Source organism: Phenylobacterium sp., from assembly GCF_004799515.1.
Classification (GTDB): Bacteria; Pseudomonadota; Alphaproteobacteria; order Caulobacterales; family Caulobacteraceae; genus Phenylobacterium.
In genome coordinates this window covers 54791-101492 of sequence record NZ_SSMX01000052.1, presented here as the reverse complement: position 1 = coordinate 101492, position 46702 = coordinate 54791, and the positions used below count along the sequence as shown (strand labels likewise).

Here is a 46702-nt window from a genome sequence, read left to right as displayed (position 1 = left end):
AGGCCATCGGGCCATGGACCGACGCTTACAACCTCACCCGACCCCACGCCGGCATCGCCGGCCTCACGCCCTCGGCCAGGGTGAACAACCTTCTTGGAAACGACAGCTAGCTCGACGCGTGGGCGATGAAGGTCTGGCGGAACAGCTTCAGGTCGTTCAGGTCGATGTCCGACACCGCCGCGTAGCGGAGGCCGCCGGCGGTCCATTCGACGATGCTGTAGCCGTCGCGCCGGGCGGTGCGCTCGCCCTGGAAGCCCGCGCCGCCGGCCGGCAGGACGAAGAGGTTCACGGTGTGCAGCCGGCGCTTGTAGACGATGGCCGGCGTCACCCGCCCGTCCAGGTAGTCCAGCCGCCCGCCCACCAGCGGGAAGCCCTGGTCGGCCAGCTCCGGCACGGGCGGGGCGATGTCCACCTTGCCGTTGAACCAGGGCCGGACCACGTGCTGGTTGGAGGTCGCCACGTCGGTCAGGTGGTTGGCCAGGAGAGAGCGGACGTGGCCGGCCACCAGCTGGCGGTCCATGGCCGCGGCGCTCATCTGCGGAATGACGATCATCACGGCCAGGCCTGCCGCGAGCAGGCCGCCCAGCGCGCCGCCCGCCGTCCAGCCGGCCCGCCGCAATGCTTTGGGCGCGGGCGCCGGGGCCGGCTCCGCCTCCGCCGCCAGCATGGCCTCGATGTTGGACCGCAGCCGTTCCGGTGCGCGGTGCGAGACTTCCGGCGTGGCCAGCTCGCCGCGCAGGGCCAGCAGGCGCAGGTATTCGGCGTTGCAGGCCTCGCAGGTCTTCAGGTGCGCCTCGAAGGCCGCGGCGTTGACCGCGTCGAGCTCGCCGTCCAGCAGGCCGTGCAGCAGGGGCGTCTTGTCGGGGCAGGCGCTCATCGGCGCACCTCCTGGGCCTGCCGCGCGCCGTCAGGCAACAGCATGTCGCTCAGCATCTGCCGCGCCCGCGCCAGGCGCGACATCACCGTGCCGATGGGCGTGGCGGTCAAGGCGGCGATCTCCTTGTAGCTCAGCTCCTCGAGCTCGCGCAGGACCAGGGTCTCGCGGAACGGTTCGGGCAGGTTCTCGATCACGGCGCGGATGGCCTCGGCGTCGCGGCGGCGCAGCAGCGCGGCCTCCGGCGTCTCCTGGTCCGGATCGGCGACGTTGGCCAGCGCCAGGGACTGGGCCTCGCTCAGCGCGCCCTCGTCCACCACCGGCCGGTCGCCGCGCTGTCCGGCGGCCCAGTTGAGGAAGCAGTTTCGCACGATGGCGAACAGCCAGGCCTTGGACGAACCGCCGCGCCAGTTGGGAAAGGCGCGGAAGGCCCGCAGGAAGGCCTCCTGCACGATGTCCTCCGCGGCGGTGGCGTCGCGGCTCAGGTAGCGGGCGAAGTTGTAGGCGGCGTCCAGATGCGGCAGCACGACCTCGCGGAACCGCGCGGACGGGTCCGGCGCGGCGGCCGGGGCGCCGCGGCTGAACGCCAGCCTGGGCCGGAAGAAGGGCTTGGCCTCGCTCATGGCTATGGTTCCGGCGCTCCTTGCAGCCTAGCCAGCCTTCACGATCACCTTGCCCGTCATGTGCGGGTGAAGCGAGCAGAAGTAGCCGTACTCCCCGGGCTTGGTGAAGGTGAAGGAGAAGTGCTCGTCGGTGTCGAGCACCTTGGACTTGAAGCTCTTGTCGTTGGCCACGACCGTGTGCGGGATGTCGTCCTGGTTGATCCAGGTGACGGTGGTCCCGACGGACACGGTGATCGCCTGCGGCCCGAAGACGAAGTTGTCGATCTTGACGGTCGGGCCAGCGGGGGCGGCGGCCTGGGCGACGGCTGCGCTGCTCCATTCGAGAGCCAGGGCGCAGCCGGGCAGGAGGGCGAGCGCCAGGGCGCCCGCCTTGAGGGTCTTGAACATCTTGGATTCCGTCTGTGGGAAGTGGGTGATGCGGCTCAGGCCGCCAGGGTGGAGTCGATCAGCGCGATGGGCTGGCTGCCCCGCACGAAGGTCGCGGTGGTGATCCCCAGCATGGAATGCAGCTGCTCGGTCGGGACCTTCAGCGGGCCGGGCGACGGGCCCTGGCCGCCCACCGGCTGCGGGAAGGCGGTGGAGCGCGCGGTGTGGAAGACGATATTGCCCTCCACCTTTTGGGTAAGCTGATGGATGTGGCCGTTCAGCACCGTCACGGAGCCGAAGCGCTTCAGGTAGCCCAGCGCCTGGGCCGCGTCGTCGGTGCCCCAGCCCCAGTCGGCGTAGACCGTCCAGAGCGGGATGTGGGCGAAGACCACGATCGGCTGCGACGACGGCCGGCCGGCCAGGTCCTTCTCCAGCCATTCGATCTGGTCGGCGCCCAGGCTGCCCATGCCGCCGGGCTTCAGGTTGGCGACGTTGATCAGGGCGATGAAGTGCACGCCCTTGTGGTCGAAACTGTACCAGCCCGCGCCCTTGGTCCCCTGGCCGAAGCGGTCGAGGTAGGCCTTGCCCTGGCCCTCATCCAGCATGTCGTGCTCACCGGGGACGTGGAAGACCTGCAGGCCGGCGGCCTTGATGATCTGGTCGGCGTCGTCGAACTCCTGGTCCTTCGACAGCTGGGTGATGTCGCCGGTGTGGATGATGAAGTCCGGCTTCTGCGGCAGGGCGAGGATCTTGCCGACCGCCTCCCGGTAGGTCGCCGCCGCATCCGGGTTGGCGGGCTTGTTGAAACCCACGTGGCTGTCGCTGACCTGCATGAAGGTGAAGCTCCCTGCCTTGGCCGGGGCGGCCATCGCCTGGCCTAGGCTGACCGAGCTGGCGATCCCGCCGGAGACGGTGAACACCGCGCCGGTTCCGGCCCAGGCCATGCACTTCAGGAAGCCGCGGCGGTCCTGGCCGCTGTGGTCGTTTTTGTCGTGGTCGCTCATCTCGGGGACTCCATGATCGAGGGTTCGAAGGTCAGACCGCGGGGCGGTCGGGTTTATTCCCGGAAAGGGGTTTGGGGAGGGTCGAGGGGGCGTCCTTGGGAACGCCCCCTCGGGTCCGCCTCCCGCCGCGAAGGGGTTTAACGGCGGGGCTTGGACGTGGGTGTGAGGCTGGCCGGCCACATGGACCTGAGGACGCCGTCGCGGCGGACGAAGCCGTGGAACAGGGCCGCGGCCACGTGCAGGGCGATCAGGCCCAGGAGGGCGAAGGCGGTCGCCTCATGGAAGCTGTGCAGCAGGCCCGTGGCGGCCTTGTCGCGCGCCATCAGCTTGGGGACCTCGAAGGCGAAGAGCTCGAAGGGCTTGCCGCGCGTCAGGCTCTGGCCGAGGCCCGTGAGCGGCTGGACCAGCAGGATCAGGTAGAGCGCGGCCTCGACCGCCAGCGCCGCCCGCCGCTGCGGCCGGGGCATGCCGTCGGGAAACGGCGGCCGGACCGCGAAGCGCAGCCGCCAGGTCAGCCGCGCCAGCGCCAGCACCCACATCGTCGCGCCCAGGGAGCGGTGGACGGTCAGCGCCATCCGCGCGCCCTCGGCGTCCCCCGCTAGGCCGATCGACCAGGCGCTGAGGAACAGCCAGGCGATCAGGACCAAGCTCGCCCAATGCAGGGTCATGCTGATGGCGTCGAAGCGGGCCGGCGGGCTCGGCGGCGCTTCCGCTTCGGCGGCGGGCGAGGTGACGGGGACGAGGGCGTTCATGCGCGGCTCCTGCGCGGTGCGGGTGTTCGGAGAGCCAGACCGGCGGCGGCGCCGGTTTATTCCCAGGGCCTTGGCGGAAAGCGCCCGCGGGGCTACCGATCGAGGTCCCGATGACCGACCGACCCGACGCTCCGCCGGATGTTGCGGCCCGCCTGCGCGAGGCCATGGCGAGCCATGTGGCCGGCCGGGTGGACGAGGCGCAGGCGGGCTATCGCGGGGTCTTGGCGCTGGAGCCGGACCACGCCGAGGCGCTCGGCATGCTGGCGCTGATCCTGCTGGACGGGCCGGACCCGGCGGCGGCCGAGGCGGTGATCCAGCGCCTGCTGACGGCGCGCCCAGACGACGAGGCGGGCCTCCTGTGCCTCGGTCGGCTGCGCGCGCGCCAGGGCGAGGACGCCGCCGCCGCCGAGGCTTTCCAGCGGGTGGCGATGCGCCGTCCGGGCCTCGCGCCGGCCCAGAAGGAGCTTGGCGCCGCCCTCCTGCGGCTTGGCCGGCTGGCGCGGGCGGAGGCCGCCGTGCGCGCCGCCATCGCCGCCGGCGCCAATGACGCTGCGACGCAGGAGCAGCTCGCCGCGATCCTGGAGAGGGACCGGCGCGGCCAGGAGGCGTTGGCGATCCGCAACGATCTGGCGCGGCGCGCCGGCGTCCAGCGCAAGGGGCCGCTGCGCGCGCCCGCCGACACCCTGGCCGTGCTGGGCGCGGTGGGCGCGGGTCATGTGCCGACCCGCTACCTCATCGACCCGGAGGTCTTCACCACCCTCTTCGTTGGCCTCTTGTCCCCCGACCAGCCGGACGCGCCGCTGGGCCCCATCGATATCGCGCCGCTCAGCCAGGCCGGCGCGGTGTTCAACACGCTCGGCGACATCCACCGCGACTGGGGCCAGCTCGCCGCCGCCGAGGCGATCTGCGCGCGGCTGGGCAAGCCGGTGATCAATCCGCCCGCGAGCATCGTCCGGACCGGCCGGGACGCAGCCCCGGCGCTCTTCGCCGGCATCCCCGGCCTCGTCGTGCCCGCGACCTGGCCGATCTCGGCGTCGGAGCTGGCGCGCCGGCCGATCCAAGGGCCCGTCCTGGTGCGGCCGCCGGGCGACCACGGGGGCGAGAACCTGACGCGGCTGGCCGACGCCGCCGAGCGCGACGCCTACCTGGCGGACGATCCGGACGAGGCCCTGCTGCTGACCGACTTCCACGACTTCCGCTCAGGCGACGGCGCCTGGCGCAAGTATCGGCTGATCTTCGTCGACCGGCAGGTCTTCCCCTTCCACCTGGCCGTCGGCGAGCACTGGCTGCTGCACTACTGGCGCGCCGAGATGGCCCGCTCGGACTGGAAGAAGGCCGAGGAGGCGCGGTTCCTGGAGGACTGGCGGGGCGTCTTCGGCCCGCGCGCCGCCGCGGCCGTCGAGGCTGTGGCTCGGCGCCTGGACCTCGACTACGGCGGGGTGGACTGCGCGCTGCTGCCGAACGGCGAGGTCCTGCTGTTCGAGGCCAACGCCACCATCCTGCTGCACCTGGACGAACCCGCCGCCGACTTCCCCGCCAAGCACCGCCGCGTGCCGCCGATCCGTGAGGCCTTCACCCGCCTGGTGCGGGCGCGGGCGGGCGAGGGGCTCGTGCGCGGCTGGCGGCCCACGCTGGACTCCGGCGGCCCGCGCGCCTAGAAGCGCGCCCTTCCCCTGCGTCGGTGCGTCCGATCCGCACTCCAGGCCGAACGAGAAGCGCGATGAAACGTCATACCCCACACGCCCCAACCGGGCCGTCGCAGCGCCAGTTGCGCGCCGGCGAGCTGATGCGCCACGCCCTGGTCGACATCCTGCGCGACGAGGACATCAACGACGCGGCGCTGGCCGGCGTCTCGGTGACGGTCACCGAGGTCAGGATGAGCCCGGACCTGCGCCACGCCACGGTCTTCGTCGAACCCCTGGGCGGCGGCGGGATGGACAGCGCCCAGGTGGCTGAGGTGGTCGCCGGCCTCAATCGCCACGCCAAGTTCCTGCGCGGCCGGCTGGGCCACGCCATCGCCATGAAATTCACCCCCGACCTGAAGTTCCTCCACGACGAGAGCTTCAACGAGGCGACCCGCATGAACCGCCTGTTCGAGGATCCCCGAGTGGCCCGGGACCTGCAGCCCCATCCACCCACGGATTCCTGGAAGGAAGAGGACTGATGGGCCGCCGCCGCAAGGGCGACGCGGTCTCCGGCTGGATCTGCCTCGACAAGCCTGAAGAGGTCACCTCGACGCAGGCCGTCAGCCGGGTGCGCCGGGTCTTCAACGCCCAGAAGGCCGGCCACGCCGGCACGCTCGATCCCCTGGCCACAGGCATCCTGCCCATCGCGCTGGGCGAGGCGACCAAGACCGTCCCGTTCCTGATGGACGCCGACAAGGCCTATAGCTTCACCATCGCCTGGGGCCGCTCCACCGCCACCTGCGACCGCGAGGGCGAGACCATCGCTCAGTCGGACGCGCGGCCCACCGTCGCGGAGGTCGAGGCCGTCCTGCCCCGCTTCGTGGGCGAGATCAGCCAGGTCCCGCCGGCCTATTCGGCGATCAAGGTCGACGGCGAGCGCGCCTACGACCTGGCCCGCGCCGGCGAAATCGTCGAACTCGCCGCGCGCCAGGTGACCATCCATTCGGCCCGCGTGGCCGGCGCGCCGGACGCCGATCACGTGACCATCGAGATCGAATGCGGCAAGGGCACCTACGTCCGCGCCCTGGCCCGCGACCTGGCCGAAATCCTCGGCGCTTGCGGCCACGTCAGCGCCCTTCGCCGCACCCGCGTGGGACGCTTCACCGAACAGTCTGCGGCCACGCTGGAATTCCTTGAGGATTTAGGGCATAAGGCCCGCCAGTCGGAGCTATTGCTTCCGGTCGAGACCGCCCTGGACGACATCCCGGAGCTGGCCGTGACCGCCGAAGACGCTTTCCGGCTGAAGCAGGGACGCGCGATCGTTCTCGTTCCCCGACAGGTGGAATCGGTGAAAGCCAGGCTCAAGCCGGGCTCTCGCACCGTTTCAGCCATGGCGGGCGGATCGGTCGTCGCCCTCTGCGAGATGCGCGCGGGCCGGCTCGAACCCACGCGGGTCTTTCATCTCGAAAAGAGCGGAGACTGACCGATGTCGATTACTGCCGAACGCAAGGCTGAGGTGATCAAGACCCACGCTCGCGGCGACGCCGATACCGGCAGCGCCGAGGTTCAGGTCGCGATCATGTCCGAACGGATCGCCAACCTCACCGAACACTTCAAGACCCACAAGAAGGACAACCACTCGCGCCGGGGCCTGCTCAAGCTGGTCTCCGCCCGCCGGTCGCTCCTGGACCACCTGAAGAAGTCGGATGAGGGCCGCTACCAGAAGCTGATCGAGACCCTCGGCCTGCGCCGCTGATCCCGCTGACCCCGGCGAAAGCCGGGGCCCAAGCTGAGTCAGACGCAGACCGAAAGCCCGATGGATCCCGGCTTTCGCCGGGATGAGCGGGATTTGAATACCGCCGCTCCTCCGCAACAGGCCGGGGGATCCGATGCGGCACTGGCGATCCCCTTTTGAGTTCGGGATCGCCGCACACGCCGAGGGCTCCATCGAAGTCCTCATCGCCTGTTCATTTGGAGAGGATTTCGGAAGCCCGATCCCTGTCCGCCCCCGCCCGGGAATACGCCCGCGGGACCAGAAAGAAGCGAACATGTTCAATATCAAACGCAAGACCATCGAGTGGGGCGGCAAGACGCTCACGCTCGAAACCGGCCGCATGGCCCGTCAAGCCGACGGCGCGGTCCTGGCCACCTACGGCGAGACCATGGTGCTGGCCACCGCCGTCTTCGCCAAGAGCGCCAAGCCCGGCCAGGACTTCTTCCCCCTGACCGTGAACTACCAGGAGAAGTTCTACGCCGCAGGCAAGATCCCCGGCTCCTTCCCGCGCCGCGAAGCCGCGCCGTCGCAAAAAGAGACCCTGACGTCCCGCCTCATTGACCGCCCGATCCGCCCGCTGTTCGTCAAGGGCTTCAAGAACGAAGTGCAGGTCGTCACCACCGTGCTGGCGCACGACCTGGAGAACGATCCCGACATCGTGGCCCTGGTGGCGGCCTCCGCCGCCCTGGTGCTGTCCGGCGCGCCCTTCATGGGCCCGATCGCCGGCGCCCGCGTGGGCTATGTGAACGGCGAGTACGTCCTCAACCCGACGCTTGACGAGATGAAGGACAGCCGGATGGACCTGGTGGTCGCCGGCACCTCCGACGCGGTTATGATGGTCGAGTCGGAAATCCAGGAAATGTCGGAAGACGAGGTCCTGAAGGGCGTGATGTTCGCCCACGCCGGCATGCAGCCGGTGATCGACGCGATCATCGAACTGGCCGAGCACTCCGCCAAGGAGCCCTTCGACTTCCAGCCGGAAGACAACGACGCCATCCAGGCGAAGATGAAGACCGTGGTGGGCAAGGACCTCTCCGCCGCCTTCATGATCCCGGCCAAGCTGGAGCGCCAGGACGCGGTCGCCGCGGCCAAGGCCAAGGCGGTCGACGCCTTTGGCAAGTCCGAGGAACGCCCCGACGGCCTGTCGCCCGACAAGCTGGGCGCCATCTTCAAGGAGCTGGAAGCCGACGTCGTCCGCCGCAACATCCTCGACACCGGCATCCGCATCGACGGCCGCAAGGTCGACCAGGTCCGCCAGATCGTCTCGGAAGTGGGCGTCCTGTCCCGGGCCCACGGCTCGGCCCTGTTCACCCGCGGCGAGACCCAGGCCCTGGTGGTCGCCACCTTGGGCACCGGCGACGACGAGCAGTTGATCGACGCGCTCGAGGGCAAGTACTACGAGAAGTTCATGCTGCACTATAACTTCCCGCCGTTCTCGGTCGGGGAGACGGGCCGCATGGGCGCGCCGGGCCGCCGCGAAGTCGGCCACGGCAAGCTGGCCTGGCGGGCGATCCGCCCGATGCTGCCCAGCGTCGAGGACTTCCCCTACACGATCCGCCTGGTCTCGGAGATCTTCGAGTCCAACGGCTCCTCCTCCATGGCCTCGGTCTGCGGCTCCTCGCTGGCCCTCATGGACGCGGGCGTGCCGCTGAAGAAGCCGGTCTCCGGCATCGCCATGGGCCTGATCCTGGAGAAGGACGGCTTCGCCGTGCTCTCCGACATCCTGGGCGACGAGGACCACCTCGGCGATATGGACTTCAAGGTCGCCGGCACCGCCGACGGCATCACCTCGCTGCAGATGGACATCAAGATCCCCGGCATCACCGAGGCGATCATGAAGCAGGCGCTGGCCCAGGCTAAGGGCGGCCGTGAGCACATCCTCGGCGAGATGAACAAGGCCATGGAAGCGCCCCGCGCCGAACTGGGCGAGCACGCGCCGAAGATCGAGACCATCAAGATCCCGGTGGACAAGATCCGCGAAGTGATCGGCTCGGGCGGCAAGGTGATCCGCGAGATCACCGCCGAAACCGGCGCCAAGATCGACATCGGCGAGGACGGCACGATCAAGATCGCGGCCGCCGAGCAGTCGAAGATCGACGCGGCCAAGGAGTGGATCAAGTCGATCGCTTCCGAGCCGGAGATCGGCCAGATCTACACCGGCAAGGTGGTGAAGATCGTCGACTTCGGGGCCTTCGTGAACTTCTTCGGCGCCAAGGACGGCCTGGTCCACGTCAGCCAGATCGCCAACGAGCGCGTGAACAAGGTCTCCGACGTCCTGCAGGAAGGCCAAGCCGTCAAGGTGAAGCTCCTGGGCTTCGACGACCGCGGCAAGACCCGCCTGTCGATGAAGGTCGTCGACCAGGAAACCGGCGAGGACCTGTCGGCCAAGCAACCGGAAGAAGCTGACGCCTAGAGCGTCCTTCCACCGTAGACACGACGAGGGCGGCTGGAGCGATCCAGCCGCCCTTTTCGTTGGCGCGCGCTCAGGTTGCTAACTGCCACCGTCATCCTCCGGTCAGCCGCAGGCTGATCCGGGGGACCCAAGCTGAGTTGTAGAATAAGACGCCGCCGCAGGGCCCCCACGGATTGCCTCTTCGGGCGACCGGAGGATGCCGAGTGTTGGGTGTGTCACCACCCTGAACGGACCGCGCCTTAAGTCCATGGCGGCCAAAATGGCTTGCGGGCCTGGTCAACTCAAGGACAGGCGAAGCCTGCCGCTTCGCGGCGCGGCCGAAGGCCGCGTCCTTGACTTGCCCAGTCCCGCAAGCTCGCAATCAACCATGGAGTTCAGGGCTATCCAGCATTCTGAAGAATGCCGGTCGGTGACGCCTCCCCTGGATGACCGTCATGGCGAGGCTTGTCCCGGCCATCCATAGACGCGAGCCTCTCAGGTTCTCGGAGGCGCCTCGGCGTCCAGCCTCGAAAGGTCCGTGTCCTCGCATCCCGGCACAAGGCCGGAGGATGACGATCCGTGGGTGTGCGCCCTACGCCCCCACCAGCTTCCGCACCCCATACCGCTCGGCCGGATGGGCCTTGGAAAGGTTGGGGATCAGAACCGCGCGGGCGGCCTGATAGGCGTCCCATTCGGCGGCGTCGGGCAGGGACGGGATGGTGATCAGCTCGCCCTTGTCGAGGCCGGCCAGGGCCGCGTCCACCAGCTCGTCGGCGTCCATGGTGCGGCTGGGGTCGAGGTCGGCTGGATCGCGGCCGGAGCGCTCCCAGATCTCCGTGCGGGTCGCGCCGGGCAGCACCGCCTGGAAGACGACGCCCTTGCCGGCCAACTCGTGGGCCAGCGCCTGGGTCAGGTAGGTCACGAAAGCCTTGGTCGCGCCGTAGACCGCGCTGCCGTACTCCGGAACCAGGCCCACGACGGACGAGACGTTGACGACGGTCCCGCGTCCGCGCGCGGTGAAGGCCTGGGCCGCGGCGTGGGCCAGGCGGGCGACGGCGGTGACGTTCAGCTGGATCAGCTTGCCGATCTGGGCGGGCTGGTTGTCCAGGAAGCCCCCGAACAGGGCCGCCCCGGCGTTGTTTACCAGGAGGCCGATGGCGGGATCGTCAGCGAGCTTGGCCTCCAGGCGCTCGATGTCGGCTTCGTCGGTCAGGTCGGCGCGGAACACCTCCACGGCGACGCCATAGCGGGCGCTGAGGTCGGTGGCGGCGGCCTGCAGGCGCGCCTCGTCGCGGGCGACGAGGACCAGGTCGTGGCCGCGGGCGGCCAGGCGCTCGGCATAGACCGCGCCGATGCCGGCGGAGGCGCCGGTGACCAGGGCCGCGCCTTGGGAATGGGATTGGGTCATGGGTAGATCTCCTGGCGGCTCCATCGTCGCCCTGCAGCCTAGGTGGCGAGTGACTTGCAAATCGCAAGTGACATGGCCATCTAAAAGCCCATGAGAAATCCTGATCTCTGCGACAGCGTTTGTCCCGTCGCCCGGACGCTGGGCCGGGTTGGCGACGGCTGGAGCCTGCTGATCCTGCGCGACGCGGCCCTGGGGCGCACCCGTTTCGAGGACTTCCGCGCCAGCCTAGGCGTGGCGCCCAACATCCTGGCCGAGCGCCTGGGGCGGCTGGTGGAGGCCGGCTTCCTGGCGCGGCGGCGCTATAGCGAGCGCCCGCCGCGCGACGACTATGTGCTGACCGCCCGGGGCCGGGACTTCAAGTCGGTGCTGGACGCCATGGCCGCCTTCGGCGAACGCAACTTCCCTCGATCAGCGGAGACGACGGCGGCCGGATAACGAAGAAGGCCCGCCTTGCGACGGGCCCCTCCGGCTCTTCCCCAAAGCTTCGCTGGCGTTAGCCGCGCAGCTTCCTGAGCAACACGTCCACGTCGCGCGCGATGGTCGCATCCTCGCCCTTCAGGGCTTCGATGCGGCGCACCGCGTGCAGCACGGTGGTGTGGTCGCGGCCGCCGAACCGGCGGCCGATGTCGGGCAGCGAGCGTGTGGTCACCTGCTTGGCGATCCACATGGCCACCTGGCGGGGCCGGGCCACCGCGCGGGCGCGCCGCTCGGAGATCAGGTCCGCCTGCTTCAGCCCGTAGTGTTCGGCGACCATCTTCTGGATCTGGTCCACCGTCACCTTGCGGTCGGTCACCGACAGGTGCGGCCGCAGGATGTTCTGGGCGTCGTCCAGGGACAGGCGGGCGATATCGCCGCCCACCCGGGCCACCAGGATGTTCAGGGCGCCTTCCAGCTCGCGCACGCTGTCGGTGAAGCGGTCAGCCAGGAACTGCATCACCTCGGCCTTGGCTGACGGCAGGAAGCGGCCCTGTTGTGCGAGCGTCTGCAGTTTGCGCTCCAGGATGCCCTGGCGGAGCGTCCGGTCCGCCGGCTCGATGCCGCAGACCAGGCCGGCCTGCAGGTGGCTGCGCAGCCGGGGCTCCATCTCCGAGATCTCGGTGGGCGAGCGGTCGGCGGTCATCACCACCCGGCGGCCGTCTTCCACCAGCGCGATCAGGGTGTGGAACAGCTCCTCCTGGGTGGAGGTCTTGCCGGCCACGAAATGCACGTCGTCGATCAGCAGCAGGTCGGCGTTGCGCAGCTCGTCCTTGAACGCCGCGGTCTGACGATCCTGCACGGCCTTGACGAAGGTCGAGGTGAACCGCTCAGCGGTCAAGTAGACCACCCGCTTGGTCGGCTCATTGCGCATGGCCTCCCAGGCGAGGGCGTTCAAGAGGTGCGTCTTGCCGAAGCCGTAGGGGCCGTGGAAGACCACCGGATTGAAGTGGCCGTCGGACCAGGTGGCCACGCGGCGCGCCACGGCGAAGGCGAACTCGTTGGATGGGCCGGCCACGAAGCTGTCGAAAGAGAAGCGGTCCTGCAGGCCCAGCAGACGGCCCTGGCGGGCGGCGGCGGGCGCGGCTTCAGCTTCCACCTCGAAGACCGCCGGAATGGCCTGGGCGACCGCCGCAGCGGCCGTCCCTGGACGGACGGTCGAGGGTGTAGTCACGGGGCCCGCGGCCGGCGCGGCCGGAACCTCGGAATCGACCTCCAGGCGGGACTTCAGATCGAGCCTGCGGCCCAGCGGATCGTTCTGCGCCCAGAGCTCGCCGATGCGCCGCCAGGCATGCCGCGCGATCCAGTCGCGGGCGACCCCGGTGGCGGCCACCAAGCACACCTCGTCCGCGGTCTCGCGCAGCGCCGCTTGGCCCAGCCAGGAGCCGAACGTCGCCTCGCCCAATTCGCGTTTCAAGACCACGCAGGTCTTGGTCCACACGACTCCGGCCGGTGCGCTCGCCATAGCTCCCGCAACCCCCCCGCTCATCATCCTTGCCAACCCCATCCTGCCCACGTCACGGTCCCAGCCCCACGCAAGGAACCGCGCCTTTTCCCAACAAACACAGGCTCTTATCCGGCGGAAGCCTAAGCTCCGCCGGCGCCCGTTTCGATCCGGGATCAGTGCAAGACGCCTGTAAGGGAGTTGACACTAATGGGGGGCCGAGGCCGGTCAACGGTGATTCTTCGCGGCCAAGTTGGATATTTTCGTTGACACCCAGAGAGCCCTTTTAGGGCCAAGGGAAACGTCGTTCGAAGGTCCGTGATCTGAGAAGATTCGCCGCATGGGTCGCACCCGGGGGGTTCACCCCAAACGCGAAAAAGACGCCCAAGAGGGCGCCTTTTGGCGGTTCAAAATCTATGGGGAATGCGGAGTATTCCCGGAACCCGACTTAGGCCCCGCCGGGACCCGCGACGCCGGCTCAGGCGGCGGCCATCTTCTTCAGCTGCGCGTGCAGGCGCGAGACCTTCCGCGAGCCGGTGTTCTTGTGCACGACACCCTTGGTGACCGCGCGCATCAGCTCCGACTGGGCCTTGACGAAGGCGTCCTTGGCCGCGGCGGCGTCGCCGGCGCTGAGCGCCTCGTCGAACTTGCGCAGGAAGGTGCGCACGCGCGAACGGCGGGCGGTGTTGATGGCGGTGCGGCGGGCGATCTTGCGGACCGCCTTCTTGGAGCCGGGCGTGTTGGCCATTCGAGAGAACTCTTCAAGCGAAAGCGCCCGGCGGGCCGGGCGGGTAAAATTGGAGGCGCGGATATACGGGAGAGGCGGCGGCGGGTCAATGGAGGGCCGGCATTTTCGGCCCGGCCATTTTCCCCTTCCGGTCGGTCAGCGGACAGGCCCAGCCAAACATCTCAAGGCTCGCATCCACCGTGAGATTTAAGCCCCAAAAGGATCTCGCGATCCTTTGGCGACAAATTTGCCGGTGTCATCCCGGAACGGGCGCAGCCCGTGTCCGGGACCCATACGCGCCGCTTGCCAGATGATCTCGGGCGGCAAGGTCGCAGTTCATCCCCGAGCGCCGCGTCCATGGGTCCCGGTCCTTGCTGCGCAAAACCGGGATGACAGGCGCGGGAGAGGCCTACTTCCCTTCGAACTTCGCCGGGCGCTTGTCGACGAAGGCGGCCATGCCTTCCTTCTGGTCGTCGAAGGCGAACAGCGAGTGGAAGAGGCGCCGCTCCATGGCCACGCCGGTGGAGAGCGTGGTCTCGAAGGCGGCGTTGACCAGCTCCTTGTTCATGGCCACGGCCAGAGGCGACTGGGCGGCGATCTTGCCGGCGGCGGCCAGGGCCTCCTCCAGAAGCTTGTCGGCGGGCACGACGCGGGAGACCAGGCCCGCGCGCTCGGCCTCGGCGGCGTCCATCATCCGGGCGGTCAGCACCATGTCCATGGCCTTGGCCTTGCCCACCGCGCGGGGCAGGCGCTGAGTGCCGCCGATGCCCGGCATGACGCCCAGGTTGATCTCCGGCTGGCCGAACTTGGCGGTCTCCGCGGCGATGATGAAGTCGCACAGCATGGCCAGCTCGCAGCCGCCGCCCAGGGCGTAGCCGGCCACCGCCGCCACGATGGGCTTGCGGAAGCCCTCGATCCGACGCGCGGCGGGGCCGAAGTAGTCGGCCGCGAACATCTGGGCGTAGGTCTTGTCCGCCATCTCCTTGATGTCGGCGCCGGCGGCGAAGGCGCGGTCGGAGCCGGTCAGCACCACGCAGTGGACATCGGTGTCCGCCTCGGCGGCGTCGAGGACGGCGGAGAGCTCGCCCAGCAGTTGGCTGTTCAGCGCGTTCAACGCCTGCGGCCGGTTCAGCCGGATCAGGGTGACGCCCGGCTGCGGGGCCTCGACGATCAGGGTCTCATAGCTCATGGCGGCGCCTTCCCGGCTTCTGTGGGTTGCGCCAGCGGCTCTAAGGCCCCGTAACCGAATAGCCAAGGGCGCGCAGGCGGGCGGGCACGCCGTCCGGGCCGATCAGGTGGCCCACGCCGACCACCACCACCGCTTCGCCGTGGTGCTTCAGCCGCTCGTCCAGCACCGCGGTCCAATGGGCGTTGCGTTCGGTGACCAGCCGCTGGAACAGGGCCGGCGAGGACGCGCGCAGGGGCTCCAGCGCCTCATGGTCCAGGGCCTTCACGTCGCCCGTCATCCAGGCGTCGATCAGGATGCGATATTCGTCGGGCTTCTCATCCAGCTCCTGCAGGGTCTCGCGCAGGGAGGCGATCTGCTCGTCCATCGTGCCGCCGGCCAGCATGGCGATCTGCTCCTGCGGGGTCTCGAAGGCCTCGCGCTGGGCCTTGGGCGTGGCCAGGGCGGCGATGGTCTTCTCGACGCCGGAGTTTGCGTCCGCCCCGATCTTGCGGTAGGCGCCGCCGGCCAGGCTGATCTCCGCCAGCCAGGGCTTCAGCCGATCGAGGAGCATGGGCGAGACGTCATAGGTCGCCGCCACCCGGCTCATCAGCGCCGCGTCGTCCGGGGACAGCAGGTGGAACAGCGAGCCCTCTGGCGGCAGCACGCCCATCTGGGTGGCGAGGTTCGCCGTATCGGCCTCGCTCTGCGCATCGATCGGCAGCTCGAACCAGACCTCGTCGGCGGCCTTCAGCGCCCGGTCGAGGGCCGGCGGCTCCCAGGCCAGGCCGGGCGGCAGGACGTGGATCGAGCCGAACAGCACCACCTCGGCGTCCTTGCCCTTGACCACCCAGACCGGCGGGAAGGCCAGCGCCGCCGGGGCTGAAGCCAGGACGGCGCAGAGAGTCAGCAGGCCCGCCAGCGTGCGGCCCAGGCGGCTCATATCTGGCACGTGGGGCAATAGAAGGTGGAGCGGCCGGCCTGGACCTTGCGGGCGATAACGCCGGCCTTAGGGTCGTTGAAGCAGGGCTCGCCCTCGCGGTCGTAGACGCGGAAGCGGTGCTGGAAATAGCCAAGCGCGCCGTCGGCCTGGGCGTAGTCGCGCAGCGTCGAGCCGCCCGCGGCGATCGCCTCGCCCAGCACGGCGCGGATATCCTCGACCAGCTTTTCAAGGCGTTTCCTTGAAATGCCCCCCGCCGGCTTGAAGGGCGAGATGCGCGCCCGGTTCAACGCCTCGCAGACATAGATATTGCCCAGGCCCGCCACGATCCGCTGGTCCAGCAGCAGGGTCTTGGGGCCCTGCTTGCGGTCCTTGAACGCGGCGTGCAGGTGGCCGGCGTCGAAGGCCTCGCTGAGCGGCTCCGGCCCGAGCCCCGCGAACCAGGGGTGCAGGTGCAGGGTCGCGGTGTTGACCAGCGCCATGTAGCCGAAGCGGCGCGGGTCGTAATAGGTCACCCGAACGCCGGCCTCGGTCTCGAAGACGATGTGGGCGTGCTTCGGGTCCGGATCGGGCGCGTAGTGGAACTCGCCGGGCCGGGTGGGCTGGGGCCCGTGCGGGTGGGCGATCTCGAAGCGGCCGCTCATGCCCAGGTGCATGACCAGGGTGTCCTCGCGGTCGAGGCGGCCCAGCAGGTACTTCGCCCGGCGCTCCAGCCTGACGATGGTCGCCCCGGTCAGCGCCTGGACGAAGTTGGGCGGCAGGGGAAAGCGCAGGTCGGGGCGGCGGGCCTCCACGCGGGCCAGCCTGTGGCCCTCCAGCACCGGCGCCAGGCCGCCCCGCACCGTTTCGACCTCGGGAAGCTCGGGCATGGCCTGAGGCTTGGCATGGCGGGGCGACCTCGCCAAGGGCCTTGGAGGCCCAAGCCTCTTGGAGAGGAAAGCGATAAGGGGCTAAGAGCCTCGCCATGACCGGACCTGCCGCCACCTTCGGCTTCCGCGACGTCGACGCCGCCGAGAAGCCCGGCCTGGTGCGGGGCGTCTTCGACCGCGTCGCCGGCCGCTACGATCTGATGAACGACCTGATGAGCGGGGGCGTCCATCGCCTGTGGAAGGACGCCGTGGCCGCGCGGTTGAACCCGCAGCCGGGGGAGACCATCGTCGACTGCGCCGGGGGCACCGGGGACATGGCGCGGCGGTTTTCCCGCATGGCCAGGCGCGCCCAGCTGCGCCGCGGCGGGGCGGACGCCAAGGTGATCGTGGTCGACTACAACGCCGAGATGATCGCCGCTGGCCGCGCCAAGGGCTCTGAGCCGGAGATGGCCTGGGCGGTGGGCGACGCCCAGCGGCTGCCGCTGCCCGACGCCTCAGCCGAGGCCTATGTGATCTCCTTCGGCATCCGCAATGTCACCGACATTCCAGCCGCCCTGCGCGAGGCGCGCCGGGTGCTGCGGCCCGGCGGCCGGTTCCTCTGCCTGGAGTTCTCCCGGCCGGTGACCGAGGCTCTGCGCAAGGCCTACGACGCCTATTCCTTCAAGGTGATCCCGGCGGTCGGCGCGCGGGTCGCCGGCGACCGCGAGGCCTATCAGTACCTGGTGGAGAGCATCCGCCGCTTCCCCGACCAGCGCCGGTTCGCCGCCATGATCGGCGAGGCGGGGTTCAGCCGCGTGGACGTCACCAACTTCACCGGCGGGGTCGCGGCCCTGCACACCGGGCGGGTGATCTAGACGCCATGAGCGGTCCCGCCGCGTTCGGCCGCATGGTGGGCGCGCTGTGGGCCCTGGTCCGCAACGACGCCCTCCTGCCGCGGGAGCTGGACGCGGCCTATCCGCCCTCGGTCGGGGCCCTGGCCCGGACGCTGCGGGTCTTCGCCGGCGCCGAGGCGCGGCGGGGCCGGCCGGGCGAGCGGCTGGCCCGGGCCTTGGAAGGCATGGGGCCGGTGGCCATCAAGCTCGGCCAGGTCCTGTCCACCCGCGGCGACTTCTTCGGCCGGGAGTTCGCCGAGGACCTGTCGCGGCTGAAGGACCGGCTGCCGCCGTTCCCCACCGCCGTCGCCCGCCAGGAGGTCGAGCGCACGCTCGGGCGCACGGTGGAGAGCCTCTACGCAGAGTTCGGCGAGCCGATCGCCGCGGCCTCGCTGGCCCAGGCGCACGAGGCCAAGCTGCGCGACGGGCGCAAGGTGGCGGTGAAGGTGCTGCGGCCCGGGATCGAGCGGCGCGTGGCCGCCGACGCCGAGAGCCTGACCCTGGCCGCGCGGCTGATCGAGCGCTGGATCCCGCCGGCCCGGCGGCTGGAGCCCCGGGCGTTCGCGGACACGGTGATCCGCGCCATCACCCTGGAGCTGGACCTGCGCCTTGAAGCGGCCGGCGCCGATGAGCTGCGCGAGGTGATGGCTGAGGACGGCTACATGGCTGCCCCGAAGATCGCCTGGGAAGGCGTCGGCAAGCGGGTGCTGACCATGGAATGGGCGCGCGGCTGGCCGCTGTCGGACCCGGCGGCCCTGACCCAGCCCGGCCTCGACCACAAGGCCATGGCCGACAACCTGATCCGCGCCTTCCTGTCCCAGGCCCTGGACCACGGCGTGTTCCACGCCGACCTGCACGAGGGCAACCTGTTCGCCGCCGCCCCGGCCTCCCTGACCGCCGTCGACTTCGGGATCATCGGCCGCATCGGGCCGAACGAGCGGCGCTACCTGGCGGAGATCCTCTGGGGCTTCCTCAATCGCGACTACGAGGCCGTCGCCCGCACCCATTTCGATGCGGGCTATGTCCCGGCCCGCCACAGCGTCCAGGCCTTCGCCCAGGCGCTCAGGGCCGTGGGCGAGGCGGTGTTCGGCCGCCCGGCCAGCGAGGTGCCGATGAGCCGGGTCCTGCTGCAGCTCTTCGAGATCACCGCCCTCTACGAGATGCGCCTGCGCCCAGAGCTGGTCCTCTTGCAGAAGACCATGATGACCGTGGAGGGCGTCGCCCGGCGTATCCAGCCAGACCATAACATCTGGGACGCCGCCGACCCGGTGGTGCGCCGCTGGATCGCGCGCGAGCTCTCGCCCCTCGCGCGGATCAGGCGCTACTCGGACGAGGCCGCCACGGCGCTGCGCAACCTCGCCCGCCTGGTGGAGAACCCGCTGGGCCCGGCGGCCCTTGTCGCCGTCGAGCCCGCCCGGGCGCCGGCCGGCCGTCTCCTGTGGTTCGCCCTGGGCGCGGTGGCCGCAGGCGCAGCCTTCCTGGCGGCGATGTACTGGCGCTGAGCGCCGGCCCCACCGCTCCCCAAGATTCCGCCGTCAGGCGTCATCGTCGGCCGACCGTGAAGAGCGCCGCGAACTGCTGCGCTCCTCGCGGTCCTTCTGCTTCTCCCAATAGGCCATGCCGTCATCGGGCTTGAACATGGTGCGCGGCGCGCCGTCCTTGCTGGCCACGGCGAAGACGTTGTCCTTCGGGTCGTAGAACAGGGTGTCGCCGTTCTTGCGGGTCAGCGTCAGCGTGCCCTTCGGCGGATGGCCCACGAAGGCGTGCGCCTTCCTGACGTATTGATCCACCGTCTTGGCGTCGAAGGTCGCCCCGTCGCGCTCGAATTGCCGCTCCGCGCCCTCTTCCGCGGAGAAGCGGCGGCTGGCGGCCCAGACGGGCTTGCCGTCCTCGGCCTTGGCCACCTCGTCCTTGCGGTGATCGACGCGCGGCGCGTCGTCGCCGTAGCCGCCGCGCCGGTCGCTCCCGCCGCCGGACGAACGCTCCGGTCCGTTGGCCGTCGCCACCTCGGAACCCGAGGCCTTCTTGGCCACCGCGGAGGGGCCGTTGTCGCAGGCGCTCACCAGAGCCAGCGCCGAAATCCCCAGCGCCAAGGGCAGCGCCATCCTCAACCCAGCCATCTTCCTCTCCCAACAGCAGAGCTTCCGAACAAAGAAAGAACAAACTGCAACAAATGTCGAGTCCAATTTGCCGGATTTGTCGCGGGCCCCCATTTGCCCTAAGTCGGACGCGCGTCGACGAAGGGGCCCTGACACCTTGGACATGCCCGGGGACGAAAAGCGGATACTCCTGATCGTCGGCGGCGGGATCGCGGCCTACAAGGCGCTGGAGCTCACGCGCCTGCTGCGCAAGGCCGGGATCGGCGTCCGGCCGATCCTCACGGCGGCCGGGGCGCACTTCGTGACCCCGCTGTCGCTGTCGGCCCTGGCCGAGGACAAGGTCTATTCCGAGCTCTTCTCGCTGACCGACGAGGCCGAGATGGGCCACATCGAGCTGTCGCGCTCGGCCGACCTCGTGGTGGTGGCGCCGGCCACCGCCGACCTGATGGCCAAGGCCGCGAACGGCCACGCCAACGACTTGGCCTCGACCACCCTGCTGGCCACCGACAAGCCGGTCTTGATGGCGCCGGCCATGAACGTGCGGATGTGGGAGCACGCCGCGACCCGCCGGAACCTCGCGACGCTCATCGGCGACGGCGTGCGGTTCGTGGGGCCCGACGAGGGCGCCATGGCCTGCGGCGAATATGGCCCGGGCCGGATGGCCGAGCCCCCGGCGGTCTTCGGGGCGATCCTGGCCCTGCTGGGCCCCGGCGGCGCGCGGCCGCTGGCCGGCAAGCGGGCGCTGGTGACGGCGGGGCCGACGGTGGAGGCCATCGACCCGGTGCGGGTGCTGACCAACCGCTCCTCGGGCAAGCAGGGCTACGCCATCGCCGGCGCCCTCGCGGCCTTGGGCGGCGAGGTGACCCTGGTCAGCGGCCCGACCGCCCTGCCGGCGCCGGCGGGCGTGACGCGTGTGGACGTCGAAAGCGCGCGGGAGATGCTGGCGGCCTGCGAGGCGGCGCTGCCCGCTGACGTCGCGGTCTGCGTCGCGGCCGTGGCCGACTGGCGGCCCGCGGAAGCGGTCACCCAGAAGCTCAAGAAGGACGGCGCGCCGCCGCAGCCCCTGGCGCTGGTGGAAAACCCCGACATCCTTGCGGCCTTGTCGAAGCATGGGCGCCGCCCGCGCCTGGTGGTCGGCTTCGCCGCCGAGACCAACGATATGGAAGCGCACGCGAAAGCCAAGCTCGCCAAGAAGGGCTGCGACTGGATCGTCGCCAACGACGTCAGCGTGACCGGGACCATGGGCGGCGACGACAACGCCATCGCCCTCGTCAGCGCCGGCGGAATCGAGCGATGGGAGCGGATGGCCAAGGGCGCGGTCGCCCGCCGCCTTGCCGAGCGCATCGCCAAGGAATTCTCGTGAGCAATCCCATCATCCCGATCACTCGCCTGACCCATGGCCAAGGCCTGCCGCTGCCGGCCTATGAGACCGCCCAAGCCGCCGGCATGGACCTGCGCGCCGCGGTGCCGCAGGACGAGCCCGTGATCCTGCGCCCGGGCGCGCGCTTCGCGGCGCCCACGGGCCTGGCCTTCGCGCTGCCCGCCGGGTTCGAGGGCCAGGTGCGGCCGCGCTCGGGCCTGGCGGCCAAGCACGGCGTCACCTGCCTCAACACGCCGGGCACCATCGACGCCGACTATCGCGGCGAGGTGAAGGTGATCCTGATCAACCTCGGCGAAGAAGAGTTCGTCATCCGCCGCGGCGAGCGGATCGCCCAGCTGGTGATCGCTCCCGTGGTCCAGGCCGCCTGGGCCGAGGTCGACAGCCTGGACGAGACCGCCCGCGGCGCCGGCGGCTTCGGGTCCACCGGACGCTAGACGATGGCCAAACGCCTGCCGCTCCGCTGGCTGACGCTCGCCGAGCTGGTCGGCATCGCCGCGGTGACGATCGCGGCCCTCGGCTATTGGGACAGCCACCGCGAGCGCACGCTCACGGAAAAGGAACGCGCCGCGGAAGCTCAGGAGAGACGGGCCGAGGCCCAGGCCGGGGCGCTCAAGCTCACCTTCCTGATGACCGCCGCGCCGGAGGGCGAGGGCGAGCGCCTGCGCCTGACCGCCGTCCATCCCGAGCAGGTGATCCAGACTCAGGCCGTCAGCTTCCCGCGGGAGGTGCGTGGCGACCCCGTCCAGACCACCGGCAATCCCCGGATCGAGGCCGGGTGGTTCGAGGGCGGCGGCCTGGACAAGGCCCTGCACGACCGCGGCGAGAAGCGCCGCCAGGGCCTGCGCCTGCCGGTGGGCATCGTCACCAGCTTCATCGAGGACGGCCAAACCAAGACCGACCGGGCGATCTACCTGGTAGGCTATGGCCTGAAGCCGCGCATGCTGCGGTCGGACAAGGTGGAACTGGAAGGCCTGTCGCTGGTCCGCCGCGGGGTCGGCGAGGACATGCAGGGCGCCCTCGACGCGGCCTGGGCGAGGCAGGCGCCGGCGCCCGCCAAGCCCTAGGCCGCTGGCGGGCTCACGAAGCCGCGGATATGCTCGTCGATGGCCTGGGCCAGGGCGAGCGTCTTGGCGTCGCCGCTGAGGGGGCCGATCAACTGAGCGCCCACCGGCAGGCCGTCGGCTGCGAGGCCGGCCGGAATGGCGGTGGCCGGCAGGTGCAGGGCGGTCGCCAGGGAAATCCAGTTCAGCATGGATCCGTAGGCGATCGCGCGCCCGTCGGACATCTTGAGGTCGCGCTTGCCGAACGGGCGGTGGTCATGCGGGAAGGCGGTGACCGGGGCGATCGGCGCCAGGATGACGTCGAAGCGGCCGAACAGGCCGGCGATCTCCTGGCGCAGGCGGTTCCTGACCGCGTCGGCCGCCAGCCATTCCCGATGGGTCGCGGTGTAGGCCAGCGTCATGGCGGCGTTGGCGGCGGCGTCTCCGCCGCGTTCGACCTGCCAGCGGGCCAGGCCGCGCATGCGGGTCATGGCGCGGATCGCCTTGTCGGGCATGTCCTCGCCGATGGTCGCGCCCAGCAGGGTGCGGTAGGCCGCCGTGAGCGTCGGCATATGCAGGGGCGAAGCGATGGGCGTCACCTCCACGCCTGCGGCGGTCAGCTCGGCGGCGAAGGCTTCGAGGACCGCGCGCGCCTGCGGGTCCAGCGGGAAGCTGGGTTCGTCGAGCCACAGCGCGATCTTGGCGGTCTTCAGGTCGGCGGCCGGCGCGCGGGCGGCCACCGGCGCACCCGAGATCACCGAGAGCAGGAGGCGCAGGTCACGGGCCGAGCGGGCCATGGGGCCCAGGACGTTCAGGTCGCGCTCGCTCCAGGAGCCCGGCGAGGGCGGCACATGGCCGTGCTGGTTGACCAGGCCCCAGGTGGGCTTGTGGCTGCAGACCCCGCTGAAGCTGGCCGGCACGCGCAGCGACCCGCCGATGTCCGAGCCGATCTCCAGCGGCGTGACGCCGGCCGCCAGCGCGGCGGCCGCGCCGCCGGACGAGCCGCCGGGCGTCCGGGCGGTGTCCCACGGGTTGTTGGTGGTCCCGTAGAGCGAGTTGAAGCTCTGCCAGTCGCCGGCCAGGACCGGGACATTGGTCTTGCCCCAGACCACCACGCCGGCGTGCTTGGCCAGCCGCACCGCCGAGGCGTCCTGCGCCTGGCGCTGACGCAGGTGCTTCAGGCCGGAGGATGCGGGCAGGGCGACCACGTCCAGGGTGTCCTTGACGGTCATCGGCAGTCCGGCCAGCGGGCCCAGGGTTTCGCCGCGCGCGCGCTGCTCATCGATCGCCTTGGCGTGCTCCAGGGCGCGTTCGGGGTCGACGGCCACCACGGCGTTCAACCGCGCATGGGTCGCCTCGTGACGGGCCAGCGCGATCTTCAGGAGTTCGGCGGCGGAGATTTTCTTGCCGGCCAGCAGCGCCAGTTGCTCGGTGGCGTCGCGCTTGAGGAGATCGTCGTCGTCGATGAACACTTGGGCGCTAGCTCCGGCCGGAGAAGCCCAGCACGTCGCGCATGTCGTACTGCCCGGGCGCGCGTCCCGCCACCCAGCGGGCGGCCACCACCGCGCCGCGGGCGAACAGGCCCCGGTCGCGGGCGGAGTGGGACAGGGTCAGGATCTCGTCCTCGGCGGCGAAGGTGACGCTGTGCTCGCCGACGATGCCGCCGCCGCGCAGCACAGCGAAGCCGATCTCGCCGGCCGGCCTTGCGCCGGTGATCCCGTCGCGGCCGCGCCTGGCGACCTGGTCCAGCGCCGCGCCCCGGCCGCGGGCGGCGGCTTCGCCCAGCATCAGCGCCGTGCCGGAGGGCGCATCGACCTTGCGGCGATGATGCGCCTCGAGGATCTCGATGTCGTAGGCCTCGGGTGCCAGGCGGGCGGCGGCCTGCTCCACCAGACCCATCAGGACGTTGACGCCGAGCGAAAAGTTGCCGGCCCGCACGATGGCGACCCGTTCGGCGGCCCGGGCGATGGCCGCGATCTGGGCCTCGTCGAAGCCGGTCGAACCGATCACCAGGGCCGGGCCGCCGCGCGCCGCGCAAGCCTCGGCGAGCGCCGCTGAGGCCGCAGGCGTGGTGAAGTCGATGACGACCTGGGCGGCCTCCAGGGCGGCCTCCGGGCTCATCAGCCCCTCGCCCGTTGGACTGTCTGGGCGGTCGAAGCGGGCGGCCACAGTCAGGCCGGGCTCGGCCTCCGCCGCGGCGATCACGGCGTGGCCCATGCGGCCCAGCGCGCCGGCGACGGCGATGCGGATCGGGGGATCGGAATCGGGCATGGGCGGCGGCGTGCTTCCGGCTGACGGGCAGGAGCCTAGTGTCCCGACGGTTTCACGCAGGTCAACGCCGCCGCCGCGGTCCGCCTCAGGCCGGCCGGGCCAAGGCGGCCTCCTCGCCCATGGCCTTCGCCACGCTGGGCCGGGCCTTGGCCCGCTCCAGGAAGGCGGCGACATGGGGGTAGGGCGCGAGGTCCAGGTTCACGAACTGCGCCCAGTTCAGCACCGCCGTCAGGTAGGCGTCAGCCACGGTGAAGCGGTCGAGGAGCCAGTCGCGGCCGTCGAGGTGGCTGTCCAGATAGGCCAGGTTCCGGGCCGCATGTTCGCGGGCGAAGCCCTTGGCGTCGGGACCGGCCGTCGGGACGAACAGCGGGTGGAACACACCGGCGTGCAGCTCCGTCCCCACGAAGCTCAGCCACTGCTGCATCAGCGCGCGGTTGAAGCCCGTCGGAACGAGACCCGACTGCGGGAAACGCTCGCCCAGGTACTGCAGGATCGCGGCGTTCTCGGTCAGCACCTCGCCGTCGTCGGTTCTGAGGGCCGGCACCAGGCCCTTGGGATTGATCTTGGCGTAGTCGTCGCCGTCCGTTGTGCGGCCGGCCTTGGTGTCCACGCGGACGAAATCCGCATCGCCGCCCGCTTCGTAGAGGACGATGCGGCTGGCCATCGAACAGGCGAGGGGCGAGAAATAGAGGTTCATCGGTCGGCTCCTGGGTTGATTTCCGTACCGTTTCGCACAAAATATAGCGGGTCAAGGATTTCTTTGCGATATGGTACAAAAAGAAGCGCGCGCCCGGGGCCGGCCTCGGAGCTTCGACGCCGACGAGGTGCTGGATAAGGCGCGCTCGGTGTTCTGGAATCTGGGCTATGCGGCGGCGTCGCTTGACGACATCGCCCTGGCGACCGGCCTGAAGCGGCCCAGCCTCTATGCCGCCTTCGGCGACAAGCACGCCCTCTACATGGCCGCCCTGACGCGCACGCGGACCCGGGCCGTGGCGGCGATGGCGGCGATGGTTGGCCGCGAAGGGGCGCTGCGCGCGGTGCTGGTCGACCTCTTCGAGGCGGTGATCGGCGCCTATGTGGAGGGCGAGATCGGGCAACGGGGCTGCTTCATCATCGGCACCGCCGTGACCCAGGCGGTGGAGGACCCGCAGGCCCGCGCGCTGGCGACCGCCTTCGTCGCCGACGAGGACGCCCTGTTCCGCGAGCGGTTCGCCCATTCGGCCAGCGAGCTGGCGCCGGGGCTGACGGCGGACGCAGCGGCCATGGTCGCGACCGCCGCCCTGCACACCTTGGCCATCCGCGCCCGGTTGGGCGAGCCGCGGGAGGCGCTGGCTCAGGTGGCGGCGGCCGCGATCGGCGCGATCTGCGGACCCGCCTAGCCGCCGTTGGCGGCCGCCTGGAAGGCCTCGAGGATGGTCCCCCAGCCGCCGTCCATGGCGGTGCGGGTCTGGACGGCCTTCTCGCTGTCGCCGAAGCGCTCGAGGTCGCGGTGCTCGAAGTCCACGCGGGTCTCGCCGTTCCCGACGTCGGTGAAGCGGACGTCAATCTCGGTCAGCAGGTTGGGGTCGTAGGCCCACTCGTGGGTGATGCGTCACGCGAGGACCAGCCGCGCGGGCGGCTCCCAGACTAGGACATCGCCCCAGAGCTGATCGCCGGCCTCATGGCGGCCAAACCAGCGGCCGCCCACGCGGGGTTCGAGCACGGCCTCCTTCAAGGGCGAGTCGCCCAGGACGTGCGAGCGGGGCCACCAGCGGTCGAGACCCTTGGTGAAGACCTCGAAGGCCTTCTCCGGCGTGGCGCGCACAGTCAAGCTCTTGCGGATCGCGGCGGGGGTGATGGTCTGGTTCACGGTTGTTCCTCCTGATGGTCATCGGGCTGGCGCTCGGCCTCGGCCTTGAAGGCCTCGAGCGCCTCATCCCAGAAGCGGTCGAGCCAGGCGCGGATCTGGCCCAGGCCCTGCGGGTCGATCTGGTAGACGCGGCGGGCGCCGTCGGGCCGGTCGGTGACCAGGCCGGCCGCCTTCAAGACCTTCAGGTGCTGCGACACCGCCGGCCGGCTGACCGGCAGGCCCTCGGCGAGCTCGCCCACCGCCCGTGGCCCGCCGGCCAGGCGCTCGAACACCGCCCGGCGGGTCGGGTCGGCGAGGGCGGCGAAGGCCATGGCGTTAGTCATGGCTTACCGTAAGTAGAGACTTACGTACCTGTCAATACAAAGCCAAGCTTGACCGAGGTTGTTTCGCATTGCCGGGGTCTGTAGGGTTCGGGCTTCTCATCGCAACCGACGCCTGAAGGACCCGCCGCCGCCATGAGCGACGCCGAGAAACGCACCTTTACCGACCAGGAAGCCCTCGACTTCCACCGGTATCCCACCCCAGGCAAGATCGCCATCGCGGCCACCAAGCCGATGGCGACGCAGAGCGATCTTTCGCTGGCCTATTCTCCGGGTGTCGCCGTGCCGGTGCTGGCGATCGCCAAGGACCCGGACGCGGCTTACGAGTACACCTCCAAGGGCAACCTGGTGGCCGTGATCTCCAACGGCACGGCGATCCTCGGGCTGGGCAACCTGGGCGCGCTCGCCTCCAAGCCGGTGATGGAAGGCAAGGGGGTGCTCTTCAAGCGCTTCGCCGACGTCGACGCCATCGACGTCGAGGTCGCCGCCACCGATCCCGACGAGATCATCACCGTCGTCAAGAACATCGGCATCACCTACGGCGGCATCAACCTCGAGGACATCAAGAGCCCCGAGTGCTTCCGCATCGAGACCGAGCTGCAGGAGCTGCTCGACATCCCGGTCTTCCACGACGACCAGCACGGCACGGCGATCATCTCCGCCGCCGGCCTGATCAACGCCTGCCACATCACCGGCCGCGACATGGCCAGCGTGAAGGTGGTGCTGAACGGCCCCGGCGCGGCGGGCATCGCGACGCTCGAGCTGATCAAGGCCATGGGCGTGCGGCACGACAACGTCATCGCCGTGGACCGCAAGGGCGTGCTCTACCGTGGCCGCTCCGAGGACATGAATCAGTGGAAGTCGGCGCACGCCGTCGAGACCGACAAGCGCACCCTGGCCGAGGCCCTGGAAGGCGCGGACGTCTTCGTGGGCCTCTCGGTGAAGGGCGCGCTCACGCCAGAGCTGATCAAGACGATGGCCCCCAAGCCGATCATCTTCGCCATGGCCAACCCGGACCCGGAAATCACCCCGGAAGAGGTCTACGCCGTGCGGCCCGACGCCATCGTCGCCACCGGCCGGTCCGACTATCCGAACCAAGTGAACAACGTCCTGGGCTTCCCCTACATCTTCCGCGGCGCCCTCGACGTGCGGGCGCGCCGGGTGAACATGGAGATGAAGATCGCCTGCGCGAACGCGCTGGCCCAGCTCGCCCGTGAGGACGTGCCGGACGAGGTCGCCGCCGCCTACCATGGCCGTCAGCTGAAGTTCGGGCCGGAATACATCATCCCGACGCCCTTCGATCCCAGGCTGCTCTCCTACATTCCGCCCTTCGTGGCCCAGGCGGCCATGGACACCGGCGTGGCGCGCCGGCCGATCGAGGACATGGCGGCCTACCGCGCCAGCCTCGCCCAGCGGCTCGATCCCACCGCCGGCTTCCTGCAGAAGCTGCAGGGCGCGGTGCTGTCGGGGCCGAAGAAGCGGGTGGTGTTCGCCGAGGGCGAGGAGCCGTCGGTGATCCGCGCGGCCTACGCCTTCCAGACCGCCAACCTCGGCGCCGCCATCCTGGTGGGCCGCGAGGACCTGGTGCACGAGAACATGCGCCTGGTGGGCCTGGATCCCGCCGAGGTGAAGATCGAGATCGTCAACGCCCGGCTCTCCGGCCACAACGCCGAATACGTGGACTACCTCTACGGCCGGCTGCAGCGCGAGGGCTACCTGCGCCGCGACGTCCAGCGGCTGGTGAACCAGGACCGCAACGCCTTCGCCTCGGCCATGGTGGCGCTGGGCCACGCCGACGGCCTGGTGACCGGCGTCACCCGCTCCTTCGACCAGGTGCTGGAGGAGGTTCTGCGGGTCATCGATCCCACGCCGGACGGCCGGGTGATCGGCATGAGCGTGGTCCTGGCCAAGGGCCGCACCCTGTTCATCGCCGACACCAGCATCACCGAGATGCCCGAGGCCGAGGACCTGGTGGAGATCGGCCGGGAGGCCGCCCGCGCCGTGCGCACCCTGGGCTATGAGCCGCGCCTGGCCTTCATGAGCTATTCCACCTTCGGCAATCCCATGGGCCTGCGCTCGGAAAAGGTGCGCGAGGCGGTGGCCATGCTCGATGAGATGGACGTCGACTTCGAGTACGAGGGCGAGATGCCTCCGGAGCTGGCCCTGGATCCGGCGGCGCGGGTCAACTACCCGTTCATGCGGCTCTCCGGCCCGGCCAATGTGCTGATCATGCCGGCGATCCACTCGGCGGCGATCTCCACCCAGCTGATCCAGTCCATAGGAGGGGCGACGGTGATCGGGCCGATCCTGCTCGGCCTCGACCGCGCGGTGCAGATCTGCCCGCTCTCGGCCTCGGTGTCGAAGATCCTGCAGATGGCCACCGTCTGCGCCTACGACCGCCCGCTGGTGGAGATCGAGGACTGATGAGTTCCTCCCCTTCGGGGGAGGTGGCGCGAAGCGCCGGAGGGGGGGCGGCTCCAAAGCCGCTGAGGACCCCCTCAGTCAGCTTTGCTGACAGCTCCCCCAGCGGGGGAGCAACTGGGCGATACGACGGAGTCTTCGGTGAGCTTCACCCTCGGCATCGACTTCGGCACGACCAACACCGTCGTGGCCCTGGCCGGCGCGGGCGGGGCGGCGGAGCTGGTGCGCTTTCCGGCTCCGGAGGGCGAACTCTTCGCCTTCCGCTCGTGCCTGTCGTTCCACGCGGGCGACAAGCCTAACGACCGGGCCATCGCCGCCGGGCCCTGGGCCATTGAGGCCTATGTGGAGGACCCGGCCGAGACCCGCTTCATCCAGTCGTTCAAGAGCTTCGCGGCCTCGGAGAGCTTCAGCGAGACCCAGGTGCTGGGCCGCCGCTACCGCTTCGAGGACCTGCTCTCGACCTTCCTCCTGAAGCTGCGCGCCTATGCCGACGCCGGCATGGCCGAGCTGCCCGACCGGGTGATCGTCGGCCGCCCGGTGACCTTCGCGGGCGGCGCGCCGAAGGAATCTCTGGCGCTCACGCGGTATGAGACCGCCTTTGCGCGCCTGGGTTTTTCCGAGATCCTCTACGCCTACGAGCCGGTGGGCGCGGCCTTCTTCTTCGCCCGGGAACTCGACCATGACGCCACGGTGCTGGTCGGCGACTTCGGCGGCGGCACCTCGGATTTCTCGATCATCCGCTTCGAGCGGCCAAGACACGGAGAGGGAGCCGGCGAGATCCGCGCCATTCCGCTGGGCCGCTCCGGCGTCGGCGTAGCGGGCGACGCCTTCGACTACCGGATCATCGACAACCTGGTCTCCCCGGCGCTCGGAAAAGGGTCGAGCTATATGAGCTTCGGCAAGACCCTGCCGATCCCCAACCGCTACTATTCGACCTTCGCCCGCTGGGACCAGCTGGCCCTGATGCGCGCCAGCCGCGACATGCGCGAGATCCGCGCCCTGGAGCGCGAGGCGACCGAGCCGGAGAAGATCGCCCGCCTGGTGGAGGTGCTGGACGAGAACTACGGCTACCAGCTCTACCGCTCGGTCTCGCGGCTGAAGGAGGCGCTGTCGGCGGACGAGGCGGCCGACTTCGTCTTCGAGGCCGGCTCCATCGCCCTGAAGGGCGGGGTGAAGCGCGCGACCTTCGAGGGCTGGATCGCCCCGGAGCTGGCGCTGATCGAACGCGCGGTGGACGAGGCCCTGGCCAACGCGAACCTGGCGCCCGAAAGCGTCGACCGGATCTTCCTGACCGGCGGCTCGTCCCTGGTGCCGGCGGTCCGGGCCATCTTCCATCGCCGCTTCGACCCCGCACGCATCGAGACCGGGGCGGAGTTGGAATCCATCGCCTCGGGCCTGGCGCTGATGGGCCGCGAGCGCGACCTTTCGCACTGGACGATGCGCGCCTAGGCTCGGGGCCATGACCGCCTTCATCGCCCTCCTGCGCGCCGTCAATGTCGGCGGCACCGGCAAGCTGCCGATGACCGAACTTGCGGCCATGTGCGAGGCCGCCGGCTTCGCCAAGGTGAAGACCTATATCGCCAGCGGCAACGTGGTCTTCGAGAGCGCGGCCTCGGAAGCGAAGGTGAAGGCGGAGCTGGAGCGCCGGCTGGCCGACTACGCCGGCAAGCCGGTGGGCGTCCTGGTGCGGACCGCCGCCGAGATGGCCGCCGTGCGCGACGCCAATCCGTTCCCCGATGCGCCCGGCAACCGCGTCACCGCGACCTTTCTCGACGCGCCGCCGCCCGCCGACGCCGCCGAACACGCCACCGGCGTCCAGGGCGAGGTGATCGCGCTGGGTCTCCGCGAGATCTACGTCCGCTACGACGACGGCCAGGCGGATTCCAAGCTGCGCATTCCCGCCGCCAAGGCCGGCACCGCCCGCAACCTCAACACCGTGGCCAAGCTGGCCGAGATGGCCGCCGCGCTCTGAGCGTCAGGCCAGGGCCGCCATCGCCTCTTCCGCCGCCCGCTCGCCGCTTTCCCAGGCGCCGTGGACGGTGGAGTAGAGGTGCGGGTGCGTCGCCTCGCCGGCGAAGAACAGGCGGTTCTCCACCGGCGCGGCCAGGATCGCGCGGTCTCCCGCGTGGCCCGGCAGGGCGTGGGAGTAGGCGCCGAGCGCCCAGGGATCGTGCGCCCAGCGCGTCTCGCCGAGCGGCGTCAGGCTCCGGCGGAAGTCCGAGCCCAGCAGTTCGCCCAACTCCTCCAGGGCGAAGGCGGTGGGCGCGCCGGGGCCCTCGGCCTCCAGGGCCCGCGCCCAGCGGCCGCCCAGGAAAGCCTCGATAACGGGCCGCCCGAAGGGCCGCAGGTGGTAGCTGCCGATCTCCGTTCGGTCGGCGCGGCCGAATAGGTGGCCGTCGACGGGGAGGGCGTCAGGCTCGGCCACCTGCAGGAAGACCTTGTCGGCCAGCCCCAGCGGCAGGCCCGCCGCCGCCTCGGCCTTCGCCGGCAGGCTGGGCGAGAAGGCCAGGCCGCCCTGGCTCAGCAGCGGCGTCGGGACCGCGACGATCACCGCCCGCGCAGTCACCGCGCCCCGGGCGGTGCCCAGGACCAGCTCGGGCCCGCCGTGGTGGATCGTGCGCACCGGACAGCCGGTGACGATGCGGTACGGGGCCGCGAAGTGGACAATGGCCGCGCCGTAACCCTCGGCGACTCGCCAGTTGACCCCGGAATCCTCGTAGGCCCCGTAGTCGAGGACCGAGACCTGATCGAATTCCGCGCCGTTGTAGTAGCTGGAGAAAGCGTCGAGCAGCGGGTTCCAGCGGCTTCCCGGTTCCAGCAGGTCGGAGGCCGGACGGTCAGCGCCGGTCCCGGCCGCCGCTTCCAGCCGCGCGTCCAGGGCGTTGAAGGCCTGGCGGTAGGCGCGCTGGTCCTCCTCTGAAAAGTCCCGGTTGAAGGCCTGCTTCATCCAGTGCGGCGGCGACTTGTCCAGGGTGAACCCCGCCGCCGCGATGGGCTCGGCCAGCGGATTCTCATCCGCCGAATGCAGCCAGCCCGCGCCGCAGTCGACTGGGAAGCCGCCCGCCGTCCGGATCGTGTGCGCCCGCCCGCCGACCCGGTCCCGCGCCTCGAGGGCCACGACCTCCAGGCCGCCGCGCCCCAGGCGGCGCAGGCCGGCGATCCCGGCCGCGCCGGCGCCCACCACAACGACGTCGTACCGGTCGCGCACCTAGGGCGTCTTGAGCGTCGGACTGTCGAGGTCGAGCTTGTCCACCGGGATCACCTCCAGGTCCGGCCGTTTGGCCCTCAGGGCCTCGACGAAGGTCTTGGCGTCGCCCGCGATGATCAGGTTGGCCTTGGCCGGGTCCATGACGCGGGCGGCGACGGCCTGCACCTGGGCCGGCGTCACCGCCTCGACCTTGGCGGTATAGCGGGTGATCTCGTCCAGCGGTACGCCATAGAGGGCGAGATTGCCCAGGATGCCGGCCAGGCCGTTGGTGGTCTCCAGCCGGCGGCCATAGCTGCCGATCAGGTTGGACTTGCGCGCCGTGAGCTCGTCGGCGGTGGCCGGCGTGGAGGCCATCGACGCCATCTGCTCGCCGATCAGGTCGGCCACCTGCACGGCGCTTTCGTTCTTGGTCTGGGCCGCGGCGCGGAACGAGCCGGTGGTGCGGTTGGCGCTGAGGCTGGAGGAAGCGCCGTAGGAGAGGCCGCGCTTGATGCGGATCTCCAGGTTCAGCCGCGAGGAATAGCCGCCGCCCAGCAGGGTGTTGGCGACGATGCCCGGATAGTAGTCCGGGTCGTCGCGCGGGATGCCGACCTTGGCGAGGTTCACCGCGGCCTGGCCCGTGCCGGGCAGGTCGATGACCACCGCGCGCGGCTTGCCCTGCGGCCGGATGGCCGGCGGGGCCGGCAGCGGCGTGGCGGGCCTGGCCCAGCCGCCATAGGCCTTCTCGGCCAGGGCGAAGCCCTGCTCGGCGGTGATGTCGCCGGTCAGCACCAGGATGGCGTTGTCGGGCCGGAACCAGGCGGTGTGCAGGGCCGCCAGGTCGGCGGGCCTCAGTTTGGCCAGCGAGGTCGGCGTGCCGCCGGCCACATGGCCGAAGGCGGTGCCGGCGAAGACGATCGGGGCGGCGGCATAGGCCGAGACCTGGCCGGGCTCCTGGTAGGCGACGCGCAGGCCGTCCAGGTCCTGGGCGCGCAGGCGGTCCAGCTCGGCGGGCGCGAAGGCCGGGTTGCGGGCGACGTCGGCCATGATCGCCATGCCGGCGTCCAGCTTGTCGGGCATGACGTTCAGGGTGACGGAGGAGGCTTCCAGGCTGGCGCTGGACTCCAGGGTCGCGCCCAGCGCTTCGGTCTGCTGCGCCACGGCCTGGGCCGAGCGGGTCTTGGTGCCTTGGGTCAGCATGTCGGCGGTCGTGCTGACCGCACCGGCCAGGCCCGCGGGATCGGCCCATCCGCCGGTCTTCAGCGTCAGGTCGGCGGTGACCAGCGGCAGGCTGGTCGAGCGCGCCACGATCACCCGCAGGCCATTGGCCAGGGTCTTCTCGGCGGGCTTGGGCAGCACCGGCGAGATCGGCTCGCCCACCGGCGGCGGGGCCTGCCGCTCGGCCTCCGGCGCCAGGGTGAAGACCGGGCCGGTGTAGGTCGCCACCGTCTTGGGCGGCGTCGGCGGCGCCGGCTCGCTCTCGCCCTTCGGCCGCTGGCTTTCGGCCCGGTAGCGGATGGTCATGCGGGTGTTGGGGTCGAGGTACTTCTTCGCCACCCGCTGCACGTCGGCGGCGGTGACCGCCTGCAGATCGGCGAGCTCGGAGTTCACCTTGGACGCGTCGCCGTCGATGCGCAGGGCGTAGCCCAGGGCGAAGCCGCGGCCGTCGATGGTCTCGCGCTCGCGCAGCTTGCCGGTGATCAGCTGGTTCTTGGCGGTCTCCAGCTCCTGGGCCGTCGGCGGAGCGGTCTGCAGGCGCTTCACCTGCGCCAGCAGGGCGGCCTCGCCCTCGGCGATGGTGTGGCCCGAGGCCATGATCGCGCCCACCGCGAAATTGCCTGGCTGGGCCGGCAAGTCGGCGTTGGAATAGATCTCGGCGGCGATCTGCTTCTCGTAGACCAGGCTGTCGTAGAGCCGGGACGACTTGCCGCCCGACAGGATCGAATCCAGCACCCTCAGCGCCGGCGCGTCGGGGTCGGAGGCCTTCGGCCCCAGCCAGGTGATCGCCACCGCCGGCAGCGGGACGTTGGGCCCATAGCCGTCATAGACCCCCGGATGGGTGCGCGGCGGCTCGACCGCGGTCACCCGCTTGATCGGCTGGGCCGGGTCCTTCAGCGGACCGAAGTACTTGTCCACCCAGGCGTTGAGCTCCGCCTCGTCGAAGTTGCCGACCACGATCAGGGCGGCGTTGTCGGGGCGATAATATTCCTCGTGGAAGGTGCGCACGTCGTCGAGGGTGGCGGCGTCCAGCTCCTGGATCGAGCCGATGCCGGGGCGATGGTAGGGGTGCGTCGCATAGGTCGCCTGCGGCAGGTAGAGGCTGAACAGACGGCCGTAGGGCGCCGCCAGCACCCGCTGGCGCAACTCTTCCTCGACCACTTGGCGCTCGGACTTGAAGTTGTCCTCGTCCACCACGAGCGTGCTCATCCGCTCGGACTCGGCCCAGATCAGCCGCTGCAACTGATTGGCCGGCACCACCTCGTAGTAGTTGGTGTAGTCGTCGGCGGTCGAGGCGTTGTTCAACCCGCCGACGTCCTCGGTCAGGCGGTCGAAGCTTTCCGCCGGCAGGTCGCGGGTGGCTTTGAACATCAGGTGCTCGAACAGGTGGGCGAAGCCCGAGCGCCCGGCCGGGTCGTTCTTGGAGCCGACCCCGTACCAGAGCTGCACCGTGACGTTGGGCGTCGAGCGGTCGAGGCTCTCGTAGACCTGCAGCCCGTTGGCCAGGGTGCGCTGCTTGTAGGCGATCGGCGGCACCTTGCTGGGCGGGATGGCCCCGGCCGCCAGGACGGGCGCGGCGAGGCCGATTCCCAGGGTCAGGGTGAGGGCGGCGAGGAGCGGTCGGGACATTCGGCCTCCGTAACGTGCGGCGGACATCCTTAGCATCGCCATCGGGTCGGGAAAGCGGCGCCGCGGGCGGTGGCGGCGCGTCGACTAATCGGCCAGGCGGACCAGCATCTTGCCGCTGTTCTCCCCGGCCATCAGCCCGATCAGGGCGGCGGGCGCCTCGGCGATCCCGTCCCGGACGGTCTCCTGGTGCTTCACCTGGCCCGACTTCAGCCAGCCGGCCATGTCGCGCTGGAAGTCGCCGTAGAGGTGCATGAAGTCCGGCGCCACGAACCCGCGCAGCATCACCCGCGCATAGATGATGTTCGACAGGTTCGAGACCGTCGAATGGCCGGAGTTGTAGCCGGAGATGAAACCGCACACGGGCACGCGGCCCAGCGTGTTCATCCGCCGCAGCGCCGCCTCCAGGTGGTCGCCGCCGACATTGTCGAAATAGACGTCGATCCCCTTGGGCGTGGCCTCCTCCAGGGCCTGCCGGATCGGCTGGGTCTTGTAGTTGATCACCGCGTCCAGCCCGACGGTGTCGCGCAGCCAGGCGGCCTTGTCGTCCGCGCCGGTGGACCCCACCACATAGCAGCCCTTCAGCTTGGCGATCTGGGCGGCCACCGAGCCCACCGCGCCGGCGGCGGTGGAGACGAACACCTGCTCGCCGTCCTTGAGCTGGCCGATGTGCAGAAGGCCGCCATAGGCCGTGAAGCCCGTGCCGCCGAGGGCGTGCATGTAGACGCTCAGCGGCAGGTCGGGGTCCGGCGCGAGCTTGGTCAGCCCCTTGCCGTCGGAGACGAAATACTCCCGGAAGCCGTTGCGGTTGGTGACCAGGTCGCCGACCGCGAAGGCGTCGGTCCGCGATTGGACCACGCGGCCGAGGGCGCCGCCCATCATGGCCTCGTCCAGCGCCTGGCCGGCGGTCAGCCGCGGCCGCATGGCCGGGTCCACCGACATCAAGAGGTTCTGCACCAGCACCTCGCCCTCGCCGGCGTCGGGAACCTGGCGGTCGACCAGGGCAAAGTCCTCAGGCTTCGGCGCGCCGCTCGGGCGATGGACGAGGTGGACTTCACGGCTCTTCGGCATGGCGGCCTCCCGGTTTTTCGTCAGTGGCATCGTCGGGCGTCACGTCGCCCCAGTCCAGCCGGCGGGCGACGGCGAAGGCGGCCTTGTCGCGTTTGGCGATGAGCCGCTGCCCCAGTCCGCCGTCCGGGGCGCAGAGCTTGAGCCCGATCCCTGGCTTGCCGGCGCGGGGCGGCGCCAGGATACGAGGCTGCCGTGGCGCGAGCGCGATGTGCGGCCGGGCGGCGACCAGATAGCTGAACCGCTCGTCCTCGAAGGGGACGTCGGCGCCCTTGGCCAGGCGATGGTCGCGGCGGCGCGGCAGGCGCACGCTGAAATGGCACCAGTCCTCGCCGACCAACGGACAGCGATCATGATGCGGGCATGGCGCAACTATGCTTGCGCCGGCGGCGATCAGAGCGCCGCGAGCGGCCAGGATACGGGCGTAGCCGGCCGGCGTGCCGGGCTCGACCAGAACCAGCAGGCCCCCGGCGGCATTCCATAGTTCGGCTATTGTAGAAATTTGCTTGTCGGAGGCGATCTCGGCCAGGGCGTAGCTGGCGACCGCCAGGTCGGCGGCCGGCCAGGGGCCGCCGCCGGTGAGGTCGGCGCGCCGGACCTCCGCGTCTCGGAGGGCCGGCGGTCCGCCCGCCCCCAGGGTCGTGGCCAGGGTCAGGAACGGCGCGCTGGCGTCGAGCCAGGTGGCGGCCTCTAGGCCGGGCCAGACCTGCGAGGCCGCCCAGCTCGCCGCGGCGGTCCCGACGCCGGCGTCGAGCAGGCTGCGCGGCGCGAACCCCGGCGCCATCCGCGCGGCCTCCGCCAGGGCCGTGACGCAGGCGGCGTAGGTCGCCGGAAGCCGGGTGAGCGCATAGGCCAAGGCGTCGGCGGCGTCGCGGATCACCCCGGCCGATGGCCGCCCGGCGCGGTAGGCCTCGGAGGTCCGCGCCGCCCGTTCGGCCAGGTCCCGGCGCGAGACGCCTTCCAGCGCGCGGTCCAGGGCCGCCTGCAATCCGGCCGGCAGGTCCGGGCTCATGCCGACCGGCTCATGGGGTCCGCGCCATGGCCTCGCGGCGCAGGGCGAGCAGGGCCGTCGGCACGTCGTGGCGCAGGGCCAGGCGCGCCACCCAGCCCGGCACGGCGAAGGGCGCGGCCACGTGGGCCTCGTAGGTCACCCGCACATGGTCGCCGTGCGGCTCCAGCCTCCACTCCCCCTCGAAGACCTTCAGGTCCCCGTCGGTGCGGTGGAAGGCCATGCGGCGCGGCGGCTCGAAGTCCTCGCGGTAGACCGTGCGCACCGAGGGCATGAAGGTCATCTTCGAGACCTCCTCGCGGATGTCCCAGCGCCCCTGCGGGTCCCGCTCCAGCACCCGGCAGCTCTTCAGGTTGGCGACCATCTTGGGCGCCAGGTCGCAGTCGGTCATCACGCTCCAGACGGCGGCCTGCGGCGCGGGCACGTCGATGGCGGCGACGATGACGCCGGAGGTCCCGTCCGCGCCGGGGCTCACCTCGACGTAGGGCCGGCCGCGGTCCAGCTGCGCCTGGGCGTGGGCGGGCAGGTCTAGGGCCCGCGCCGGGCCTGCCGCAAGCGCCGCGGCGGCCAGGCAAGCGCCGGCGAGGCGGGCGGCGGCGGGAAGGCTAGGCGCTCCGGTCATCCGCCGCGGCGTTTCGTCAGGCGCTGGTCGGGGTCTTCAGGAGTTCGTCCAGCACCCCCGGGTCGGCGAGCTGGCCGGGGTCGCCTAGGTTGGTGAGGTCGCCGGCCGCCACCTTGCGCAGGATCCGCCGCGCGATCGCCCCGGACTTGCTGGAGGGCAGGGCGGAGAGGAACCGCACCGACTGCGGCGCGGCGGCCGGGCCGATCTCGCGGCGCACCAGGCCCTTCAGGTCGGCCTCCAGCACGTCGGTGGCCCGGGTGTCCGGCGCGACCACCACGAAGGCGTGCAGGCCGTCCGGCGCGCCGACCACGGCGGCGGCCACGATCCCGTCGTGGCCCAGCATGACGCGCTCGATCTCGTCGGCGCCGATCCGTCCGGTGGAGAGGGTCAGGATGTCCGGCGCCCCATCCTCGGCGCGGTTGCGCACCAGGTCGTCGACCACGGCGGGGTCGGCCAGGGTGGTGGTGTCGCCGAGGTTGGCGATATCGCCCTCGGCCACCTTGCGCAGGATGCGGCGCATGATCTTGCCCGAGCGGGTCTTGGGCAGGCCCGGCGCGAACTGGATCACGTCTGGCGAGGCGAAGGGGCCGATCTCGCGGCGGACCCAGTTGCGCAGCTCGCTTTCCAGGCCGCCCGAGGCCGTGATGTCGGCCTTGAGCGTCACGAAGCAGTAGATCCCCTGGCCCTTCAGCTCGTGCGGATAGCCGACCACCGCGGCCTCGGCGACCGCGGGGTTGCCGACCAGGGCGCTCTCGATCTCGGCGGTGCCCAGGCGGTGGCCGGAGACGTTGATCACGTCGTCCACCCGGCCGGTGATCCAGTAGTAGCCGTCCGCGTCGCGCCGGGCGCCGTCGCCGGTGAAGTACTTGCCGGGATAGGTGGTGAAGTAGGTCGTGATGAACCGGTCGTGGTCGCCGTAGACCGTGCGCATCTGGCCGGGCCATGAGTCGGTCAGGCACAGGTTGCCGTTGATCGCGCCCTCCAGCACCTTGCCGTCGGCGTCCACCAACTGCGGCTTCACGCCCGGCAGCGGCTTGGCGCAGGAGCCGGGCTTCAGCGCCGTCGCGCCCGGCAGCGGGCTCATCAGGGTGGCGCCCGTCTCGGTCTGCCACCAGGTGTCGACGATCGGACAGCGGCCCTCGCCCACCACGCGGTGGTACCAGAGCCAGGCCTCCGGATTGATCGGCTCGCCCACCGTGCCCAGGAGGCGCAGGCTCTGGCGCGAGGTGCGGGTCACCGGGGCGTCGCCCTCGCGCATCAGGGCGCGGATGGCGGTGGGGGCGGTGTAGAACACCTCCACCCTGTGCTTGTCGCAGACCTCCCAGAACCGCGAGGAGGTCGGGTAGTTCGGCACGCCCTCGAACATCACCGTGGTCGCGGCGTTGGCGAGCGGGCCGTAGACCACATAGCTGTGGCCGGTCACCCAGCCCACGTCGGCGGTGCACCAGAAGACCTCGCCGGGGCGGTAGTCGAACACCAGTTCGTGGGTGTGGCTGGCCCAGGTCAGGTAGCCGCCGGTGGTGTGCAGCACGCCCTTGGGCTTACCGGTCGAGCCGGAGGTGTAGAGGATGAACAGCGGGTCCTCGGCGTTCATCGGCTCGGGATCGCACTGGTCGGAGACGCTGGCCTTGATGTCGGAATAGAAGACGTCGCGGCCTTCGGTCATCGGCACGTCGGCGCGCGTGCGGCGCACCATGATGACGTCGGTGACGCCAGGACAGGACTTCAGCGCCTCGTCGACGTTCTTCTTCAGCGGCACGGGCTTGCCGCCACGCAGGCCTTCGTCGGCGGTGACCACGATCCTGGAGTCGCAGTCCTGGATGCGCCCGGCGATGGAATCCGGCGAGAAGCCGCCGAAGATCACCGAATGGATCGCCCCGATCCGCGCGCAAGCCAGCATGGCGTAGGCCGCCTGCGGGATCATCGGCAGGTAGATCGTGACCCGGTCGCCCTTCTTGACGCCCTTGGCCTTGAGGACGTTGGCCATGCGGCAGACTTCGGAATGCAGCTGCGCATAGGTCACTTCGTCGCTTATCGAACCGTCGTCGCTTTCCCAGATGATGGCGACCTCGTCGGCCCGCGCCGGCAGATGGCGGTCGATGCAGTTGACCGAGACGTTCAGCACGCCGTCGGCGAACCAGCGCACCCGGAAGTCCTTGGCGTCGAAGGAGACGTCCTTCACCTCGGTGAACGGCTGGATCCAGTCGAGGCGCTCGCCGACCTCGCGCCAATAGCCGTCGGGATCGGCTTCGACCCGGGCGACGGCGGCGTCATAGCCCGCCGCATCCATGCGGGCGGACTTCGCCCAGGCCTCGGGAACCGGAAAGACTTCGTCGGACACCTGGGCGCACTCCCGAATTCGGCGTTTGCAGGGAGTATGCGGAGAGGCCGGTCCGGCGCAACAACTGCGGCGGCCAAGCTTGCCCTCGGCGACCGACGCGGCCCATGGTCCGGCGATGTTTTCGAAGGGTCGGGCGGTCGCAGGGTGCGCGCTGGCGCTGGTCATGGCGCTGGGCGCCGCCGGCTGCGGGATGAACGCCAAGGCGCAGGCGGCGAAGGACATCGCCCGTTTCCTGGGCGCTGTCCTGCGGCATGACCGGGCGGGCTTCGAGGCCGGCCTCGACCGGCCGGAAGTGGAATCCGACCTGCGCGAACAGCTCACCGAACTCGGCCGCGCCAAGGGCGTCGACGTGGGCGAGCCCTCGGAGTTCGCCATCGGCCGGATGATCAATCCGGACGCCTTCCACCTGGTCGACGCCAAAACCGGCCAGCCGGTGGCCGCGCCGCCGACCGAGGCCCAGGTCGCCGCCATGCTGAAGGTGCGCAACGGAACGCACGTCTGCCTGGATGAGGCGGTCACGCACCGCTGCCGGATCGGCTTCGCCAAGCGCGGCGACGCCTGGCGGCTGACCGGCGTCCCGCTTGGCGACCTGCGCATCGAGGTCCCGCCGGCCGCGAAGCCCTAGCGGCCTCCCGCCGCAAGGCCTATGCGGGAAGGCGAACCGCCGACCCGCACGAGGCCCGACCCATGCTGCTGCACCTCTCCACCTGGCAGGAGATCGACGACTATCTGAAGCGCTCGAAGACGGTGGTGATCCCCATCGGCTCCAACGAGCAGCACGGCCCCACGGGCCTGCTCGGCACCGACTGGCTGTGCCCGGAGATCATCTCCCACGAGGCCCAGCGGCAGCATCCGGACCTCCTGGTCGCGCCGACCTTCAACATCGGCATGGCCCAGCATCACCTGGGCTTCGCCGGCACCATCGCGCTGCGCCCCTCGACCTTCATGGCCGCGATCTTCGACTGGTGCCGCAGCCTGGGCCTGGCCGGCTTCGAGAAGCTCTATTTCCTGAACGGCCACGGCGGCAACGTCGCCACCATCGAGGCGGCCTTCTCCGAACTCTACGCCGAGGCGACCTTCTCCGGCCGCAACCGCGGCTTCGCCTGCAAGCTGAAGAATTGGTGGGAACTGCCGGGCGTCATGTCGCTCGCCAACCGCCAGTTCCCCACCGGCCACGGCAGCCACGCCACGCCGTCGGAGATCGCCGTCACCCAGTGGGGCTATCCCGACGCCATCAAGTCGGCCAACTACGCGCCGCAGGTCGCGCCCACCGGTCCGATCCGCGAGGCCCTCGACTTCCGCGCCCGCTATCCCGATGGCCGCATGGGCTCCGACCCTGGCCAGGCCACCCCCGACAAGGGCGGCGAACTGGTGGCCGCCGCGGTGAAGGGGCTGATGGAGGACGTCGGCGGCTTCTCGGCGGAGGCCATGCCAGCCTAGGCCGTGAACACCTCGCCGCCGCGGACTTCCACGGGCCAGGCGGTGAGGCGGTCGCCGGCGCAGGGGGCGGTGACGCCTGTGCCGTCGAGGCTGAACAGCGCCCCATGGCCGGCGCAAAGGATGTGGTCGCCGGCCCGGGTCAGGTAGCGGTCGTCGAAGCCCAGCGGCCAACCGGCGTGCGGGCACTGGTCGACGAAGCCGCGCACCGCCTCGCCCTCGCGCACCAGGAAGCCCGCGAACAGCCGGCTGTCGGCGCGGAAGCGGAAGCCCTTGGAGCCGGGGTCGGCGATCTCCGCCACCGCGCAGAGCCGCACGCCAGGCGCCGGGCGGGCCGGATTGTCGGAAAGCTCCTTCAACCCAGCTGGCCGATGGTGGCCTTGAAGCCGCGGATCTCCACCGTCCCGAACAGGCCCGCCGTCTGATAGGGGTCGGCGGCGTTGAAGGCCTGGGCGGCGGCGCGGTCGGCGCAGTCCAGCACGAACAGCGAGCCGGCCATGGCCTCGGCCTCGTCCAGCAGCGGCCCGGCCAGTTTCACCATCGCCGCGTTCTCCCGCACATAGGCCAGGTGCGCCTCGCGCGTGGCCATGCGCAGGTCGAGGGAATTCGGCTTGTCGAAACAGGCCAGCATGAAGAGCGCCATGGTCGTCTATTCCTCGCGAAGGGGTCGGGAGAGCAGGCCTGCGATAGCCTCGTCGACGCCGGCCTGACCGGCCAGGATGGCGGCCACGGCCTCGCAGATCGGGACATCGACGCCGAGCTTGCGGGCGAGCTGGCGCACGGCGGGCGCGGAGGCCACGCCCTCGGCCACTGAGAGCTTGCCGGCGAGCGCGTCCTCCAGGGTCTGGCCGCGGCCCAGGGCCAGGCCCACGCTCATGTTGCGCGACTGCGGGCTGGAGCAGGTCAGCACCAGGTCGCCCAGGCCGCAGAGCCCGGCCAGGGTCTCGGCTTCCGCGCCCAGCGCCACCGCCAGGCGGGTCAGCTCGGCGAAGCCGCGGGTGATCAGGGCGGCGTGCGCGCTGCGGCCGAGGCCGCGGCCCTCGACGACGCCACAGGCGATGGCCAGCACGTTCTTCACCGCCCCGCCGGCCTCGGCGCCGATCATGTCGGTGGCGAAGTAGGGCCGGAAGGCGGGCGTGGCGATCAGCTCGGCCAGGTCCTCGGCGCAGCCGGGATCGGGACAGGCCAGGGTGACGGCGGTGGGCAGGCCGCGCGCGACCTCGCCCGCGAAGCTCGGCCCCGACAGCACCGCCGGCTGGGCTTGCGGGACCGTCTCGGCCAGCACCTCGGTCATCAGCTTCAGTGAGCCCTGCTCGATCCCCTTGGCGCAGAGCAGGATGCGCAAGCCGTCGGGCGCGTGCGGCGCGAAGGCGGTGAGGGCGGCGCGCAGATGCTGGGCCGGGGTCACCGCCAGCACCAGGTCGCTGTCCGCCAGGTCGGCGAAGTCGCCGGTGGCGCGGATCGCGGGGTCGAGATCGATCCCCGGCAGGAAGCTGGTGTTCTCATGGCTCGTATTCACCGAGGCCACCACATCGGCCTCGCGGGCCCAGAGCGTGGTCTCCAGCCCGGCCCGCGCGCAGACCTGCGCCAGGGCCGTGCCCCATGCGCCGCCGCCGATCACGCCAGCCTTCTTCGCTAGAGAGGCTTTCGTCATGCTTTCGCGCCCTTGCGGCCGGGGACATGCGTCGGGTTGGCGCTGGCCGCGGCCTCGTCCAACGGCCAGCGGGGCCGGGCGGCTGCATCGAGCGGATCGGAAAGGCCCATGGCCAGGCGCTCGGCGCCGGCCAGCGCGATCATCGCGGCGTTGTCGGTGCAGTAGGCGAGCGGCGGGGCGGTGAAGGCGAAGCCGCGCGCCTCGGCGGTGGCCTGCAGCCGTGCGCGCACCGTCCGGTTGGCCGCGACGCCGCCGGCGACCACAAAGCGCAGGCCGGTTTCCGCGTGCTGGGCCGCGTACGTCGCCATGGCCCGGTCGCTGCGTTCGGCGAGCTGGGCGGCGATGGCGGCCTGGACCGCGGCGGCCAGGTCGGCGCGCTGATGGTCGCCCGTCAGGCCCTCGGCGATCCGCGCCGCCGCGGTCTTCAGGCCGGAGAAGGAGAAGTCGCAGTCCTTCCGCCCCAGCAACATTCGAGGTAGCTCGAAGCGTGTCGGTTCACCGCTTTCCGCCAGTTTTTCAAGGGCCGGGCCGCCCGGGTAGGGCAGGCCGAGGGTCTTGGCGATCTTGTCGAAGGCCTCGCCCGCGGCGTCGTCGATGGTCGAGCCCAACCGCCGGCAGGCGCCGACGCCCTCCACCGCCAGGAGTTGGCAATGGCCGCCCGAGACCAGCAGCAGCAGGAAGGGGTAGTCGACGGCCGCCCCCAGCCGCGCGGAGACCGCGTGGCCTTCCAGGTGGTTCACCGCCACCAGGGGCAGGCCGCGCGCCAGCGCCACGGCCTTGCCGAACGACAGGCCGACCATCACCCCGCCCACCAGGCCGGGACCGGCGGTGGCCGCCACCCCGGTCAGGTCCGTGAACCCTACGCCGGCGTCGGCCAGCGCCTGGGCCGCGATGGCGTCGATGCTCTCTACGTGTGCCCGCGCGGCGATCTCCGGCACCACCCCGCCGAACGGCGCATGGGCGGCGATCTGGCTGGCGACCACCGAGGACAGCACCTCGACCGTCCCGTCCTCGCCACGGCGCACCACCGCCGCGGCGGTCTCGTCGCAGCTGGTCTCGAGGCCGAGGACGGTCTGTGGGGACTGAGAGCGGAAGGTCATCCGGTTGCCGGGGGGCGCCCGCTCCTGTAGCAGGCGCTTTGCAATTCCGCCCCGAGGTAGCCCTCCGCCCGTGACCACGCAACCGCAAGTCAGGATCGGCGCCCGGGGCTCGAAGCTGTCGCTGGCCCAGGCGGGGCACATGCAGCGCCGGATCGCCGCCGCCCTGGGCGCCGACCTTGAGGACGCCGCCCAGGTCGCGGCCGCCGCGCCGCTGATCGTCATCACCACCACCGGCGACCGGGTGCAGGACCGCCGCCTGCTGGAGATCGGCGGCAAGGGCATGTTCACCAAGGAGATCGAGGAGGCCCTGCTCGAAGGCCGTATCGACTGTGCGGTGCACTCCCTGAAGGACATGCCGGCGCTGTTGCCGCAGGGCCTGTGCATCGCCGCCATCCCCGAGCGCGAGGACCCCCGCGACGCCTTCCTGAGCCTTAAGGCCGACCGGCTCGAGGACCTGCCGCAGGGCGCGGTCCTGGGCACGGCCAGCCTCCGCCGCCAGGCGCAGATGCTGCATCGCCGGCCGGACCTGGACGTGCAGATGCTGCGCGGCAACGTCGATACGCGGATCGCCAAGCTGACCGCCGGCGACGCCGACGCCATCCTGCTGGCCTATGCGGGCCTGAAGCGCCTGGGCCTGGGCGACCTGCCCAAGAACCTGATCGACCCCATCGAGTGCCCGCCGGCGCCGGGCCAGGGCGCGCTCGCCATCGAAACCCGCGTCGGCGACTGCGACGCCGCCTGGGTGCAGGCGATCCGCCACGGCCCCACGGCGGTCGCCGTCGCCGCCGAGCGCGGGGCGCTGGCCGCCCTGGAAGGCTCCTGCAAGACCGCCATCGGGGCGCATGCCTGGTTCGAGGGCGCACATTTGAAGCTGATCGTCGAGGCGCTCTCCACGAACGGCGCCCGCCGCTACCGCCATGCCGGCGAGGCCGACCTCACCGAACTCGCCGACCCGGAAGCCTCGGCGCGGGCGCTGGGCCTGTCGCTGGGCCGGGCGGTGAAGGACGAAGCTGGCGACGCGATCGACCTGTGAGGCTATCCGCCGTCCAGGACACATCGAATGTTGACGGCGGCGGTCCTTCGCTTAGGTAGCCCCGTCTTCTTTGGGGTTGAAATGGCATCCGAGGACGTGGCCGTCGACGATCTGAAAAAGGCGGCCGAAGAAGTGCGGGACCTCGGGTCGACCGTTCTTCGCGAGGCGTGGCCGCTCGAACCCCTGGGGACCCTGCGTCAGGCGATCGAGGCCTTCTGCGACATCCGCCGCCGGAAAATCCTGGATGGCGACACCTCGCCACACGCACGCATGTACGCCACCCACGGCATCGGAACCTTCGGGGCGTTGGTCAATGCGGGGCTCATCCACCGCGAGGTGCTGCCCGCCATGTTCCGCGGCGGCGCCTTCCACAGGCTCTGCCAAGCCTATTGGGGCGGCGACGATTTCTATGTGGCCATCAATCGCCTGGGTTTTCGCAACCACCATCCGATCCAGTCGGACCGTTCGTTCATCCCCTATCACCAAGACAGCTACACCCAGGATGTCCGCACGCCACAGGTGCTGAATTGCTGGATTCCCCTCGATCCGGGCGCGGGGCGAGATGCGCCGGGCCTGGAGGTCGTCCGCCATCCCTGCCGGCCGGATTTCCCGCGCAAGGACTTCGGCCTGCGCAGCGAAAACGCCGCCTATGACAACATCACCATCGACCGCGCCCGCATCGTAGAGGAATACGGCGAACAGTTCATGGCGCCTGAGTTCGAGGTCGGCGACGGGCTGGTGTTCAGCGAGAACGTCATCCACCGCACCTACGTGACAGAAGGCATGACCCGCCCGCGCATCAATTTCGAATTCCGGGTCTTTTCCGGCGCCCATCTGCGGCCAGGGGTCCAGATCGCGGAGCTCGGCCCCTTGGTAGAGCGAGTGTCCTGATCATGAGCCAATCGCCGGAGCCGCAGACGGCCCATCCTCTCCATGACTTGGTGAGCCGCGTCGTCGAAGGCTTCAGGCCCGTTCTGGACGCGACGGCCAACGCGATTGTGCGCAGCCTCAAGGCCGCCGACCGCGACCTCGAGCACCGGATGTACGAACAGGCCAGCTTGGACAGCGCCCGCTACGCGTTGGAGCACATGGTCACGGCGCGGCCCGTGAGGGGGCAGAAGCACCCGGGCCAGGGTCGCCTGGACCTTCTGGAGTACGTCCTGCCGTTCGCCAAGGTCCCCGGGTTCTATGCGGAGTTCGGCGTCTTCAAGGGCGAGACCCTGGCCTTCGTCGCCAACCGCGTGGATGCGACGGTCTATGGGTTCGATTCATTCGAAGGCCTGCCGGACGACTGGTTCCTGGGGGTTGTCAAAGGCGCCTTTAGCCTGAAGGGGCAGCTTCCGCAGCTCGCCGTTCCGATGAACAACTACCGGCTTGTCAAAGGTTTGTTCGGGGAGACCCTGCCGACCTTCCTGGAGCAGGTGGACGGGCCGGCCGCCTTCCTGCACATCGATTGTGATCTCTACGAAAGCACCCGGACGGTCTTCGATCATCTCGCGCCGCGGATCGTTCCCGGCACGGTGATCGTCTTCGACGAGTACCTCAACTATCCCGGTTGGCAGAACCATGAGTTCAAGGCCTTCCAGGAGTTCTGCGAGGCGCGTCGGGTGACGTACCGCTACCTCGCCTTCGCGCCGATGATGTTTTCCGTCGCGGTGATCGTCGACGCGATCGAGGTCTAGCGCGACATCCAGGGCTTGGATTTCGAGGACGACCG

General features: G+C 70.6%; 49 protein-coding genes and 1 pseudogene (1 of these 50 only partly in view). 20 read left to right on the top strand and 30 right to left on the bottom strand.

Going from position 1 to position 46702, the window contains the following annotated elements:
• Positions 1 to 106 precede the first annotated feature (106 nt).
• From E8A49_RS20490 to E8A49_RS20470, 5 genes are all read right to left on the bottom strand, one after another.
• A complete protein-coding gene (locus E8A49_RS20490; protein ID WP_293385993.1) occupies positions 107 to 877 on the bottom strand; it encodes an anti-sigma factor in 771 nt (256 codons plus the stop codon).
• On the bottom strand, positions 874 to 1497 hold the full coding sequence (locus tag E8A49_RS20485; RefSeq protein ID WP_293385991.1) for a sigma-70 family RNA polymerase sigma factor: 624 nt from the start codon (positions 1495 to 1497) through the stop codon (positions 874 to 876). Before E8A49_RS20485 ends, E8A49_RS20490 begins: the two co-directional genes overlap by 4 nt.
• 27 nt (positions 1498 to 1524) lie before the next feature.
• Entirely contained in the window at positions 1525 to 1884 is a 360-nt protein-coding gene (locus tag E8A49_RS20480; RefSeq protein WP_293385989.1) for a cupredoxin family copper-binding protein, read from the bottom strand.
• A 35-nt stretch (positions 1885 to 1919) separates the two neighbouring features.
• Positions 1920 to 2867, bottom strand: a complete 948-nt coding sequence (locus E8A49_RS20475) for a metallophosphoesterase (protein ID WP_293385987.1) — start codon at positions 2865 to 2867, stop codon at positions 1920 to 1922.
• A gap of 137 nt (positions 2868 to 3004) precedes the next feature.
• Positions 3005 to 3619, bottom strand: a complete 615-nt coding sequence (locus tag E8A49_RS20470) for a cytochrome b (protein ID WP_293385985.1) — start codon at positions 3617 to 3619, stop codon at positions 3005 to 3007.
• 110 nt (positions 3620 to 3729) lie between these two features.
• On the opposite strand from E8A49_RS20470, the gene E8A49_RS20465 reads away from it, so the two are divergent.
• From E8A49_RS20465 to pnp, 5 genes are all read left to right on the top strand, one after another.
• A complete protein-coding gene (locus tag E8A49_RS20465) occupies positions 3730 to 5277 on the top strand; it encodes a tetratricopeptide repeat protein (RefSeq protein WP_293385983.1) in 1548 nt (515 codons plus the stop codon).
• Between the two features lie 62 nt (positions 5278 to 5339).
• Positions 5340 to 5783, top strand: coding sequence for a 30S ribosome-binding factor RbfA (gene rbfA, locus E8A49_RS20460; RefSeq protein ID WP_293385981.1), 444 nt, complete (start codon positions 5340 to 5342; stop codon positions 5781 to 5783).
• Positions 5783 to 6727 (top strand): tRNA pseudouridine(55) synthase TruB, encoded by a 945-nt coding sequence (truB, locus tag E8A49_RS20455; protein WP_293385979.1) that lies wholly within the window; start codon positions 5783 to 5785, stop codon positions 6725 to 6727. Before rbfA ends, truB begins: the two co-directional genes overlap by 1 nt.
• A gap of 3 nt (positions 6728 to 6730) precedes the next feature.
• Complete coding sequence (gene rpsO / locus E8A49_RS20450; protein ID WP_293385977.1) at positions 6731 to 7000, top strand: 30S ribosomal protein S15; 270 nt, start codon at positions 6731 to 6733, stop codon at positions 6998 to 7000.
• Between the two features lie 292 nt (positions 7001 to 7292).
• A complete protein-coding gene (pnp, locus tag E8A49_RS20445; protein ID WP_293385975.1) occupies positions 7293 to 9431 on the top strand; it encodes a polyribonucleotide nucleotidyltransferase in 2139 nt (712 codons plus the stop codon).
• Between the two features lie 571 nt (positions 9432 to 10002).
• Here pnp and E8A49_RS20440 read toward each other — a convergent pair.
• The gene (locus E8A49_RS20440; RefSeq protein ID WP_293385973.1) at positions 10003 to 10818 is read right to left on the bottom strand and encodes an SDR family oxidoreductase; all 816 of its coding nucleotides are present in this window, start codon (positions 10816 to 10818) and stop codon (positions 10003 to 10005) included.
• Between the two features lie 90 nt (positions 10819 to 10908).
• Between E8A49_RS20440 and E8A49_RS20435 the strand changes: the two genes are divergently transcribed.
• The gene (locus E8A49_RS20435; RefSeq protein WP_293385971.1) at positions 10909 to 11253 is read left to right on the top strand and encodes a helix-turn-helix domain-containing protein; all 345 of its coding nucleotides are present in this window, start codon (positions 10909 to 10911) and stop codon (positions 11251 to 11253) included.
• Between the two features lie 58 nt (positions 11254 to 11311).
• On the opposite strand, the gene dnaA is transcribed toward E8A49_RS20435, so the two are convergent.
• The 5 genes from dnaA to mutM all read right to left on the bottom strand — a co-directional run bounded on the left by dnaA (position 11312) and on the right by mutM (position 16437).
• Entirely contained in the window at positions 11312 to 12799 is a 1488-nt protein-coding gene (gene dnaA / locus E8A49_RS20430) for a chromosomal replication initiator protein DnaA (protein WP_293385969.1), read from the bottom strand.
• A gap of 415 nt (positions 12800 to 13214) precedes the next feature.
• Positions 13215 to 13484 (bottom strand): 30S ribosomal protein S20, encoded by a 270-nt coding sequence (gene rpsT / locus E8A49_RS20425; protein WP_293385967.1) that lies wholly within the window; start codon positions 13482 to 13484, stop codon positions 13215 to 13217.
• A 388-nt stretch (positions 13485 to 13872) separates the two neighbouring features.
• Positions 13873 to 14652 (bottom strand): enoyl-CoA hydratase, encoded by a 780-nt coding sequence (locus E8A49_RS20420; protein ID WP_293385965.1) that lies wholly within the window; start codon positions 14650 to 14652, stop codon positions 13873 to 13875.
• A gap of 40 nt (positions 14653 to 14692) precedes the next feature.
• Positions 14693 to 15571: a TraB/GumN family protein gene (locus E8A49_RS20415; RefSeq protein ID WP_293385963.1), complete on the bottom strand. Its 879-nt coding sequence runs from the start codon at positions 15569 to 15571 to the stop codon at positions 14693 to 14695.
• Entirely contained in the window at positions 15568 to 16437 is an 870-nt protein-coding gene (mutM, locus tag E8A49_RS20410; RefSeq protein WP_293385961.1) for a bifunctional DNA-formamidopyrimidine glycosylase/DNA-(apurinic or apyrimidinic site) lyase, read from the bottom strand. The genes E8A49_RS20415 and mutM overlap by 4 nt, the downstream gene beginning before the upstream one ends.
• A 95-nt stretch (positions 16438 to 16532) precedes the next feature.
• Here mutM and E8A49_RS20405 point away from each other — a divergent pair, with 95 nt between their 5' ends.
• Both E8A49_RS20405 and ubiB read left to right on the top strand, forming a co-directional pair.
• Entirely contained in the window at positions 16533 to 17291 is a 759-nt protein-coding gene (locus E8A49_RS20405) for a class I SAM-dependent methyltransferase (RefSeq protein ID WP_293385959.1), read from the top strand.
• Positions 17292 to 17296: 5 nt separating this feature from the next.
• Positions 17297 to 18811, top strand: coding sequence for a 2-polyprenylphenol 6-hydroxylase (gene ubiB / locus E8A49_RS20400; RefSeq protein WP_293385957.1), 1515 nt, complete (start codon positions 17297 to 17299; stop codon positions 18809 to 18811).
• Between the two features lie 33 nt (positions 18812 to 18844).
• On the opposite strand, the gene E8A49_RS20395 is transcribed toward ubiB, so the two are convergent.
• Positions 18845 to 19429 (bottom strand): hypothetical protein, encoded by a 585-nt coding sequence (locus tag E8A49_RS20395; protein ID WP_293385955.1) that lies wholly within the window; start codon positions 19427 to 19429, stop codon positions 18845 to 18847.
• A gap of 142 nt (positions 19430 to 19571) precedes the next feature.
• On the opposite strand from E8A49_RS20395, the gene coaBC reads away from it, so the two are divergent.
• The 3 genes from coaBC to E8A49_RS20380 are packed head-to-tail and all read left to right on the top strand — an operon-like array spanning position 19572 to position 21853.
• On the top strand, positions 19572 to 20771 hold the full coding sequence (coaBC, locus tag E8A49_RS20390) for a bifunctional phosphopantothenoylcysteine decarboxylase/phosphopantothenate--cysteine ligase CoaBC (RefSeq protein ID WP_293385953.1): 1200 nt from the start codon (positions 19572 to 19574) through the stop codon (positions 20769 to 20771).
• Positions 20768 to 21223 carry a dUTP diphosphatase gene (dut, locus tag E8A49_RS20385; RefSeq protein WP_293385950.1) on the top strand — a complete coding sequence of 152 codons (456 nt, stop codon included), beginning with the start codon at positions 20768 to 20770 and terminating at the stop codon, positions 21221 to 21223. The genes coaBC and dut overlap by 4 nt, the downstream gene beginning before the upstream one ends.
• A gap of 3 nt (positions 21224 to 21226) precedes the next feature.
• Complete coding sequence (locus E8A49_RS20380; RefSeq protein ID WP_293385948.1) at positions 21227 to 21853, top strand: hypothetical protein; 627 nt, start codon at positions 21227 to 21229, stop codon at positions 21851 to 21853.
• On the opposite strand, the gene E8A49_RS20375 is transcribed toward E8A49_RS20380, so the two are convergent.
• From E8A49_RS20375 to E8A49_RS20365, 3 genes are all read right to left on the bottom strand, one after another.
• Positions 21850 to 23301, bottom strand: a complete 1452-nt coding sequence (locus E8A49_RS20375; protein WP_293385946.1) for an amidase family protein — start codon at positions 23299 to 23301, stop codon at positions 21850 to 21852. The two genes, E8A49_RS20380 and E8A49_RS20375, sit on opposite strands and share 4 nt — an antisense overlap.
• A 7-nt stretch (positions 23302 to 23308) precedes the next feature.
• Positions 23309 to 24100 carry a 4-hydroxy-tetrahydrodipicolinate reductase gene (gene dapB / locus E8A49_RS20370; RefSeq protein ID WP_293385944.1) on the bottom strand — a complete coding sequence of 264 codons (792 nt, stop codon included), beginning with the start codon at positions 24098 to 24100 and terminating at the stop codon, positions 23309 to 23311.
• A gap of 85 nt (positions 24101 to 24185) precedes the next feature.
• Positions 24186 to 24797 carry a glutathione S-transferase C-terminal domain-containing protein gene (locus tag E8A49_RS20365; protein WP_293385942.1) on the bottom strand — a complete coding sequence of 204 codons (612 nt, stop codon included), beginning with the start codon at positions 24795 to 24797 and terminating at the stop codon, positions 24186 to 24188.
• A 70-nt stretch (positions 24798 to 24867) separates the two neighbouring features.
• Between E8A49_RS20365 and E8A49_RS20360 the strand changes: the two genes are divergently transcribed.
• The gene (locus tag E8A49_RS20360) at positions 24868 to 25479 is read left to right on the top strand and encodes a TetR/AcrR family transcriptional regulator (RefSeq protein ID WP_293385940.1); all 612 of its coding nucleotides are present in this window, start codon (positions 24868 to 24870) and stop codon (positions 25477 to 25479) included.
• Here E8A49_RS20360 and E8A49_RS20355 read toward each other — a convergent pair.
• Genes E8A49_RS20355 through E8A49_RS20345 form a run of 3 tightly spaced genes read right to left on the bottom strand, consistent with a single transcriptional unit; the run spans position 25476 to position 26260 of the window.
• Complete coding sequence (locus E8A49_RS20355; RefSeq protein WP_293386001.1) at positions 25476 to 25688, bottom strand: SRPBCC domain-containing protein; 213 nt, start codon at positions 25686 to 25688, stop codon at positions 25476 to 25478. The genes E8A49_RS20360 and E8A49_RS20355 overlap by 4 nt on opposite strands.
• Before the next feature lie 3 nt (positions 25689 to 25691).
• A complete protein-coding gene (locus E8A49_RS20350) occupies positions 25692 to 25949 on the bottom strand; it encodes a hypothetical protein (protein ID WP_293385938.1) in 258 nt (85 codons plus the stop codon).
• Positions 25946 to 26260 carry a metalloregulator ArsR/SmtB family transcription factor gene (locus tag E8A49_RS20345; RefSeq protein WP_293385936.1) on the bottom strand — a complete coding sequence of 105 codons (315 nt, stop codon included), beginning with the start codon at positions 26258 to 26260 and terminating at the stop codon, positions 25946 to 25948. The genes E8A49_RS20350 and E8A49_RS20345 overlap by 4 nt, the downstream gene beginning before the upstream one ends.
• 144 nt (positions 26261 to 26404) lie before the next feature.
• Between E8A49_RS20345 and E8A49_RS20340 the strand changes: the two genes are divergently transcribed.
• The 3 genes from E8A49_RS20340 to E8A49_RS20330 all read left to right on the top strand — a co-directional run bounded on the left by E8A49_RS20340 (position 26405) and on the right by E8A49_RS20330 (position 30662).
• A complete protein-coding gene (locus E8A49_RS20340) occupies positions 26405 to 28693 on the top strand; it encodes an NADP-dependent malic enzyme (RefSeq protein WP_293385934.1) in 2289 nt (762 codons plus the stop codon).
• A 138-nt stretch (positions 28694 to 28831) separates the two neighbouring features.
• Positions 28832 to 30139: an Hsp70 family protein gene (locus E8A49_RS20335; protein WP_293385932.1), complete on the top strand. Its 1308-nt coding sequence runs from the start codon at positions 28832 to 28834 to the stop codon at positions 30137 to 30139.
• Between the two features lie 10 nt (positions 30140 to 30149).
• Positions 30150 to 30662 carry a DUF1697 domain-containing protein gene (locus E8A49_RS20330; protein ID WP_293385930.1) on the top strand — a complete coding sequence of 171 codons (513 nt, stop codon included), beginning with the start codon at positions 30150 to 30152 and terminating at the stop codon, positions 30660 to 30662.
• Positions 30663 to 30665: 3 nt separating this feature from the next.
• On the opposite strand, the gene E8A49_RS20325 is transcribed toward E8A49_RS20330, so the two are convergent.
• From E8A49_RS20325 to acs, 7 genes and pseudogenes are all read right to left on the bottom strand, one after another.
• Positions 30666 to 31898, bottom strand: coding sequence for an NAD(P)/FAD-dependent oxidoreductase (locus tag E8A49_RS20325; protein ID WP_293385928.1), 1233 nt, complete (start codon positions 31896 to 31898; stop codon positions 30666 to 30668).
• Positions 31899 to 34724: a pitrilysin family protein gene (locus E8A49_RS20320; protein ID WP_293385926.1), complete on the bottom strand. Its 2826-nt coding sequence runs from the start codon at positions 34722 to 34724 to the stop codon at positions 31899 to 31901.
• Positions 34725 to 34808: 84 nt separating this feature from the next.
• On the bottom strand, positions 34809 to 35792 hold the full coding sequence (locus tag E8A49_RS20315) for an NADP-dependent oxidoreductase (RefSeq protein WP_293385924.1): 984 nt from the start codon (positions 35790 to 35792) through the stop codon (positions 34809 to 34811).
• Positions 35776 to 36801 carry a small ribosomal subunit Rsm22 family protein gene (locus E8A49_RS20310; protein WP_293385922.1) on the bottom strand — a complete coding sequence of 342 codons (1026 nt, stop codon included), beginning with the start codon at positions 36799 to 36801 and terminating at the stop codon, positions 35776 to 35778. The genes E8A49_RS20315 and E8A49_RS20310 overlap by 17 nt, the downstream gene beginning before the upstream one ends.
• Positions 36802 to 36811: 10 nt before the next feature.
• Positions 36812 to 37420, bottom strand: a complete 609-nt coding sequence (locus E8A49_RS20305) for an SRPBCC family protein (RefSeq protein ID WP_293385920.1) — start codon at positions 37418 to 37420, stop codon at positions 36812 to 36814.
• Between the two features lie 16 nt (positions 37421 to 37436).
• A complete protein-coding gene (locus E8A49_RS20300) occupies positions 37437 to 37847 on the bottom strand; it encodes a hypothetical protein (RefSeq protein WP_293385999.1) in 411 nt (136 codons plus the stop codon).
• A pseudogene (gene acs, locus E8A49_RS20295) lies at positions 37833 to 39761 on the bottom strand (acetate--CoA ligase); the annotation flags it as partial. The pseudogene acs and the gene E8A49_RS20300, both read right to left, overlap by 15 nt.
• 163 nt (positions 39762 to 39924) lie before the next feature.
• Between acs and E8A49_RS20290 the strand changes: the two are divergent.
• Both E8A49_RS20290 and E8A49_RS20285 read left to right on the top strand, forming a co-directional pair.
• On the top strand, positions 39925 to 40386 hold the full coding sequence (locus tag E8A49_RS20290) for a hypothetical protein (RefSeq protein ID WP_293385918.1): 462 nt from the start codon (positions 39925 to 39927) through the stop codon (positions 40384 to 40386).
• 62 nt (positions 40387 to 40448) lie between these two features.
• Positions 40449 to 41201: a creatininase family protein gene (locus E8A49_RS20285; RefSeq protein WP_293385916.1), complete on the top strand. Its 753-nt coding sequence runs from the start codon at positions 40449 to 40451 to the stop codon at positions 41199 to 41201.
• On the opposite strand, the gene E8A49_RS20280 is transcribed toward E8A49_RS20285, so the two are convergent.
• From E8A49_RS20280 to tsaD, 4 genes are read right to left on the bottom strand one after another with little or no spacing between them, the layout of a single operon-like run.
• A complete protein-coding gene (locus tag E8A49_RS20280) occupies positions 41198 to 41557 on the bottom strand; it encodes a Rieske 2Fe-2S domain-containing protein (RefSeq protein WP_293385914.1) in 360 nt (119 codons plus the stop codon). The two genes, E8A49_RS20285 and E8A49_RS20280, sit on opposite strands and share 4 nt — an antisense overlap.
• Entirely contained in the window at positions 41554 to 41841 is a 288-nt protein-coding gene (locus E8A49_RS20275; RefSeq protein WP_293385912.1) for a YciI family protein, read from the bottom strand. The genes E8A49_RS20280 and E8A49_RS20275 overlap by 4 nt, the downstream gene beginning before the upstream one ends.
• Before the next feature lie 6 nt (positions 41842 to 41847).
• Entirely contained in the window at positions 41848 to 42852 is a 1005-nt protein-coding gene (locus E8A49_RS20270; protein WP_293385910.1) for an NAD(P)H-dependent glycerol-3-phosphate dehydrogenase, read from the bottom strand.
• Positions 42849 to 43952: a tRNA (adenosine(37)-N6)-threonylcarbamoyltransferase complex transferase subunit TsaD gene (gene tsaD / locus E8A49_RS20265; protein WP_293385907.1), complete on the bottom strand. Its 1104-nt coding sequence runs from the start codon at positions 43950 to 43952 to the stop codon at positions 42849 to 42851. The genes E8A49_RS20270 and tsaD overlap by 4 nt, the downstream gene beginning before the upstream one ends.
• Positions 43953 to 44022: 70 nt before the next feature.
• Here tsaD and hemC point away from each other — a divergent pair, with 70 nt between their 5' ends.
• From hemC to E8A49_RS20250, 3 genes are read left to right on the top strand one after another with little or no spacing between them, the layout of a single operon-like run.
• Positions 44023 to 44985, top strand: a complete 963-nt coding sequence (gene hemC, locus E8A49_RS20260) for a hydroxymethylbilane synthase (protein ID WP_293385905.1) — start codon at positions 44023 to 44025, stop codon at positions 44983 to 44985.
• 27 nt (positions 44986 to 45012) lie between these two features.
• Positions 45013 to 45876 carry a hypothetical protein gene (locus tag E8A49_RS20255; RefSeq protein WP_293385903.1) on the top strand — a complete coding sequence of 288 codons (864 nt, stop codon included), beginning with the start codon at positions 45013 to 45015 and terminating at the stop codon, positions 45874 to 45876.
• A gap of 2 nt (positions 45877 to 45878) precedes the next feature.
• Positions 45879 to 46667 (top strand): TylF/MycF/NovP-related O-methyltransferase, encoded by a 789-nt coding sequence (locus tag E8A49_RS20250; RefSeq protein ID WP_293385901.1) that lies wholly within the window; start codon positions 45879 to 45881, stop codon positions 46665 to 46667.
• Here E8A49_RS20250 and E8A49_RS20245 read toward each other — a convergent pair.
• On the bottom strand, positions 46664 to 46702 hold the end of the coding sequence (locus tag E8A49_RS20245) for a hypothetical protein (protein WP_293385899.1). It continues 132 nt past the right edge of the window; only the last 39 of its 171 coding nucleotides appear in the window; its start codon lies beyond the right edge, outside the window; the stop codon is at positions 46664 to 46666. The two genes, E8A49_RS20250 and E8A49_RS20245, sit on opposite strands and share 4 nt — an antisense overlap.

Coding starts and splice junctions, on each gene's coding strand:
- truB (WP_293385979.1), top strand. CDS start 5,783: ATGGGCCGCCGCCGCAAGGGCGACGCGGTCTCCGGCTGGATCTGCCTC.
- E8A49_RS20490 (WP_293385993.1), bottom strand. CDS start 877: ATGAGCGCCTGCCCCGACAAGACGCCCCTGCTGCACGGCCTGCTGGAC.
- tsaD (WP_293385907.1), bottom strand. CDS start 43,952: ATGACCTTCCGCTCTCAGTCCCCACAGACCGTCCTCGGCCTCGAGACC.
- E8A49_RS20360 (WP_293385940.1), top strand. CDS start 24,868: ATGGTACAAAAAGAAGCGCGCGCCCGGGGCCGGCCTCGGAGCTTCGAC.
- rpsT (WP_293385967.1), bottom strand. CDS start 13,484: ATGGCCAACACGCCCGGCTCCAAGAAGGCGGTCCGCAAGATCGCCCGC.
- dnaA (WP_293385969.1), bottom strand. CDS start 12,799: ATGGGGTTGGCAAGGATGATGAGCGGGGGGGTTGCGGGAGCTATGGCG.
- E8A49_RS20415 (WP_293385963.1), bottom strand. CDS start 15,571: ATGAGCCGCCTGGGCCGCACGCTGGCGGGCCTGCTGACTCTCTGCGCC.
- rbfA (WP_293385981.1), top strand. CDS start 5,340: ATGAAACGTCATACCCCACACGCCCCAACCGGGCCGTCGCAGCGCCAG.
- E8A49_RS20270 (WP_293385910.1), bottom strand. CDS start 42,852: ATGACGAAAGCCTCTCTAGCGAAGAAGGCTGGCGTGATCGGCGGCGGC.
- E8A49_RS20275 (WP_293385912.1), bottom strand. CDS start 41,841: ATGGCGCTCTTCATGCTGGCCTGTTTCGACAAGCCGAATTCCCTCGAC.
- E8A49_RS20250 (WP_293385901.1), top strand. CDS start 45,879: ATGAGCCAATCGCCGGAGCCGCAGACGGCCCATCCTCTCCATGACTTG.
- E8A49_RS20310 (WP_293385922.1), bottom strand. CDS start 36,801: ATGAGCCCGGACCTGCCGGCCGGATTGCAGGCGGCCCTGGACCGCGCG.
- E8A49_RS20435 (WP_293385971.1), top strand. CDS start 10,909: ATGAGAAATCCTGATCTCTGCGACAGCGTTTGTCCCGTCGCCCGGACG.
- coaBC (WP_293385953.1), top strand. CDS start 19,572: ATGCCCGGGGACGAAAAGCGGATACTCCTGATCGTCGGCGGCGGGATC.
- E8A49_RS20470 (WP_293385985.1), bottom strand. CDS start 3,619: ATGAACGCCCTCGTCCCCGTCACCTCGCCCGCCGCCGAAGCGGAAGCG.
- E8A49_RS20440 (WP_293385973.1), bottom strand. CDS start 10,818: ATGACCCAATCCCATTCCCAAGGCGCGGCCCTGGTCACCGGCGCCTCC.
- E8A49_RS20405 (WP_293385959.1), top strand. CDS start 16,533: ATGACCGGACCTGCCGCCACCTTCGGCTTCCGCGACGTCGACGCCGCC.
- E8A49_RS20290 (WP_293385918.1), top strand. CDS start 39,925: ATGGCGCTGGGCGCCGCCGGCTGCGGGATGAACGCCAAGGCGCAGGCG.
- E8A49_RS20315 (WP_293385924.1), bottom strand. CDS start 35,792: ATGCCGAAGAGCCGTGAAGTCCACCTCGTCCATCGCCCGAGCGGCGCG.
- E8A49_RS20365 (WP_293385942.1), bottom strand. CDS start 24,797: ATGAACCTCTATTTCTCGCCCCTCGCCTGTTCGATGGCCAGCCGCATC.
- E8A49_RS20345 (WP_293385936.1), bottom strand. CDS start 26,260: ATGGCCTTCGCCGCCCTCGCCGACCCGACCCGCCGGGCGGTGTTCGAG.
- E8A49_RS20285 (WP_293385916.1), top strand. CDS start 40,449: ATGCTGCTGCACCTCTCCACCTGGCAGGAGATCGACGACTATCTGAAG.
- E8A49_RS20420 (WP_293385965.1), bottom strand. CDS start 14,652: ATGAGCTATGAGACCCTGATCGTCGAGGCCCCGCAGCCGGGCGTCACC.
- E8A49_RS20480 (WP_293385989.1), bottom strand. CDS start 1,884: ATGTTCAAGACCCTCAAGGCGGGCGCCCTGGCGCTCGCCCTCCTGCCC.
- E8A49_RS20485 (WP_293385991.1), bottom strand. CDS start 1,497: ATGAGCGAGGCCAAGCCCTTCTTCCGGCCCAGGCTGGCGTTCAGCCGC.
- E8A49_RS20330 (WP_293385930.1), top strand. CDS start 30,150: ATGACCGCCTTCATCGCCCTCCTGCGCGCCGTCAATGTCGGCGGCACC.
- mutM (WP_293385961.1), bottom strand. CDS start 16,437: ATGCCCGAGCTTCCCGAGGTCGAAACGGTGCGGGGCGGCCTGGCGCCG.
- E8A49_RS20465 (WP_293385983.1), top strand. CDS start 3,730: ATGACCGACCGACCCGACGCTCCGCCGGATGTTGCGGCCCGCCTGCGC.
- E8A49_RS20380 (WP_293385948.1), top strand. CDS start 21,227: ATGGCCAAACGCCTGCCGCTCCGCTGGCTGACGCTCGCCGAGCTGGTC.
- dapB (WP_293385944.1), bottom strand. CDS start 24,100: ATGCCCGATTCCGATCCCCCGATCCGCATCGCCGTCGCCGGCGCGCTG.
- E8A49_RS20475 (WP_293385987.1), bottom strand. CDS start 2,867: ATGAGCGACCACGACAAAAACGACCACAGCGGCCAGGACCGCCGCGGC.
- E8A49_RS20305 (WP_293385920.1), bottom strand. CDS start 37,420: ATGACCGGAGCGCCTAGCCTTCCCGCCGCCGCCCGCCTCGCCGGCGCT.
- E8A49_RS20320 (WP_293385926.1), bottom strand. CDS start 34,724: ATGTCCCGACCGCTCCTCGCCGCCCTCACCCTGACCCTGGGAATCGGC.
- ubiB (WP_293385957.1), top strand. CDS start 17,297: ATGAGCGGTCCCGCCGCGTTCGGCCGCATGGTGGGCGCGCTGTGGGCC.
- rpsO (WP_293385977.1), top strand. CDS start 6,731: ATGTCGATTACTGCCGAACGCAAGGCTGAGGTGATCAAGACCCACGCT.
- E8A49_RS20395 (WP_293385955.1), bottom strand. CDS start 19,429: ATGGCTGGGTTGAGGATGGCGCTGCCCTTGGCGCTGGGGATTTCGGCG.
- E8A49_RS20340 (WP_293385934.1), top strand. CDS start 26,405: ATGAGCGACGCCGAGAAACGCACCTTTACCGACCAGGAAGCCCTCGAC.
- E8A49_RS20255 (WP_293385903.1), top strand. CDS start 45,013: ATGTTGACGGCGGCGGTCCTTCGCTTAGGTAGCCCCGTCTTCTTTGGG.
- pnp (WP_293385975.1), top strand. CDS start 7,293: ATGTTCAATATCAAACGCAAGACCATCGAGTGGGGCGGCAAGACGCTC.